Here is a 57,056-nt window from a genome sequence, read left to right on the forward strand (position 1 = left end):
TGTCCTGTTCTGACTGATGAGCAGGAGCATATGCTATGGCGTGTCGTACAGGAAGCTTTAAATAACTGCAAAAAGCATGCCGGAACGGATACGGCGTATGTTAGTCTGACTGCTTCTTTGTGCCATGCGGAGCTGGATATCATCGATCATGGGGCAGGATTTCGCTATGAAGCGCATGCCGGTCTGCCTTCACTTGGCATCAAGGGTATGAAAGAACGGGCGGAAAAAGCCGGCGCTAAGTTTTGGATTGAGTCAGCGCTTGGAACTGGAACAAAGCTGTCCATCAGGCTTCCGCTAACAAGCCGAAAAGGAGGGGCGGTATGAAAATTGTCATTGCTGATGATCATCATGTTGTCAGAAAGGGTCTGCGTTTTTTCTTTGCCACCCAGGATGATATTGAAGTTGTCGGAGAAGCTGCAACCGGATTAGAAGCACTCCGTGTCATCGAAGAGACAAAGCCGGATCTTGTGCTAATGGATCTGTCTATGCCCGAGATGGACGGCATTCAAGCCATTAAAAAAGCAATACAGCAATTCCCGGAGACGAATATCATTGTGCTGACGAGCTACTCTGATCAGGAGCACGTCATCCCCGCGCTTCGGGCAGGCGCGAAGGCGTATCAATTAAAGGATACGGAGCCCGAGGAATTGGTGAAAACACTAAGACAAGTGCATGCTGGCGAATACAAGCTTTCTACAGCTATTATGCCCCATGTGCTGACACATATGAAAAATCAGCACGACCCGGAAAAAGAAAAATACTATCAATTAACAAGAAGGGAAAAAGACGTTCTGACTGAAATAGCGAACGGGAAAAGCAATAAAGAAATCGCAGCAGCCTTGTTTATTTCAGAAAAAACAGTAAAAACCCATGTATCGAATCTTTTAGCAAAACTTGAAGTGGCTGATCGTACGCAAGCAGCGCTTTTCGCAGTGAAATATAACCTGAATGGAGAGATCTCGAAATGAACATGTTAGTCATAAATGGCACGCCTAGAAAACATGGCAGGACAAAAATTGCAGCATCCTATATTTCAGCACTGTATCACACGGATTTGATTGATCTAAGTGAGTTTGTATTGCCGATTTTTAACGGTGAAGCGGATCAATCTGAACTGTTGAAGGTACAGGAGCTTAAACAACGCGTTACTAAAGCGGAAGCGATTGTATTATTATCGCCTGAATATCATAGCGGCATGAGCGGCGCTTTAAAAAATGCCTTGGATTTTCTAAGCAGCGAACAATTCAAATATAAGCCCGTTGCATTATTGGCAGTAGCGGGAGGCGGAAAAGGCGGCATCAATGCGCTGAACAATATGAGAACTGTGATGCGGGGTGTCTACGCCAATGTCATCCCGAAGCAGCTGGTGCTTGATCCGGTGCATATTGATGTTGAAAATGCTACAGTGGCTGAAAACATTAAGGAAAGCTTAAAAGAGCTTGTCGAAGAACTCAGCATGTTCGCAAAAGCAGGAAATCCCGGCGTCTAAACGCCGGGATTTGTTTATGTGAGAAGGGCTATATGATCTTCATAAGTCAGCTCTGTGGCATGATCAATATAACGGAGAAGGGAATACAGCATCTTTTCTAAAACGGCGTAATCCTGTTCAAAATGATACGCATGCAGAAAATGCTCAATTCGTTTTGACAACAAATCGTCCTCTGTACGCACCATTAAAATTAATAAATTATCCCATTGAGAACGATGGGTGTAATAAAGCGCTTTATCGTAATCGGCATAATCCATGAATCGCTTCTCCTTTCTTGGGTGAGAAGTTCATGATTAGTTTATGCCGCATCCTCTGTTATTGACGGGGCAAAACTTGCCGTCTGCGTCAGTAAAGGGGTAGCAATATGAGGGAGACATAAAATCAAAATGCCTGAATGAAGATATCGCTTTTGGTAAACCTATGAGGGAACATATTCTGGGTACAGGAGACTGAAAAAATGAAATCTCTGCCGTATACCATTGCGCTTCTTTTTTGCGGATTGATTATCGTGTCAATGGCTGCAAAAGGTCATTCAACGGACACAAACGAGTCCGTTCAAAAGTGGGAACAGCTTGCCTGGAGCAAAATTCAGGATGAATATAAGGGCGCTTCATTTTCTGATTATGCTTATATGGGGCGTACAGAGGTGAATGATCAGCAGACGAAAGATGTCTTTCGGGTGACAGTCAGACAAAAAGATGACACTTTTTCTGTTCGGGCCGAAGTCTATTTTCATCCGGTGACAAATCATATGATCAGCATCAACGTCTTTAGGCTCTAATAAAAAACTGTACAGCCGTTAAGGCCGCACAGTTTCTGTTTTTAGAAATATCGTTTTGCACCGAGATAGCGCTGTTTCCAGTAAGAGTTATTCATATTGGAAATGACAACTCCGGAATCGTTGGCATTTATGAATTCCCCGTTGCCTAGGTAAATTCCGACGTGGGAAGGGCCGGCTTTATATGTTGTAAAGAAAACGAAATCTCCGACAGCAGGCTGGCTAACTGATTTCATTGTGTTCCAATATCCCGCTGCCGTTAATCTAGATACGGATGTGACTTTGTTCAGTACATAATAAATGAATCCGCTGCAGTCAAACCCGGACGGTGTCGTGCCTCCCCAGCGATACGGAACCCCAAGCTGCGCTTTAGCGGCCGAAATCATTGTGTTAATCTTCGCACTCGTTGAGCTGGTGGTGTTTGAAGAACCGGATGAAGACGATGATGAAGCTTTTCCGGAAATGACCAGCTTTTGGCCAACCTGCAAGACATCCGTTTTTAAATTGTTTTTCTCACGAATCTGCTGAGCTGTTACATTAAATTTTTGTGCAATCACCCATAAGGAATCACCGCTTTTCACCGTGTATGTAGTCGTCGTGCCGGAGCTTGCATTTGACGAAGAAGACGACGATGATGAAGAGCCTGAAGATGCTTTACCTGTCAGCTTCAATACTTGTCCAACGTAAAGCACATCTGATTTCAGATTGTTGATATTTCGGATTTGCTGTACAGTCAGGTTATAGTTGTTTGCGATTTTCCAAAGTGAATCACCGCTTTTAACGGTATATTTAGTTGTTGCTGAAGATTGGTTCGATTTGGATGAATTGTCTTTAGAAGACGTATCAGAGCCGCTTGATTTTGTTTTCAACACCTGATTCACGTAAATGGTGTCTGATTTTAAGTTGTTCAAGACCTTCAATTCAGCGATGGACATATTGACTTTGTTTGCAATTTTCCAAAGTGAATCTCCAAGCTGCACCTTATATGTTCCCGTAGAAGATGAAGAACTTGAACTCTTATTAGAACTGCTTTTTGAACTGGAGCTTGAACTCTTATTAGAGTTGCTTTTTTTACTGGAACTAGAGCTTGAAGAAACAGTACCGGACACCTTTAATTTCTGCCCAGCACGAATTAAATCGCTGCTTAGTCCGTTTAATTTTTTCAGTTCCTGTACCGTCATTTTAAACTCATTTGCGATCAGCCAAAGTGAATCTCCGCTTTTCACTGTGTAAACAGAACTTCCGCTCTTCTTGGTTGTTGAGCTTGAAGTAGATGAAGAAGTGCTGGATTTGCTGCCTGGAATAGTAAGCGTCTGGCCGATCGACAGAACAGTAGTCGAAAGATGATTGGCGGATGTGAGGGCCGCCACACTTGTGTTATAGGTTTGGGCCAGTTTCCATAAAGAATCTCCGCTTTTGACCTTAATCGTTGCTGCTTCAGCTGGTGTCACTACTAAAGTTGTGCCGACAATCGCAGATGCTGTCAGCCCTGCTGCTAATTTCTTTTTCATCTTAGCTCTCCTTTTTCCCCCAATGATTTTGCATTTGCTGTTTCTTTTTTATATCGGCACATTTGTCTCATCGTTTTGCCTTTTTATAAAAATAGCCAAATTATCTTAACAATAAGGGGGAAAAAGGGCATAAAAAAAGAAGGAATCTTAATCTATTCCTTCATTTTTAAAAGCTTCATGATATCTTCTTTGTTTTTGACGAGGTCGCGCAGTGTGTATTTGTCTAAAACTGCGAGGTAGGCTAAAAGCGCTTCATTCAGCACATGTTTTAAGCCGCAAACCGGGGAAATAACACAGAGATTCTTGTTCGCATCAAAACATTCAACAATATTAAAATCGTCCTCCGTTTTTCTGACAACCTCACCGATGTTGATGTCTTCAGGTTCCATGCCTAATCGTATGCCGCCGCCCCGTCCGCGTATCGTTTCTACGTAGCCGAGCTGGCCGAGCCTGTATATGACTTTCATGAGATGATTTTTTGAAATAGAATACGTTTCGGCAATCTGTTTTATATTTGAAAGTTCTCCGGGACGCTCTGCAGCCAGAAAAATCAACACTCTTAATGAATAATCTGTATAATTGGTTAACTTCATAATAAGACCTCAGAATAAGACATTTTCTATATCTTATCATAATCGATTGAAAAATGAAAAAAAAGGAATTGAAAAAACATGCACCCAGCTGGGTGCATGTTTTTTGCTTACATGTCATTCGGCGGATTTTGGTTTTTACGGTTTTTTTCGATTTCTGTGTTTTGCATTTTGCGTTCAAATGTAGACAGATAACGTGATGCAAAATCCTTACCGCCAAGGCCGAAGGATAAACCAAAAGCAAGTGCGAAGCCGCTAAGAACGATGATGAACGCGGAATTGACGATTGTCGCAGCGACACCAAGCTGATCCAGGGCCATAAAGAAAGCAAGTGCGATAATCGTATATTTAGCAATAGGTGCTAAAGACTTGAATTCCTGACCTTTTATCATGCTTGCGAGCACTTTTCTCACCAATTCTCCTGCGTAAAGGCCGAGTCCGAGAATGAATACGGCGACAAGGACATTCGGCAGATACGCGATGATGCCGGTGGCAACTTCTACGAGGAAGTGCAGCCGAACAATTTGAAGCGCCTCAGCTGTAAAGAGCAGAATGACAATGATTTGCGCAATCATACCGACAACTTGAGACAAGGACAGCTTTGCAGGCGTTCCGGCTTCCATGCCCATTTTCCCTAAGACAGAATCAAAGCCTGCGCGATGGAGCAGTCCGGACACCATGGATTTCACCCATTTTCCTGCCCAGATACCCGCTAAAACAAGCACGATGGCAATTATGATGTTCGGAAGCATGTTTAAAATCGTATTCAGCATAGAGACAGCTGGTTTTGAAATGCCGGCGACATCCAGCTGATCAAGCGCTGAAATGACCACCGGAATCATAATCAGCACATAAGCGATTGTTCCGATGACTGCTGAAAGGCTTGTGTCTTTTAAGTAAATTGATAAACCCATACGTGCCGCGAATCTTTCCGTGCCGATGCTTGCAAGGAAATTCGTAATGATATCACGGACAAGGCGGGCAACAAGCCAGCCGATTAATACGATAAGCGCCGCTGCAAATAATTTCGGCAGAAAAGCGAGCACGCTTTCCATCATATTTGTAAAAGGACCTGAAATGCCGCTGATTTTCAAAGAAGATAAGACCCCTGGCAGAAAAACAAGCAGCACGAGATAAAAGACAATTTGTGAAGCGGTATTGACAGCCTGGTGAATATCTTTTCCTTCAGACACCAAATTCCACTTGCGCAGTTTGTCACTCGTGTTCAGCTTCATCCCGATTTTTTTGACAAGGAAGCTCAAAACAGAGGCTGCAGCCCATCCTAACAGCAGAATGAGTCCGGCTTTCAGCACGCTTGGGATCGCAGCTGCAATCGCCGAAAGCATACTGACAAACGGCGATGCCACTGTTGTCAGGTGCAAAATGTTAAAGAATAAAATAAAGACGATGATCAGTGCGATAAAATAAACGACCTTGCTTATGACTTTTTCCGAGGAATAGCGTGAAGGCTTTTTCCCAGCAAAGAGCTTGTCGTCGATTTTTGTTTTGCTGAGTCCTTTGTATACCGCTTTTTCAATGATTTTAGCAATAGCCCAGCCGATTAATAAGACGAGTAAAGCAATGATTACGTTTGGCAGCTTACTGAGATAAGAAGAAAGCACGTCTGCTACATTCAATTGGTATCGCTCCTTTTTCGTAGTATGGTGTGTGTTTACCCACTGATCCAATAAGCAAACAGATGAATGTGCCGGAGGAATTTTTTCTTGCCCGAGTGAGACTATCATCTTTTGTCTGGCGGGCTCATACATTATAGATAAGTCCAAGTAGGGGGGATTAGGTTGAACGCGGAGGAGAAGAAGGGATTACAGCGGGCAATTGAGGAAATTACCGAAATTGCAAAAGGATTCGGCCTTGATTTCTACCCGATGAGATATGAAATCTGCCCGGCTGAAATTATTTATACATTTGGCGCGTACGGGATGCCGACAAGATTCAGCCACTGGAGCTTCGGCAAGCAGTTTCATAAGATGAAGCTGCACTATGATCTAGGGTTAAGTAAGATCTATGAGCTGGTCATTAACTCAGATCCATGCTACGCTTTTTTGCTGGACAGCAACTCACTGATCCAAAATAAATTGATTGTCGCACACGTTCTTGCCCATTGCGATTTCTTCAAAAACAACTGCCGTTTCCAAAACACGAAGCGCGATATGGTGGAAAGCATGGCGGCAACAGCTGAACGGATAAAACACTATGAACAGGTTCACGGGATAAAAGAAGTCGAATCTTTTTTAGATGCGATCCTTTCGATTCAGGAGCATATCGATCCGTCGTTGGTCCGACCAAAGCTCCAATGGAGTGTGGATGATGAGGAAGAGGAGATTGAAGAGGCAGCCACGCCTTACGATGATCTATGGTCTTTGGATGAAAAGAAACCGAAAAAACAAGTGAAAAAATCGAAAAAACCGTTCCCGCCGCGGCCTGAAAAAGATATCCTGCTTTTTATCGAGGAGCATTCCCGGGAGCTGGAGCCATGGCAGCGTGATATATTAACGATGATGAGAGAGGAAATGCTTTATTTCTGGCCTCAGCTGGAAACCAAGATTATGAATGAGGGCTGGGCTTCCTATTGGCACCAGCGAATTATACGTGAGCTTGATTTAACCTCTGATGAAGCGATCGAGTTCGCCAAGCTGAATGCAGGTGTCGTTCAGCCGTCCAAAACAGGCATTAATCCTTATTATTTAGGGCTAAAAATATTTGAAGACATTGAGGAGAGGTACAACAACCCGACGGAGGAAATGAAGAAAATGGGCGTGCAGCCTGACTCCGGCCGGGAGAAAATGTTTGAGGTCAGGGAGATTGAATCCGATATCTCTTTCATCCGCAATTATTTAACCAAAGAATTAGTCATGCGCGAGGATCTTTATTTATTTCAAAAACAGGGCCGAGATTATAAAATCATCGATAAACAGTGGAAGTCGGTACGCGACCAGCTCGTAAGCATGCGGGTAAATGGCGGTTTTCCATATTTGACAGTAAACGACGGCGATTATATGAAAAATAACGAGCTCTATATTAAGCATTGGTATGAGGGAATAGAGTTAGATTTGAAATATTTGGAGAAAGTGCTCCCTTATTTATTCCAGCTTTGGGGAAGAAGCGTGCACATTGAGTCTGTGCTTGAGGATAAGGAAGTCATGTTTTCGTACGACGGAAAAGGTGTTCACCGCAGATATTTATAAAAAAGAGGATGCAGCGTTCTGCATCCTTTTTATTTTCCAGTTTTTAAAATCTTAAATATGATGTTTGCCTGGTCCGTATTGTTAATCAATCCGCGGAATTTTTCTTTTCCGGGGCCGTACGCGTATACCGGTACTTCTTCGCCGGTATGATCGGTACTCGTCCATCCGCTGTTGGAGCGGGTATTAAAAATCTTGATGATAGCTTTGTAGGCCCCTTTGCTTTTGTCAGCCTGTGCAGCTGCTTCAACGCTTTTGATTTCTTCAGATGTGAATTTCAGATTGGCATAGCGGGCGAGCACATCTTTAACCGGCTTGCCTTTACTGATTTTTTTGGCCATGAATTCAGGTGTTTTCTTAGCGGAGAGAATCGGTTCTGCGTGCCAATTCTTTTCCCCGTTCGCGCCAATGGTAAAGCCGCCGGTTGTATGGTCAGCAGCTGCAATCACAAGTGTATGTTTGTCTTTTTTCGCAAATTCAATCGCGGCTTTATAGGCCTGTTCAAAATCTTTAACCTCGCTCATGGCTCCTACGGTATCATTGTCATGGGCCGCCCAGTCAATCTGGCTCCCTTCGACCATCAAGAAAAATCCTTTTTTATTTTGGTTCAGGCGATCAATTGCTGAAACCGTCATTTCTTTGAGAGACGGTGTTTTACTGTCACGGTCGAGCGCTTTAGCAAGCCCTCCATCTGCGAAAAGCCCGAGCACCTGCTGATCTTTATTTTTTTTCAATGCTTGTTTCGTTGTCACATAGCTGTAGCCGGCTTGTTTGAATTCCTTTGTCAAGTTTCTGTCCTTGCGGTTAAAATAAGATTTTCCGCCGCCGAGCAGCACGTCTATTTTATGTTTGCCTTTTATTTTGTCATCCATATAGCTGTTGGCGATTTGGTCCATATTTTTCCGTGATTCATTGTGGGCGCCATATGCGGCTGGAGTGGCGTGGTTAATTTCAGACGTGACGACAAGCCCTGTTGACTTGCCTTGCTGTTTGGCCTCTTCAAGTACAGATTTCACTTTTTTTCCGTTTTTATCGACGCCAATTGCATTGTTATATGTCTTAACGCCTGTTGCTAATGCTGTTCCGGCTGCTGCTGAATCTGTAATATTATAGTCAGGGTCATCCGGATGCGTCATCATCATGCCTGTCAGGTTCCGGTCAAATTCTGTTAACTTCGGGTTATTCGGTGTGTCACCGTTATTTTTCATGGAACGGTAGGCTCTTATGTAAGGCGTCCCCATGCCGTCGCCTATCATCACAATGACATTTCTGATCTCAGCTTTGTCTTGTTTTTTGGCGCTGGCCTTTTCTGTTTGCTGCAGCTCAGCTCCGGCAAAAATTCCAGCTGTAAGGACAGAAACAGCGGCGATTGGCAGAAATTTTGATTTCATTTTTTGAAACAAATTCATTTTTTTCATGCCTCCTTTAATGTATTCCGTTTATCATGTTAGGAAAATTTTGTTAAATATGGCTGTTGATCATGTAAACAATAAGTAAAGCCTTGTAAGGAAATGAAAAAACACTTTTCGTTATCTTGCCTTATTTGATGTAAAGCATTCATTTTTCAGAAAAATCTTTACCTCTCTGTCTTTGCATGATATGTTTGTTTAAATAAAAAAACTGCGGATAACCGCAGCTCTCCTCGAATATTCTTTATCACTCATTTACCGGTATGTGAGCCGACCCCGAAAGTTTTTCATTTATTTCCTTTATGTTGAAAAACATCCCATAAAACATGACAAAAGCACTCATTTTTTGTCACCTTTGCAACGAAAATGAAATATTTAATACCCTTAAAAACTTTTTTTTAGAACGAATAATTAAGAAATTTGTCACATGAAGTCAAGACTATTTCTGATGGGAATCTATCCTTATAATAGAAATCAATAAGAATAATTAAAAAAAAGAGATACATATATAGAGAGTTAACATTTGGGGAGGAAAATATGAAAAAGCAAATCATTACAGCTACGACAGCAGTTGTTTTAGGATCGACGTTATTTGCAGGAGCGGCATCTGCACAAAGCATTAAGGTGAAAAAAGGCGACACGTTATGGGATCTTTCAAGAAAATACGACACAACGATCAGTAAAATTAAATCAGAGAACCACCTTCGTTCAGACATTATTTATGTGGGACAAACTTTATCGATTAACGGCAAATCTACAAGTTCAAAAAGCAGCAGTTCTTCTACCTCTTCTTCTACATACAAAGTAAAGAGCGGGGACAGCCTTTGGAAAATTTCAAAAAAATACGGCATGACAATCAATGAACTGAAGAAGCTGAATGGCTTAAAATCAGATTTGCTTCGTGTTGGACAAGTCCTGAAACTGAAAGGTTCAACTAGTTCAAGCAGCTCCAGCTCATCAAAAGTGTCATCGTCTTCCACTTCTACTTATAAAGTGAAGAGCGGAGACAGCCTTTCTAAAATTGCGAGCAAATACGGCACTACGGTCAGCAAATTAAAAAGCTTAAACGGCTTAAAATCAGATGTAATCTATGTCAACCAAGTATTGAAGGTGAAAGGAACAAGCACAAGCAGCTCAAAACCTGCTTCATCTTCATCATCTTCAAGCAGCAAAACGTCATCTACATCACTTAATGTGAGCAAACTGGTTTCTGATGCAAAAGCGTTAGTCGGAACGCCATATAAATGGGGCGGAACGACAACTTCCGGCTTTGACTGCAGCGGATTCATTTGGTACGTACTGAATAAACAAACAAGTGTGGGCAGAACAAGCACTGCAGGATACTGGAGTTCTATGAAGAGCATTGCCAGCCCGTCTGTTGGTGATTTCGTCTTCTTCACAACATATAAATCCGGCCCTTCTCACATGGGGATTTACATTGGAAACAACAGTTTCATTCATGCAGGATCTGACGGCGTACAAATCAGCAGCCTGAACAACAGCTACTGGAAGCCTCGTTACCTCGGTGCGAAAAGATTCTAATTTTTAGAGAAAACCCGTTCATTGGAACGGGTTTTTTTCATTAGACGGAGCACAGGCGTTTTGGTTGCTCCTAAAAATGAAAATGTGATAAAAAATCCAAGAATTTTTTTTCTTTCTTATTTTCATAAAGGGCAATCGCGTAAGCGCCTGCATAGGGCAGCTGTACAGACTGATAAGGAATTCTGATCATCTGTTTCTCTGCTAACTCACGCTTTACTGTAGATAAAGGCAGAAATGAAACTCCGAGTCCTTCCTTGATAAACCGTTTCGTTATATGTGTTTGAGTGACCTTCATTGTTCTCACAAATGGAAAAGTCATTCTGACTTGACGGAGCAAGTCGTCCCAGTAATCAGGATGATTGTGGGTCAAAAGCAGGTATTGTTCGAGCACCTCTTTGGCATCAATTTCGTTGTCTTCTATGAAACGCTTATCGGGCGGGGCAACAAGGACGACAGGGTCTTTGTATAAGCAGTGGCAGCTTAAAGAAGAAGACTGTACCTTTAAACAGCTTAGTCCGATATCTGCTTCCCCGGCTTTAATCAGTGACGCGATTTCCGCTGATTCGAAAATCGTAACCGCCATTTCTGTTTCCGTATTCATTGCTGTGTACCGCTTCATGACAGAAGGAAGCACTGTATCTGCAATAAGCGGAGAAACCGCGAGCTGTAAGGTTTGAGAGTAGCCTTGTCTCACTCTGTGAAGCTCTGCCATGCTGTTTTCATAATCATCAAGAAGCCTGAGCGCATACGGCAAATACGCCCTGCCTTCATCAGTCAGCTGGATTTGCCTGCCTTTACGCTCGAACAGCTTGCAGCTGATTTCTTTTTCTAATTGCTTGATATGTACGGTCACAGTGGGCTGAGATAAGAAAAGCGTTTCCGCTGTTTTTCGGAAGTTCTCATATTTTGCAGCGGTCACAAAGGTGTGAAGCCATTTGAAATCCATTTCTATTCTCCCTCTGATTAATATTTTTAATTAATTCCCTTTAAAATATTCATTATTTTTTAAATATTATATTTACTATAATAACAGAAAAGGATAGGAGGAATACAAATGGTACATTACGGATTAAAGGGAATTACATGTGTAGAAACATCCATCAGCCATATTGATGGTGAAAAAGGGCGTCTGATTTACAGAGGACATCATGCAAAAGACATCGCACTGAATCACAGCTTTGAAGAAGCGGCTTATTTGATTTTATTTGGAAAACTGCCTTCAACTGAAGAATTGCAGGTATTTAAAGATAAGCTGGCTGCGGAACGGAATCTTCCGGAACATATTGAGCGCTTGATTCAATCACTGCCAAACAACATGGACGATATGTCGGTGCTGAGAACGGTTGTTTCAGCATTGGGGGAAAATACGTACACATTCCATCCGAAAACAGAAGAAGCAATCAGGCTGATTGCAATCACGCCTTCCATCATTGCATACAGAAAAAGATGGACGCGCGGTGAACAAGCAATTGCACCTTCTTCCCAGTACGGACATGTCGAAAACTACTATTATATGCTCACAGGTGAACAGCCTTCAGAGGCAAAAAAGAAAGCGCTTGAAACCTATATGATTCTGGCCATGGAGCACGGCATGAACGCATCCACTTTTTCGGCACGAGTCACGTTATCAACAGAGAGTGATTTAGTGTCAGCCGTCACGGCTGCTCTCGGCACGATGAAAGGTCCGCTGCACGGAGGCGCTCCTTCTGCGGTGACAAAAATGCTTGAAGACATTGGAGAAAAAGAACATGCTGAAGCATATCTAAAAGAAAAACTCGAAAAAGGAGAGCGCTTGATGGGATTCGGCCACAGGGTGTACAAAACAAAAGACCCGCGGGCAGAAGCTTTGAGACAGAAAGCAGAACAGGTGGCCGGCAATGACCGTGATCTTGATCTTGCGCTGCATGTAGAAGCAGAAGCGATTCGTTTGCTAGAAATCTACAAACCGGGACGAAAGCTGTACACAAATGTTGAATTTTACGCAGCTGCAGTGATGAAGGCCATCGATTTTGACGATGAATTGTTTACTCCGACCTTTTCAGCAAGCCGAATGGTAGGGTGGTGCGCCCATGTGCTGGAACAAGCAGAAAACAACATGATTTTCCGCCCGTCAGCGAAATATACCGGTGCCATTCCCGAGGAAGTTCTTTCATAACATATTTTGGCGTTTATTCATTTCTGTCGTGTGGTAACGTTCAGTATCAACCACATGTCTAGGAGTGATGAATGTGAACCCAATGGACAGACAAACAGAAGGACAAGAACCGCAGCATCAGGACAGACAGCCGGGCATTGAGTCAAAAATGAATCCGCTGCCGCTGTCAGAGGACGAGGATTATCGTGGAAGCGGAAAACTGAAAGGAAAAGTCGCAATCATTACTGGAGGCGACAGCGGAATAGGGAGAGCAGCAGCTATTGCCTTTGCTAAAGAGGGGGCTGATATCTCCATTCTATACTTAGACGAGCATTCGGACGCAAAGGAAACACGTAAACGGATCGAAAAGGAGAATGTCCGCTGCCTGCTTATCCCGGGAGATGTCGGGGACGAGAACCATTGTGAACAAGCTGTGCGGCAAACAGTGGACCATTTTGGTAAACTCGATATCTTAGCGAACAACGCCGCTGAACAGCATCCCCAGGACAGCATTCTCAATATTTCAACAGAACAGCTGGAAAAAACCTTTCGCACAAATATTTTTTCCATGTTTCATATGACGAAGAAAGCTTTGCCTCACCTGCAAGAGGGGAGTGCCATTATTAATACGACATCGATTACCGCTTATGAAGGGGATACGGCGTTAATTGATTATTCCAGCACAAAGGGTGCGATTGTCTCCTTTACGCGTTCCATGGCGAAGTCGCTTGCAGATAAAGGCATCAGAGTGAATGCGGTGGCGCCCGGTCCGATTTGGACACCGCTTATTCCGGCGACATTCCCTGAGGAAAAAGTGAAACAGCACGGCTTGGATACCCCAATGGGAAGACCGGGACAACCGGTTGAGCATGCAGGCGCCTATGTTCTGCTGGCGTCTGACGAATCTTCCTATATGACAGGGCAGACCATTCATGTGAATGGCGGCCGTTTTATTTCAACGTAATCAACGAAAAACCAGCTCCAGAGCTGGTTTTTTTGTATGGTAAAAAATTTCAAAATAAAAAATTTGTCGATTTTTCTAACAATTTTGTTTTCATTTTTGCAATTTTATATATAATATTGAGTAGGAGAAAGGAATGATTCGCGACCAGTACAAATATAGTAGAAAAAAAGAAAAATGACCATTGTTGCTCATGAATTCAGAAAATTCAAATAAAATATATAAAAATAGATGATCGGGAGTTGAAGGGGAATGAAAGGGAGCGTTTTTAGGAAGAAAAGCATTCAGGATTTAATCGCTGCGACGAGCGGGGAAAAATCTTTAAAAAGAGAATTAGGGGCATTTGATTTAACGTTGCTTGGAATCGGCGCCATTATTGGTACAGGAATTTTTGTTCTGACGGGAACAGGTGCAGTCACGGCAGGTCCCGGACTGACCATTTCATTTGTTGTGGCGGCGCTGGCTTGTTTATTCGCCGCCCTGTCTTACGCGGAATTTGCGTCAAGTGTGCCTGTTTCAGGTTCGGTGTATACATTCACTTATGCGACATTGGGAGAGCTTATGGCCTTTATTATCGGGTGGGATTTAATTTTAGAATACATGCTGGCGGTAAGTGCAGTGTCGGTCGGCTGGTCTGGTTATTTCCAATCGTTTTTATCAGGGCTCGGCATTCATCTTCCGGTTGCTTTAACAGCGGCACCGGGCGCAGTGAAAGGCACCTTTACCCTGTTTAATCTTCCTGCATTCGTCATTGTAATGGCGATCACATATTTGCTTTATTTAGGCATCAAAGAATCAAAAAGAGTCAACAATATCATGGTTATCTTGAAGATACTGGTTGTTCTGCTGTTTATCGCGGTGGCAGCCGTTTACGTGAAGCCGCACAACTGGCAGCCGTTTATGCCAATGGGCTTTGGCGGCGTGTTCAGTGCAGCGGCGCTCGTATTCTTTGCTTTTATCGGATTTGACGCTGTATCCTCTGCTGCGGAAGAAACGAAAAATCCCGCGAAGGATCTGCCTAAAGGCATTATTTTCTCTTTACTGGTCTGCACGATTTTATATGTCACCGTATCAGCGATCATGACTGGGGTTATCCCGTTTGCTCAATTTGCGGGTGTGGATCATCCGGTTTCTCTAGTTCTTCAAAGCGCAGGACAAAACTGGGTGGCTGGCATCATTGATATTGGCGCCGTGCTGGGAATGACAACAGTTATGCTCGTGATGCTTTACGGGCAGACACGCGTCATGTTTGCCATGTCGCGTGACGGACTTGTGCCAGGCTCACTTTCTAAAGTGCATCCAAAGCACAAAACACCTTATGTAGCCACTTGGTTTTTCGGAACGATGTCGGCGCTTCTCGGCTCACTTGTTCCGCTGGATGAACTTGCAAAGCTGGTAAACATCGGGACGCTGTCGGCATTTGTCCTGATTTCTGTGGCAGTTATCGTTTTGAGAAAGAAACAGCCTGATCTTCCGAGAGCTTTTAAATGCCCGGGAGTTCCCGTGATCCCAGGCCTGGCGATTCTGTTCTGCCTGTTCTTGATTTTAAATCTGGGATGGGTGACGATTGTCCGCTTCCTAGTGTGGCTGTTAATCGGTTTGGTAATTTATTTCCTGTATTCAAGAAAGCATTCAAAATTAAATCAATAAATAACCTTTTGATAAAGAGAGCGGCCATACAGGCCGCTCTCTTTTCTGTTCTTGACAAATGAATCTATAGAAATGAAGACAAAAATAAGAGATAATATAGGCTGGAAAGGAAGTGACGTTTATTGTCTGAGCAAAAACCAGTCCAATGGGCTTCGAAAATCGGTTTCGTCATGGCAGCGGCCGGCTCGGCTATCGGCTTGGGCGCGATTTGGAAGTTCCCTTACGTAGCGGGGACCAATGGGGGAGGAGCCTTTTTTCTTATCTTCGTGTTATTTACCATCCTCTTAGGCTATCCGCTTTTGGTGGGGGAATTTATTTTTGGAAGACGGAACCAGACGAATGCCATTGATGCATATAAAAAAGAAGCGCCGCGATCAGCTTGGTTTCTTACAGGGTGGATCGGCGTAGCCGCGTGTTTCTTAGTGCTGTCGTTTTACAGTGTAATTGGGGGATGGATTTTGCTGTATATCGTGAAAACAGCGTCAGGATCACTGTCCGGGCTTTCTCAGGCACAGTATGGCGCTCTTTTTGCTTCTATAATCCAAAATCCGTTGCAGACGCTCGCGGCTCAGCTTGTCTTTATGGCACTGACTGTACTCGTTGTCGCAAGAGGGGTTCAAAAAGGGATTGAACGGGTAAGCGCGGTGATGATGCCGATTTTGTTTTTATTGTTTATTCTGCTCGTTCTTCGGTCTCTTACGCTTAACGGGGCAATGGAAGGCGTAAAGTTTCTGCTTGTGCCTCATTTCGGTGATCTGACTCCGGAATCCATATTATTCGCGCTGGGACAGGCCTTCTTTACGTTAACACTGGGGGTTTCGGTGATGGTGACCTACAGCTCCTATTTGCCGAAAACACAAAATATCCCTCGTTCGGCAGCCTCCATTGTCTTGATGAATATCATTGTGACACTCTTGGCAGGTTTGGCTATTTTTCCGGCGGTTTTCTCATTCGGTTTTCAGCCAAATGAAGGACCGACACTGCTGTTTACAGTGCTTCCGGCCGTTTTTGAACAGCTTCCGTTCGGCACGTTGTTTTTTATCGGCTTTCTCGTTGCATTTTTATTTGCAGCCTTGACCTCAGCATTTTCGATGGTTGAAATTATCGTTGCCACAATCGGAAAAGGGGACGAAAAGAAAAGAAAAAAACTGTCATGGACGAGCGGGCTTTTGATCTTTTTGGTCGGAATCCCATGCTGCTTGTCTTATGGCGTATTGAGTGATGTGCACCTATTTGGCAAAACGTTTTTTGATATTGCCGATTTTACCGTCAGCAATGTTTTAATGCCTTCAGGCGCTCTGTTAATTTCTCTATTTATCCCGCTGAAAATTTCGAAAAGCGAACTCTTGGCTGAAATGCGAAATGGATCAAATGCAGGTAAAGCATTCTTTTACACATGGTTTTATTTGCTTCGTTTTATCGTGCCGCTTGCCATTATTATCGTGTTCTTAAATTTAATCGGAATTTTATCATTTTAAAAAAACAGGCTCCGTTTCTGGGGCCTGTTTTTTATTTAATAAGATGATATCAACGGTGCCCATGCCGTTTTCAGTTTTTGGATGCCGAGCCTGATGTCCTCTTCTGACAAACCGCCATAACCGATTAAGACAGAAGCAAAAGGCGTCTGTTCTTTATATGAGGGAGACACGGGATAGATGGTTACACCGTGGTCTGCGGCTGCTTGTATTGCTTCTTCCTCACTTGCTGGAAACAAAAGGCGCAGCAGAATGTGAAGCCCCGAGTTTTTACCGAGAATCTCAACGGTGTTTCCTAGTTCAGAGCGGATGGCTTCTAACAGGACAGCGTGTTTTTTTCGGTATAAGCTTCTCATTCTATTTATGTGTTTTTGCCACTCTCCGGTTTCGATGAAGTCTGCCAGTGCCAATTGCGAGTGAACAGAGACGGTCTGCTTCATTAACTGAGCGTTGTTTTTGATTGGTTCCATGAGTTCAGGGGGCATAATCATGAAGCTGAGCCGCAAAGAAGGCAGAAGTGACTTTGAAAAAGTGCCCAGATATATGACTCTGCCATTCGGATCAAGACCCTGTAAAGACGGAATGGGATGGCCGCTGTAGCGAAATTCTCCATCGTAATCATCTTCTATAATGAATGAATTTGTTTCTGCCGCCCATGCCAGCAGCTCCTGTCTGCGGGTAATCGTCATAATGGTCCCAATCGGAAACTGATGCGAAGGAGTCGTATACATGAGATAAGGATTCTTACGGTAGAGCTCATCCGGCAGGACGCCTTCTGCATCAGAACAAATCGGAGTGACATCCATGTGATTTGCTTCAAACATCCTTCTTGAACGGTGAAAGCCCGGTTCTTCAAAGCCGATTTTTGTACCTGGCTTTAGCGAAAGGCAAAGAATTTGCAGAAGCACGGTGGTTCCTGCGCCGATGATAATCTGGCCGGGTTCGCAATTTACTCCCCGAGACAGCTTGACGAATCGGGCAATCATGTGCCTGAGTTCGTATTCTCCTTGAGGGTCGCCAGAGGTGTGAAACGATCCGGAATAGCGATCAAGACTTTTTACTATGCTTTTTCTCCATGCGTTAAAGGGAAAGAGGGTCGGATTAACGTTGCCCTGATGGAAGTCAATAGCAGGTGCGTTCTTTTCATGTAATCCCGGCTGTACAGACTGTTGAAAATGGTCAGGAGCTGTCGGGAAGCCTGGTTCTACTTCCGCCGCGAACCAGCCGATTTTCGCCTTGCTTTTGACATAGCCCTCAGCAGTTAATTGCTCGTAAGCTCGTTCTATAGTTGCCGTGCTGACATCGAGCAAGCTGGAGAGCCTGCGTTTTGACGGAAGTCTTGTTCCCTTTGTTATTCGCGCATGTGAAATTTCTTGTTTAAAAAAGGTATAAAGCTGCTCATACAGCGGTGTTTTGCTCTTTTTATCAAGAAACGGCGTAATATCCATCTCATGTCTCCTTTATATCTGGCATGGTCATTTTTTCTGATATTGGCTATTTGGCAAATGCCATTTATTAGCTATGATCATTGTAACGAAAGGAAAGGGGATTGAGAAGATGATCCATATGAAACAATTAACCTCGAAAGAAGAATGGGCTGAGTCGTATCCGATTATGAGTGAATTGAGAACAGAACTGGATATTGAGACGTATTTACAAAGGCTTGAAGCCTGTGTGCAGAAAGAATCGTATATGCTGTTTGCCTTATATGAGGATACAGCAATCAGAGCGCTGTGCGGGGCTCTGCCGAGGGTTTCCATTCATAAAGGAGAGCACTTGTGGATTGCGGATCTTGTTACAACGGCACCTTGCCGATCAAAGGGATACGGCAAAATGCTTTTGGATTATGCCTCAGACTGGGCGAGAAAAGCCGGACTTGGTTTTGTCAGTCTTTCATCTGGCCTTCAGCGTAAAGACGCACATCGATTTTATACAGATAAGATGGGTTTTACTATAGAAAGTTATTTGTTCCGAAAACCGGTATAACGAAAAAAAAGACGCCTGAAAAGGCGTCTTTTTTAAAAGCCAAACTGTAAATTCGTATCTACAGATACAATGGTATACACACAAATAATCACAAAGAGATTAAGGATGACGCCGAGCAGGCCGGGGCCTGTGCGCCCTCTCTTGATGAAGAGTTCAACAACGCCGAACGGAACGGCAGCCATGGCGAATGGAAGCATTTGATAGGAATAAAACGTGACGTTGCTGATAATGGCCAAATTCAGCAACAGCAGGGACAGAACCGCTGTCCCGACAGAGATCCAGCCGAATACATTGTGTTCTTTAAAAATTCTTACCAGTTCCATAATTCCACCTCGCCGACATTCGCTGATTTTACAGATTTATTTTTCAGCATGCGCTGGATTTCCTTGGTTGGCCCTGTAACGACCGAACCGTATACATTGACACCGTTTTTCTCTACATAATCTAATCGGTTATCTACATTCAGGTCTTTCCGTTTTGAAATGACCTGAGCCCATTTTTCGTGTTTGGACATGAATTTCAGGGCGTTGATAAACTGATCGCCATTCGACTTGCCTTTTGTATTAAGGGCGGCCAAGAACTTTGAATCCTTTCCAGGATAGCCAAGAGGTTCTGTGGAAGCTGTCTTATTTGTGTTTTTCTCTGTTTCGATTGCGTTCCACAAAAAGCTCACATCATAGCCTTTGAATTTGTTATACACGTCTTTTGTCGGATATGCACGGTCATATGAAAGGTAGACCTCTGATACCGTTCCTTCGGGCAATGTGCTTAACGTTTTTTCTGCTTTTGCGGTCGTTTGTTCAGACTTGTTTGAAGGATGTGTAAAGTAATGGCCAGTTTTATTCACTTCTAAGTCATAGTAGTTTACTGCCGGCGCTTTTACTTTGTTATAAAACATTTCAACCCGTTCATTCCCTACGGCAGCCGTCTTCGTGCCAATCTGCTTTTGCAGCGGGAATTCCGTATTCATTCCAAATAGCTTCACTTGGCTTTTCAGTCCGGAAGTATCAACAAGAACATTCGGCATGGTCAGGGCTACAGTGACTGCGGCAGTTTCCATAAACTCATTGCCGGTGCTGTGTTTTCCACCCATTCCGTAATAGAGGTAGCTTCCCAGCGTACAAAGCGGCAAAATCATCAATGTCGAAATGACGGCAAGCACAGAAATTCGCAAATAAGACTTGCGTTTGCCGTAGGCTAAAATCGCTTTTTGTTTTTCAGGACTGATGCTGAGATCCCAATCGTTATCGTCCTCGAGTTCGCTGTCAATCAGTTCCTGATATACTTCGAGCTTCTCAAGTTCTTCCTCAAATGCAGTCATTTCCTGGTCGCTCATTTCCCCATTTTTATATTGATCAAAACGCTTTTTAAATTCTTCATTCATCATTAACACCTCTATTATAAAGTGCTTTCAGCCGCTGTCTGGCACGAAATAAAACACTTTTAAAATTCGCCTCTGAAATATTCATAATATGGGATGCTTCTTTGTAGTTTAACTCTTTTAAATAATATAGCGTTAAGGCCTCCCGATAATTATCGGGGAGCTCGGACATATAACCAGTCAGCACTTCCTTTATCTCTACCTGATGGGCAGGACTTTGAACAGCATTTTGAAAGAGGCTTCCGATTAAGTCATCAGAAATGGTTACTTCTTTCTTATGCTTTCTGACGTAATCAATGAAGGCGTTTCGCGCCACTTGAAAAAGCCAGGGCTTTACTTTGCTGTGATCATAGGAGTGAATGTGTATGTATGCCCGCATAAAGGTTTCCTGCAGCAAGTCTTCAGCAAGATGCTTGTCTTTTGTCATGGAGAGCAGGAACCTGTAAACATCATTCATGTACATTTGGTAAATTTCATCGATCGTCACTGCCTTTTCTCCCCTCTATGTTATACACGCATAAGAAAGGTTTAAAGTTGCACATTACATGCAAACGGCTTTTTTATACCTAATCAAACACCATTACTATATAGTACCCAAAAATGGCCCCAAAAGATAGTGCGGAGAAATGTTTAACATTTTTTCCAGAGGGGAAAAAATAGTGAAAAAGTGAAGGAGTGGCAAAATGGAATATACCAGTATAGCAGATACAGGAATAGAAGCCTCTAGAATCGGCCTCGGCACATGGGCCATTGGCGGAACGATGTGGGGAGGCACTGACGAAAAAACATCGATTGAAACAATCCGCGCCGCTCTTGATCAGGGGATTACACTGATTGACACCGCGCCGGCTTACGGCTTCGGGCAGTCCGAGGAAATCGTCGGAAAGGCAATCAAAGAGTACGGCAAAAGAGACCAGGTGATTCTCGCAACGAAAACGGCTCTGGACTGGAAGAACAACCAGCTGTTCCGCCATGCGAACAGAGCGAGAATTGTAGAGGAATGAGAATTCTTTGAAGCGGCTTCAAACAGACTATATTGATCTTTATCAGGTGCATTGGCCCGATCCGCTTGTGCCAATTGAAGAAACGGCTGAAGTCATGAAGGAATTATATGATGCGGGAAAAATCCGGGCGATTGGCGTCAGCAATTTTTCAATTGAGCAAATGGATACATTTCGCGCCGTCGCACCTCTCCATACGATTTAGCCTCCATATAATCTGTTTGAAAGAGAGATGGAAGAGAGTGTTCTTCCTTATGCGAAAGATAACAAGATAACAACATTATTATACGGCAGTTTATGCAGAGGGCTGTTAACAGGAAAAATGACCGAAGAGTATACATTTTTGGGCGATGATCTGCGTAATCACGATCCAAAATTCCAGAAGCCCCGCTTTAAAGAGTATCTTTCTGCTGTCAATCAATTGGATAAGCTGGCGAAGACACGTTATGGAAAATCAGTGATTCACTTGGCTGTCAGATGGATCTTAGATCAGCCGGGAGCGGATATCGCTCTTTGGGGAGCAAGAAAGCCTGGGCAGCTTGAGGCCCTATCTGAGATTACAGGCTGGACGCTGAACAGTGAAGATCAGAAAGATATCAATACTATATTGGAAAATACGATATCAGACCCTGTCGGACCGGAGTTTATGGCCCCGCCGACCAGAGAGGAAATATAACAAAAGCTGAGGATGAATCCTCAGTTTTTTGGCGTTTAACGGGAGAAATCTTAAAAATTAGTACCAGGTAATAAAAAATGTTGTTATAATAGATGACAGAAAGAATCATTGATTACGACAAAGGAAGTGCGATATGTATAAGTTTTGTGCAAATGCTTTAAAAGTTATTCTTTCTCTTCGCGGAGGAGTGAAGGTGTATAACAAAGAAAACCTTCCGGCCGATTCAGGTTTTGTCATCGCGTGTACACATTCCGGCTGGGTTGATGTGATTACACTCGGAGTCGGGATTCTTCCTTATCAAATACACTACATGGCGAAAAAAGAGCTTTTTCAAAATAAATGGATCGGTTCGTTTCTGAAGAAAATTCATGCCTTTCCGGTAGATCGGGAAAATCCCGGGCCAAGCAGTATTAAAACGCCGATTAAGCTGCTGAAAGAAGGAGAGATCGTCGGTATCTTCCCAAGCGGAACAAGAACCTCTGAGGATGTGCCTTTGAAAAGAGGTGCGGTGACGATTGCGCAAATGGGGAAAGCGCCGCTTGTCCCCGCTGCATATCAGGGCCCTTCAAGCGGAAAAGAATTATTCAAAAAAGGAAAAATGAAGCTGATTATCGGTGAGCCTCTTCACCAGGCTGATTTTGCCCACCTGCCTTCAAAGGAAAGACTTGCAGCAATGACAGAGGCTTTGAATCAGCGGATTAAAGAACTAGAGAATAAACTTGATCAGCTATAAGGCGTTCTGAGAGATTGCCCTGAAACTGTGAAAATAAGAAAAGCACCTTATACAAGGTGCTTTTCTTATTATGCTTCCTGCTGGTTAGCTGTCTCCAGAAGTTCTTCTTCTTGAAGCTTTTTCACTTCAATATATGCGACGTGGTGGCCGTCAATTTCATTAATGATGAACTCGCAGCCCTCTTCGATGATGGAATCATCTTTTTCAACATCGTATTTTTGAGTAAGGAACCAGCCGCCGATTGTATCGACTTCTTCGTTCTCTAAATGAATGCCTAGCAGGTCGTTTACTTGGTCAATTAACACTTTTCCGTCAAGAATATAATGGCCTTCGCCGATTTTGCGGATTTCGCTAATTTCATCAATATCAAATTCGTCGCGGATTTCACCGACAATTTCCTCAATGATGTCCTCAACCGTCACAAGCCCGGCAGTACCGCCGTATTCATCAGACAATATGGCCATGTGGACCCTCTCTTTTTGCATTTTGACAAGCAGGTCTTGGATCGGCGCAGATTCAATGACATGAATGATCGGGTTGACGAATTGAGAAATGGTGGAATCAACAGATACCTCACCGCTGATGCAGGCGGTCAGCACTTCTTTAATGTTAATAACCCCAATAATGTTATCTTTATCGCCCTCTTCCACAGGGTAGCGGGTATATTTTTCAATCTGAATGATGTCCATCATTTCAGAGATCTTGATATCATGCGGAAGGCTGACAATTTCGGTCCGCGGAATCATAATTTCTTTCGCGAGCCTGTCGTCAAATTCAAAGATTTTATTCACATATTTAAACTCTGATTGGTTGATTTCACCGCTTTTATAGCTTTCAGACAAAATGATTCGCAGCTCTTCTTCTGAGTGAGCCAGTTCGTTTTCTGAAACGGTCTCCAGGCCAAAGGCTTTGGTCAATAACCGTGCGGAATTGTTCAAAAGCCAAATGAATGGGAACGCGATGCGGTAAAACCAAATCAGCGGTTTCGCAAACAGCATAGACACTGCTTCCGCCTTTTGGATAGCGACTGTCTTAGGTGCAAGTTCTCCGACAACAACGTGTAAGAACGTGATAATGGCATACGCAAAAATAAACGATATGACATGTGAAAGGGAACCTGGAACGTTCATTTGTACGAAAAGCGGGTGAAGCAGCCTTTCGATCGTTGATTCACCTAAAACCCCTAATCCGATGGAAGTCAATGTAATTCCGAGCTGACACGCAGATAAATATTCATCAAGATGCGTGGTCACTTTTTTTACGGCTATTGCTGCTTTATTTCCTTCCGCGATCAGCTGATCGATCCGTGAGCCTCTGATTCTGATAATGGCAAACTCAGATGCCACGAAAAATGCCGTCAGGGCGATTAAAACAGCAACTAAAATCAAATTCACTATGTCCAATTAGAACCTTCACTCTAGCAATGAGAATGAAGGTAACACCTCCTGTTAGATAAAATGGTTTTAACTTAACAGCAGCATAAATGATTGGAACACGGCGAGCTTTTCAGGCGGGAGTTTGCTTTTCAGCTTGTCACGATCCTCGGGCTTCAGCCGTTCAAACCGATGCAAGATTCCGGAGATGTTTTGATTCATATAATCAATTTCTAATGCCAGATTTCCAATTTCATCATCAAGTTTAGCTGAAGAGGGAAACTGGTTCTCCAGTCGATCTTTAATATCGGACAGGGCCAATCGCTGCTTCTTGCAATCTACAATAAATATAAGTCGTTTGAGTGCATTTTCGTCGTAGTAACGGTAATTTGAACAGGATCTGGCCGGCGTAAGCAGACCGAGATTCGTATAATAATCAACTGTCCGTTTCGTTACTCCGGCGAGTGCCGCTAGTTCACTGATGCGATAAGTCTCAGCCCCATCTATATCCCTCCCAACCATCACGTTATAGTTATGAGAATAGTTTAATATATGAACGGTGTCTTGCACAAGTTTATTGTTTTTTTCAGACCGGAATTGGAAGTTGTGGAATTCATCATCTGATTGAAGTAACATAGGAAGATAGAATTTTCAAATTTTTATATGCGGAAGGGACAGATGAAATTGGCTGGGTTATCCCGGGAAGTTGAAGAAAATTTAAATAAAGGATCATGGATTCGCAAGCTGTTTGATGAAGGTGCAAGGCTGAAGAAGGAGTTCGGGGAAGACCAGGTATTTGATTTTTCACTCGGCAACCCGATTGTTGAACCGCCTGAAGCTTTTAAGAGAGCGTTAATAGAGGAAGCTGAAAAAGGCAGCCACGGATACATACAAAATCAAGGGCTTCCTGCAGCGAGAGAAAAAGTCGCGCAATTTCTGGGGTCGCGTTTTGAAGCTGATTTCTCAGCGGAGCGTATCGTCATGACGGTGGGTGCGGGAGGCGCTTTGAATGTTGCGTTAAAAAGCATCGTAAACCCTGGGGAAGAGGTCATTATTCTCGCACCTTATTTTGCCGAATATAAGTTGTATATTGAGAACTACGGGGGAAAGGCCGTCAGCTGCCCGTTGACAAGCCGGTTTGAGATCGACATTGAAGCGGTAAGGCAATCGATCACTCCACAGACGAAAGGGCTGATCCTCAATACTCCGCATAACCCCACAGGCACGGTTCTCAGCCAGAAAAATATAGACGATTTAGGCGCTTTATTAAAAGAAATAGAAGAGAAGAGCGGCCAGACGATTTATGTGCTGTTTGATGAACCGTACAGTCAATTAATCTATGATGAAGAGCTGGCAAATCCGTTTCAATCGTACCATCGTGTGATATTGGCCAGCTCATTCAGTAAAGATCTCGGCATAGCTGGGGAGCGGCTCGGGTATATCGGATTGGACAGCCGAATGCCGGATGCGGACCTTTTGATCAACGCTTTTGTGTATTGTAATCGAACGCTTGGATTTGTGAATGCCCCTGTCATGATGCAGCGGGCTGTGGCACGAATGGATGATTTAAGAGTAGACGCGAGCGCTTATAAAGAGCGCCGGGATTTAATGGTAGACATTTTAAAAGAAGCCGGTTTTGAATTTGAAATGCCAAAGGGAGGTTTCTTTGTTTTTCCAAAATCGCCGATTGAAGATGAAGTTGCATTTTGCGTGCATGCCGCCCAAAAATACAAATTATTAATTGTGCCGAGCAGCGGTTTTGGAATGAGCGGGCATTTCCGATTATCCTTCAGTGTGCCGATCGAGCAGATTAAAAACTCACGGGACATTTTCATTTCTTTATATAAAGATTTTGCTTAAGAAGGCAAAGAAAAGAAAACAGTTTTCAAGGCTGTTTTCTTTTTATATCCGCAAAATCCTTCCTCTTCCAATCCAGACAGGCGCAGAATTGACCATGATAAAAGTCTAAAAATTAAAAATCATTTTTGGAATGAGTTGTGTTACAATAAAATATACAATTTATAATCAAACTTTGACTTTTGGAGGTGGTATGATGGGGCCCTCTGCTTAGGCAACAATACACCGCGTACCTCAATGTTAAGGAAAAATGATTATATCAGGAGGTGACTCCTTATCCTTTGTTGAGAGGATAGGGTTAAATGGACGATATTGACAGTCTGATTTTAATTGGCGTGCTCATTGCTTTAACCGCGTTTTTCGTTGCAAGCGAGTTTGCGATTGTTAGAGTAAGGAGATCCAGAATAGATCAGCTTATCACAGAAGGAAACAAACGGGCGATACTCGCAAGGCGTGTCATTACAGATTTGGATGAATATTTATCCGCATCCCAGCTAGGCATTACATTAACATCAATCGGGCTTGGCGTACTGGGTGAACCGGCCTTTGAACGGCTGCTGCATCCACTGTTTGAACCGCTCGGCTTGCCGGAATCGGTTTCACATGCAGTCTCTTTTGCAGTCGCGTACGGCTTGATCACGTTCCTGCACGTTGTTGTAGGTGAACTGGCCCCGAAAACGGTCGCGATTCAAAAGGCAGAACAGCTGACTTTACTGATAGCGGGCCCTTTGCGTTTATTCTATTTGCTCCTGTTTCCGTTTATTTGGATCCTCAATGGATCGGCGCGGCTTTTATGCGGGATGTTCGGTTTGAAGCCTGCGTCAGAACATGATGGTTCCCATTCTGAGGAAGAACTCAGGATGCTGTTATCTGAGAGTTTAAAAAACGGAGAGATTAATCCGTCTGAATATAAATATGTGAATAAGATTTTTGAATTTGATAATCGGATCGCCAAAGAAATTATGATACCGCGGAAGGAAATGGCTGCTGTGTCAACTGAGATGACGATGGCCGAGATGCTTGAAGTCATGCTGAAGGAAAAATACACGCGCTGGCCAGTCACAGATGGGGACAAAGACAGTGTGATCGGTTTGGTCAATACGAAGCATTTGTTTTCTGATTTGCTGTTTATGACAGAAGAAGAACGAATGAAGATGACGATCCATCCGTATGTGAGGCCGGTCATCGAAGTGATTGAAACGATCCCGGTTCATGACTTGCTGATTAAAATGCAGCGCGAGCGCATTCATATGGCTATATTGTCGGATGAATACGGAGGAACCTCGGGACTTGTGACGACAGAGGATATTCTTGAGGAAATTGTCGGAGAGATCAGAGATGAATTTGATGAAGATGAACAGCCGCTGATCCAAAAGCTTGGCGACGGCCATTATGTGATGGATGGAAAGGTTCGGATCGATCAGGTGAACAGCCTTCTTGGCGCATCGATTCAAGAAGACGTCGATACGATCGGCGGGCTGATATTAAAAGAAAACATCGATATTGAGGCTGGCGAATCCATTCGCATCGGTTCATATACGATAAAGGTGCTGAAGATGGATGGCCGATTAATCAAGCAAATCGATATAAAAGAAGAAGCCGGCAACACAACCGGGATTACGGCGCACCACAAGCTGCCGCTGCCTGAGCCTGTGATGCTGAACAGTGCAACCTTGAGCGAGAAATAAGCTCAAGGTTTTTTTTATATTGTGATTATCCAGCCGCACCAAAATGCCAAAAGCGACCCGCAAAGTGTCAGGGCGATGTACAAGATGCTTTCTATTACACGTTTGGCCATAAGGAGTTGAATACTTTCAACGCTGAAAGTGGAAAAGGTCGTAAAGGCGCCAAAAAACCCCGTGCCGATGATAAGCGAGACCGAAGCATTTGCAACGTGAAGTCCTGTAAATATTCCGAGCCCGAGAGCTCCGAGAATATTGACTGTCAGTATGCCAATGGGCAGGCTGAGACCTTTGGTTTTGGCGGTTATGACATTGCCAAGCCAGAAGCGAAGCATTGCGCCAAGTCCGCCCCCTATGAAAATACCCGCTAGTGTCATCTTTCCTGCAGCCCCTTTCTTTGCTGAATGCCTGCTATGCGCCGTCCCGCAAAAACACCAATCAGTGCAAATATGATCCCTGATATCAATGAGGCTGCCACATATAAAAGAGCCAATGAGGGTTGTCCTTGCAAAAGCATCACTGTTTCCTTAGAAAACGTGGACATTGTTGTGAAGCCTCCGCAAAAGCCGGTGCCTAAAAAAGCCGACAGCAGAGGCCGTTTTGCCCCGATCATAAAAAATCCGGTCAAAATGCCTAATAGGAGGCTGCCTGCCGCATTTTCCAGCCAGGTTGCCGCCGGGAACTGACCGGTGTGTATCCATAAGTTTAATCCGTATCGGAGGCAGGCGCCAAGCGCGCCTCCGATAAAAACCGCGCTATATATTTTCATGTTTGCCATCCTTTATGATGAAATCCGGGTAATCTGTAACGATGCCGTCCACGCCCATGGCTTGTAATTTTGCCGCTGTCTTTTGATTGTTGACAGTCCATGCAAATATGGTTAAGCCATTTTTATGGACGGAGCCGATCATCAGACGGTTGAGCCGTGTGTATTTTATATTGACATAGTTTGCAAAAGAGCGGAAGGCCTTCATCTGATTTCTGGACAGCATGCCAAAGTTGGGCCTTGTAATGATGGCTGTCGGAATCGATGGATAAAGCTCGCGGAATCTTTGGACGGAGCGGAACTGAAAGGATTGAACAATATTATTGATAGAAAAAGAAAATTGCCCTAATAGCTGCCCCACCTCTTCTTCAATTCCGACTTGAGACGGATGGCCTTTTAGTTCAATTAAAAGGCCGATTTTTTTGTGGTAGCGCTTGAGCACCGCTTCCAGGGTCGGAATACGCTCTCCTTGAAAAGCGGGGCCGTACCAGCTTCCTGCATCGAGTTTTTGCAATTCCTCCAAGGTAAAATCCTTAACAAAGCCCGATCCGTTTGTTGTTCGGTCAACCCTGTCATCGTGTATCACAACAATATGCCTGTCTTTTGTAAGCTGGACATCCAGTTCGATCATATCTGCATTCATTTTCACCGCAAGGTCAAATGCGGCAATCGTATTTTCCGGAGCGTAGCCGGATGCTCCGCGATGGGCAATGATGTACAAGCTAAGTCAGCTCCTCGTATGGGCATTTCTGTTATTGTATCAAATCCATATATGCACCGCGATACAAACTGGTGAATTTTTTCTGCCATATCGGAATGGTCCGGGCTGAGGAATGCGTATAACTAAAAAAAGACACTCAGCGTATCAGAACACATTTCGTCAGAAAATTAGGTCTTTCGACATGTTCACAACAAAATATGATCCTTTATAATAGCAAAAAAGGAGGCGAGATCATGGGAAAAGGGAGAATCAGAGTGGAGGAAAGAATTAAAGCCGAAACGGATGCTGAAATGCAAAAAGCAACTCTCCTTGATCAGACACAAACGAAAAAAGGTAAGTGACTGTCCCTATTGAATCTGGCTGATAGATGAATTGAGAAATGACCCCGGCGTTTCGCCGGGGTTTTGTGCTGCAAAAGACATTTAAATGAACATCCTTACGAATATTTTAGTATAATAAACAATTGATTGGGATAGAGGGGAGACAGTCATGCCGGATTATCTGCAGCAGTATTTTACGCTTGATATCATCATTCAAATCGGCATCAGCTTGGCGATTTTGCTGGTGTTTCTTATACTTAGAAAATTATTCACAAGATATTTCTTTAACCTGCTTTTTAATTTGACAAACCGGCCGAAAACAGAAATTTTTAAACAGGTGGTTCTGGCGTTTGATAAGCCGGCCAGATGGTTTTTTGTTGCCCTTGGGCTGTTTTTAGCGATCCGGTATTCACCGTTTTTAGATGAGCAAATGCCGGTCATCAGCAAAATATACCGCTCACTGATTGTGGCGCTCTTGTGCTGGGGTCTTTGTAACTTGACCGCAACATCGTCGTTTATCTTCCATAAGGTGAATCAGCGCTTCGAGCTTGACATGGATGACATTCTGGCTCCGTTTTTATCCAAATTGCTTCGTTTTGTGATCATTGCGCTCAGTGTCAGTGTGATCGCTCAGGAATTCAATTATGATGTCAACGGATTTGTAGCGGGCCTAGGTCTTGGTGGGCTGGCTTTTGCGCTTGCCGCGAAGGATACCATCAGCAACTTCTTCGGCGGTATTATTATTATTACTGAAAAGCCGTTTACAATTGGTGACTGGGTGGAGACGTCGACAGTAACAGGATCAGTCGAGGATATTACTTTTAGGAGCACGAGATTCAGAACAGCACAGGGGGCGCTTGTAACGGTGCCGAACTCTACGCTGTCGATGGAAGCGATCACGAACTGGACAAGAATGACCAAACGCCAGATTACGTTTTCCATCCATGTGTCCTACGCTACGCCGATTGAGAACCTTGAACGCTCCATTCATTCTCTCAGAACAATGCTCTTAGAGCATGAGGGCGTTGATAATGAAACAATCATGGTCAACTTCGATACGTTTGCCGACAGCTACTACAATTTATTTTTTAACTTCTATACAAAAACGACAGTTTGGGCTGAAAACCTTAATATTAGAGAGGATATCAACTATAAAATTATTGAGATTTTAGGTGCGGAAGGTGTCCAGTTTGCATATCCCGGCCAAATGGTTGTTGTCAAGCAAAAGCACGAAAGCGACCCATTCCAGGTGAATCTAAATAAAGAGGAAAAGGAACGGGCTTAAAAGAGAGACTTCGTCTGACAGAGGCGGAGTCTTTTTCATGGTAAAATAAGAGAAAAAGGCGGTGTTGAGTTGGAAGCATTCAAAAGTATTCTACATGAAGCACAGAGAATTGTTGTGCTGACCGGAGCGGGAATGAGCACAGAATCAGGGATTCCCGACTTTCGTTCAGCAGGTGGCATTTGGACGGAAGATGCCTCAAGAATGGAAGCGATGAGCCTTGATTATTTTTTAAGTCATCCGCGTCTGTTTTGGCCCAAATTCAAAGAATTGTTCCAGATGAAAATGAGCGGCAGCTTTGAACCGAATGAAGGCCATTTGCTTTTAGCTGAGCTGGAGAAGCAAGGGAAGCAGATCGATATTTTCACACAAAACATTGACGGTCTTCATAAAAAAGCGGGGAGCAGGCATGTGTACGAACTGCATGGTTCTATCCAGACAGCAGCTTGTCCGGCATGCGGCGCCCGATATGATCTTCCCCATTTGCTGGAGCGGGAGGTGCCGGAGTGCACGGCGCCCGGAAACAATGGGGACATTTGCGGAACGGTATTAAAAACCGATGTTGTTCTCTTTGGCGACGCCGTCATGCACTTTGACACCCTTTATGAAAAGCTGGATCAAGCAGATCTTTTATTGGTTATCGGCACGTCTCTCGAAGTGGCTCCGGCTAGATTTGTGCCTGAGGATGCAAGTCTGATTCCCGGCATGAAGAAAGTCATCATAAACCTTGAACCAACGTATTGCGACAGCTTGTTTGACATGGTCATCCATCAAAAAATCGGCGAGTTTGCCCGAAGTTTGGGCATAAAAAAGTGAGCCGCCTTATGCGCCTCACTTTTTATTCATGAACAGGAACCATTGTGTCCTCTAACACTCCGAAGGAATATCCTTTTTCTTTTAATTTATTGATTAGTACCGGCAGCGCGTTTACGGTAGCGGGAAGATCATGCATGAGAATCACATTCGGGCGGCCTGAAGAGCTGTGTTCCATATTTTCAAGCTGCTCTAACACGGCCGTCACATACTTTGAATTTCGGTATTTCCAGTCCATGCTGTCAATCGTCCAATCCCAGTACACAAAACCGTCTTTCTCTAGATTGCGGATTTGTGAGGGGGTTAGTGACGGTTTGCTTCCGTAGGGCGTTCTGACAAGAGCGGTTTTATAACCTGTAATGTCCTGCAGCGTGTCACGCGCCTCCTGCATTTCTTTTAGCGGAGATGTCGGTGTTTGATAGAACAATCTGTTATTGTGGGTAACGCCATGTAAACCGAGTGCGTGGCCTTCCTTTTCTGCTCTTTTCACAGCTTGTTTGAATTCGTTCATCCGCGGTGACAGCATAAAAAACGTCGCTTTTACATCAGCGCTTTTCAGTACATCGAGCAAGCGGTTTGTAAAGGCTGACGGGCCGTCATCGAAGGTTAAGTAAACCGTTTTATCTCCCATGTCCTGCTTTGTCTGCAGATGTTTTATCAGCAGATCGGGGGAGTCGTTTTTCAGCTTAAGGCTTTCCTTCTCATCTCGAAGCTGTCCGTTAGTTGTGACAGTGACTTCCTTTGCTTTCGTTGAACTGTTGGAATAACCCAAAATCACCATAAGCAAAAGCAGCACACATAAAACTGTTAAACTTGCAAATTTAAAAGCAAGCGAAACTGCAGAAGGAGAAGCCTCTCCTCTCGTTTGTCGCATAACAATCTCTCCATTGGCATAAAATCTCTACATAATGCTGTACAGCAGGCAGCTTATGAAGATGCCTTATGTTTACAACCTATGTATTACCAGTCAAGTATACAGGAATAAAACTGGAAAGCACATAGAAAATTTGTCGAAATGTCAGATTTTAAGGAAAAAATAAACTCCTTTCCGCTATAGATCTCTTGATCTTTCTGTTTTTCAGCTTGTCCAATATGGTAGAATTAGTGACAATGACAGCTTGAATGACATCAGGGACATCTCGAAAAGGGAGGGCTTTTATGAAGGTTTTAGTCAATGGCCGGCTGATTGGGCGCAGTGAAGCATCAATCGATTTGGAAGATCGCGGTTATCAGTTTGGTGACGGCATCTATGAAGTGATCAGGGTGTACAAAGGAGTATTGTTCGGCTTACGTGAGCATGCTGAGCGTTTTTTCAGAAGTGCTGCTGAAATCGGAATTTCACTGCCATTCAGTATAGAAGATCTCGAGTGGGACCTGCAAAAGCTTGTACAGGAAAATGCGGTCAGTGAGGGAGCGGTATACATTCAGACAACAAGAGGTGTGGCCCCGCGAAAACACCAGTATGAAGCCGGCCTCGAGCCGCAGACTACTGCTTATACGTTTACGGTGAAAAAACCGGAGCAAGAGCAGGCATACGGAGTGGCGGCCATTACAGATGAGGATCTTCGCTGGCTAAGATGTGATATCAAAAGTCTGAATTTACTGTATAATGTCATGACAAAGCAAAAGGCCTATGAAGCGGGAGCATTTGAAGCCATTTTACTTAGGGACGGCGTTGTTACGGAGGGTACATCCTCTAACGTTTATGCCGTTATCAACGGCACGGTGCGAACACATCCAGCTAACCGGCTCATTCTCAATGGAATTACACGGATGAATATTTTAGGACTGATTGAAAAGAATGGGATCAAACTGGATGAGACTCCTGTCAGTGAAGAAGAGTTGAAACAGGCGGAAGAGATCTTTATTTCGTCAACGACGGCAGAAATTATTCCGGTCGTGACGCTCGATGGACAATCGGTCGGAAGCGGGAAACCCGGACCGGTGACCAAACAGCTTCAGGCTGCTTTTCAAGAAAGCATTCAACAGGCTGCTAGCATTTCATAAATGAACGAAGAAAAGAGCCCGCTTTATACAGCGGGGCTCTTTTTATTTTTTAACAAATCCAATCAAAATGGAGATCATCGGCGATATATAGAGGAAGAACGTAAACGGGATGTAGTCTATGACTGGAACACCAAGTGCGCTCGCCATAAATGCGCCGCTGACGCCCCAAGGAATCAATGGGTTAATTAATGTTCCGCCGTCCTCTAATGACCTTGTCAGAAATTTTCGCTGGATGTTTTGTTTGTCATATAAGGATTTAAATGATTGTCCCGGTATTAATATCGATAAATACTGTTCGCCGGTTGCCAAGTTGACGCCGATGCTTGAGCAGACAGTTGCTGCAACAAGACGGCCTTTTGAGCGGATGCCTTTCATGACGCCTTCCAATAGTGCAGAAATCAATCCGATTTTCTCCATCAATCCGCCAAGTGCAAAAGCAATCATAATGAGAGAGACAGAGCCCATCATGGATTGTAGTCCGCCTCTGTTGATAATTTTAGCGGCTGCCTCATTGTCAGTTTCGAAAGTTGTGCCATTTTGCAAAGCTGTCATAAACGCCTGCAGGCTGCTGTCGGGTACAAAAATAGCAGTCAAAATTCCCGAGGAAATAATTCCGGCAGTCAGAACGGGGATTACTGATACCCGTTTAATTGCCAGCAAAACGACTAAGAGCGGAGAAAGAAGGGCCCACGGTGTCACGTTTGCAGCATCTTTTATTCCGGTTATGACCTGCTGAATATTATCGGTTGAAGCAGCGTCCGCTGACACTGATGAACCGAGAAAGTAAAACAGAACGACAGTGATGAGCAAAGCTGGAATGGTTGTGCCCATCATATGGCGAATGTGTTCAAAGATCGGTATTTCGCCTATCCCGGCTGCAAAGTTGGTTGTGTCCGACATCGGCGACATTTTATCCCCAAAACAAGCGCCGCATATGACTGCGCCTGCTGTCCATTCAAGCGGAACGCCAGCCGCGCTCGCCACGCCAATCAGCGCTACTCCGATTGTGCTTACAGTTGTCAGGCTTGAGCCAACAAGTGTGCTGATGATCATACATGAAAACAAAGCAGTCAACAGAAGGTGGCTTGGTTCAATAAAGGCTAGGGCATAAACTGTCACAGTCGGTATTGCGCCGCTGTACATCCAGGCGCCGATTAAGATGCCGATCAGCGCTAGAACAATAATCGGCTGTACGCCGTTTTTGATCCCGTCTACAATCCCTTTTTCAATACTCTTCCAGGAAAATCCAAACCATAAAGCTGCTGCTGAAAGCATGACAACACTTAAAAACAGCGGGATATGAGGTTCTACATGAAGCAAGAATAAGCAAGAAATAATAATGCATAACATGAATATAAATAAACCGACGGCTAACGGAAACGTCAGCTTTTTTTGAGAATCCAAAATAACACCCCATATTTATCTTTAATGCTTTTGTGCTTTTGGGCACGAAAGCATTATAACAGAAAAAAACGAAAATCTATGTTTTTTCACAATTATGAATATAAAAGAAGTGAGCACAGGGCGTGCTCACTTTACAATCAGGACGGGTATATCCGATTTTGCTGAAAGCTTTTCACTTACACTTCCGAATATTAGCTTTTTCAGCCTGTTTTGGTCTCTGCTTCCGGTTACGATCATATCGGCAGAAATGCGGTTTGCATGCTCGATAATTGATTCAGCCGGATCGCCTTCTAATATATCGATATCTCCATCTGCCTGCTGTTCATTCAGCATCATTCTGGCTTCGGCGATGACTTCTTCCGTACGGTCTTCATAGATCATTGGCTCAGGTGATGTTACATCCGATATCAGTGGATCAGGAACACTTGTCACGCCTCCGCTGATATAGCTTGCCTCAGCTGCGGGTCTGGGCGGGTCGATGACGGTCTGATTGTCTTTCATATCATGTGAATGGGCGACGGTAATAGTGGCATTTACGGTTTTAGCAAGATCAATGGCTGTCTGAAGCGCTTTCTTACTATTTTCACTTCCGTCAAACGCAACAATGATATGGTCAGCATGGAACATCCTTCTCACCCTTTCAAAGCGTCTTACAACACTACTACCCGAATTTGAGCACAATTAACCTTTTCCTATTCAAGTAATGATTGACAATAAAAGGTTTTGTTTATATGATGATAAAAAGATGAAATCAGAATGGAAGGAGGGTTTGCTATGCCAAGGAATTTGCATGTTTATCAAACAGTTTCATATTGGCGCGGCAAACCTTTTGTTCTGTTTTCGTGAACGGTTTTTTAGGTCGGACCGCGCGCTGAAAAGCGCTGTGCGTAACATATCGGTTAAAAAAGGCATGGAGCTGACGCTTCATGCCTTTTTTATATACAAAATCTATGGAAAGACAGGTGTATGGGATGTGAAGACAAATACAGAGGCGAGGGCTGTTCGTGCCAAATTGGATGAAAAAAGCTGCAAGGAAAAAATAGAAGGCGGCTGATGAGGAGATGGGGATAGATGTTTTCAGTTTTGAAAAAGCTTGGCTGGTTTTTTAAGGCGTACTGGCTGCGCTATACGATTGCGATTGTCCTTTTATTAGCAGTCAATGTCATTGAAATGTTTCCGCCTAAGCTCTTGGGGAACGCCATAGATGATATGAAAGCAGGGGCGTTTACTGCGGAAGGGCTGCTGTTTTATATCGGTATCTTTTTTGTGCTGACGGCGGCCGTGTATATCATGTCTTATTTTTGGATGCATCAGCTGTTTGGCGGAGCGAATCTGATGGAGAAAATTCTTCGTACGAAGCTGATGGGGCATTTGCTGACTATGTCGCCGCCGTTTTATGAAAAAAACCGGACAGGCGATTTAATGGCACGAGGGACAAATGATCTTCAGGCCGTCAGTTTAACGACAGGGTTTGGCATCTTGACGTTAGTCGATTCTACGATGTTTATGATGACGATCTTTTTGACGATGGGGTTTTTGATCAGCTGGAAGCTGACCTTTGCCGCCATTATCCCGCTTCCAGTCATGGCGATTGCAATCAGTCTATATGGAAGTAAAATTCATGAGCGGTTTACTGAGGCCCAAAACGCGTTCGGGGCGCTGAATGACAGAGTGCTGGAATCTGTTTCAGGCGTGCGGGTGATTCGCGCGTATGTTCAGGAAACAAACGATGTTCGCCGGTTTAATGAAATGACCGCTGATGTTTATCAGAAAAATATGAAAGTGGCTTTTATTGATTCCCTGTTTGAGCCGACGGTGAAACTGCTTGTCGGCGCAAGCTATCTGATTGGGCTCGGCTACGGAGCGTTTCTTGTATTCCGGAACGAGCTGACGCTTGGAGAGTTAGTGTCCTTTAACGTTTATCTAGGCATGATGATTTGGCCGATGTTTGCAATCGGTGAACTCATTAACGTGATGCAGCGCGGCAATGCGTCATTAGACCGGGTAAATGAAACTCTTTCTTATGAAACGGATGTGACAGATCCAAAACAGCCCGCTGATCTTAAAGAGCCTGGAGATATCGTTTTCAGTCATGTCAGCTTTACATATCCAAGCTCAACAAGTGACAATCTTCAGGATATTTCATTTACGGTGCGAAAAGGGCAGACTGTCGGGATTGCAGGTAAAACCGGGAGCGGAAAAACGACAATTATTAAGCAGCTTTTGCGCCAGTATCCTCCAGGTGAAGGGAGCATTACATTTTCAGGCGTACCGATTCAGCAAATCCCTCTTGACCGGCTCCGCGGGTGGATCGGATATGTGCCTCAGGATCATTTACTGTTTTCACGGACTGTAAAAGAAAATATTTTATACGGAAAACAGGATGCAAGTGATAAAGAGGTTCAGCAAGCCATTGCCGAAGCACATTTTGAAAAAGATTTGCACATGCTTCCGTCCGGTCTGGAGACAATGGTCGGTGAAAAAGGCGTAGCACTGTCAGGCGGGCAGAAACAAAGAATTTCGATTGCGAGAGCACTCATGGCGAATCCGGAAATCTTGATCCTGGATGATTCGCTTTCCGCTGTAGATGCCAAAACAGAGGCTGCAATTATCAAGAACATCAGAGAAAACCGCAAAGGAAAAACGACAATGATTTTGACGCACCGATTATCCGCGGTAGAGCACGCCGACCTGATCCTTGTGATGGACGGCGGCGTCATTGCTGAGAGAGGCACGCATCAAGAACTGTTGGCCAATAATGGGTGGTACCGGGAACAATATGAAAGACAGCAGCTGTTCACTGCGGAAGAAGGGGGAGCAGGGGCATGAAAATAGGAAAAACGTTATGGAGATACGCACTTCTTTATCGAAAATTGCTGATCACAGCCGTCATTTTGCTAGCTGTTGCCGTCGGTGCAGAACTGACTGGGCCCTTTATTGGCAAAAAAATGATAGACGACCATATCCTCGGCATTGAGAAAACATGGTATGAAGCTGCGGAAAAAGATAAAAATGCCGTTCAGTTTCACGGCGTCTCATATGTCAGAGAGGACCGATTGCAGGAGCCTGTTTCAAAAGCAAAAGAGGCGCATATTTATCAAGTGGGAATGGCGTTCTATTTTGTTGATCAGGCTGTCAGCTTCGACGGGAATAGAACGGTTGCTGACGGGAAGCTGACGATCACAAACGGAGACAAGAGCCGGGCATATGCTGCCGAAAAGCTGACTAAGCAGGAGCTTTTCCAGTTCTATCAGCCGGAAATAAAGGGAATGGTGTTTCTGATCTGCCTGTATGGGGGCTTGCTTGTGTTTTCGGTATTCTTTCAATACGGACAGCATTATCTGCTGCAGATGAGCGCCAATCGGATTATTCAAAAGATGAGGCAGGACGTGTTTTCGCACATACAGAAAATGCCGATTCGCTATTTTGACAACCTTCCGGCAGGAAAAGTCGTTGCGCGGATTACCAATGATACGGAGGCTATCAGGGATTTATATGTCACAGTGCTTTCAACATTTGTGACAAGCGGAATCTATATGTTCGGGATATTCACGGCCTTGTTTCTGCTTGATGTGAAGCTTGCGTTTGTATGTCTGGCAATTGTGCCGATTATCTGGCTGTGGTCGGTCATATACCGGAGATATGCGTCATATTACAACCAAAAAATCCGCTCGATCAACAGTGACATTAACGCAAAAATGAATGAGTCAATTCAAGGCATGACCATTATTCAGGCTTTCCGCCATCAAAAGGAAACAATGAGAGAATTTGAGGAATTAAATGAATCACATTTTTATTTCCAAAACAGGATGCTGAATTTAAACTCCTTGATGTCCCATAATCTGGTCAATGTCATCCGCAATCTTGCGTTCGTCTGTCTGATCTGGCATTTTGGCGGTGCGAGCCTGAATGCGGCCGGGATTGTTTCTATCGGTGTGCTGTACGCGTTTGTTGATTATTTGAACCGGTTGTTTCAGCCGATCACAGGCATCGTCAATCAGTTTTCAAAGCTGGAGCTTGCAAGGGTCTCCGCCGGGCGTGTTTTTGAACTGCTTGAAGAAAAGAAAACGGAAGAAGCGGGTGAACCGGCGAAGGAGCGTGCGCTGGGGCGGGTTGAATTTCGTGATGTGTCATTTGCGTATCAAGAAGGTGAGGAGGTATTAAAGCATATTTCCTTTACTGCGCAAAAAGGCGAAACCGTAGCGCTCGTCGGCCATACCGGATCAGGAAAAAGCTCGATTTTGAATCTTCTGTTTCGTTTTTATGATGCGCAAAAAGGTGATATTCTGATTGATGGGAGAAGCATTTACAACATGTCAAGACAGGAACTCAGATCCCATATGGGCATTGTGCTTCAGGACCCGTACTTATTCTCGGGTACAATCGGATCTAATGTAAGTCTGGATGACGAAAGAATGACTGAAGAAGAAATAAAAAATGCACTGCGGCAAGTCGGTGCTGAGCCTCTTCTAAAGAAGCTTTCGAAGGGCATTAATGAGCCCGTGATTGAAAAAGGCAGCACGCTATCCTCGGGAGAGCGGCAGTTAATTTCTTTCGCTAGAGCTTTGGCGTTTGATCCCGCGATCTTGATTTTAGATGAAGCTACAGCGCATATTGATACAGAGACAGAGGCCGTAATCCAGAAGGCGCTTGATGTCGTCAAACAAGGACGCACCACCTTCGTCATCGCTCACCGGCTTTCAACAATCAGAAATGCTGATCAGATTTTGGTTCTTGATAAAGGAGAAATTGTTGAGAGAGGGAACCACGAGGAACTGATGGCATTAGAAGGCCAATATTATCAAATGTATGAACTGCAAAAGGGACAGAAACATTCCATTGCATAACGCTCAAAAAACCCAAAACAATCGTGTTTTGGGTTTTTGGTTTATGTAGTCAATAAGCCAGTCCGACACGGTATCCGACATACTTACCTGTAACGAGCTCACGATATAAAAAGTCCGCAGTATCGCCGACCGAAATGCTTGTGCCGCCCTCAGGCAAAACGTTACGCTCCGTACGATATACGCCGGTTGCTGTTCCGTCCGGGAGGTAAGTGGGGCAGATGATTGTCCAGTCTAATGATGATTCTTTAAGCATTTCGTATACTTTTGTATGCTCCTTGGCTGCGCGGGTCTGCTTTCGTTTCGATTCATTTGTTTCAAACCGGTATTTTCCCGGTTCATATCGGGAATCTAGGATCCCTGCGGTGCCGATCGTAATAAGCCGTTTGATATGCTGTTCCTCCATAGCGGAGAGAATGTGTGCCATAGCAGTTGACAAGGTATCATCACCATCTGTGCCTAGACAGCTGATCACGATTTCAGCATTCTCCATTATTTTTTTCACATCTTCTAAGCGGCGGGCGTTTCCCGTGACGGTTCTGTCTTTTGAAAGGGGAAGATCAGCATGTTGAGATCTGATCAGAGCGAAAATATCAAATCTTTCATCTGCTGCAGCTTGTGTTAAAAAGGCCTGTCCGACGCGGCCGCTGGCTCCTAATAAAGCGATTTTCATCAAAAAACCTCCTCGCCTTTCATTATAAAAGGATGTTCTCAGTTTGAACAGCGCGGGAAAGAATACCTGTACAAATAAACAGAACGATGGGAAACATATTCATGAATCATGGATACACTTACGAACTGAACCAGCTCCCAATTCACAATGGTGATGAATGACACCCCGATTTCCTCCCTTTTTTTCTAGGATATGTGGAGCAGGAAAAAAGGGTGACAAAATAAAGAGAGCGCGGAAACCGCGCCCTCTATAGCCATATATTGAATTGTTATTGAACTCTGCCGCCCATTTGCTGCTGAGCGAAAGATACTAAACGTTTTGTGATTTCTCCTCCGACAGAACCGTTAGCGCGAGAAGTAGTGTCCGCTCCAAGGTTAACGCCGAATTCAGAAGCGATTTCAAGTTTCATTTGATCGATAGCCTGAGCTGCGCCAGGAACTAGTAAGTCATTTGAAGAGTTTTGGTTAGCCATGTGTAAAATCTCCTTTTTATTTAGTATGGTTGGGTTAACTGGAGTTGCACCAGATCTGTGAACCCTTATCGGGTGTCACTGCCGCCTCGGCGTAACCCAATGCTTTGCCGGCTTGTTACTACGTATTATGTTAAAATGGCCGGAAACTCATGCGGAGAATTGTGTGGTAAATCTTGAGAAAGCAAAAAAAGCTTAGCCGTTTAGGCTAAGCTAGTCATAAATATGAAAAAGCATCAGTTCATGTATCTCGTTTGTAAGAGCAGGCTCGTCAGCGCGGGCGGGAAACAAGTCTCCCCATTCAATTTCACCGCTCTTATGATAGATGCCTTCATAATGGGTCCCTTTATAATAAAATGATATTTTCCAACCGGGCAGCTTTTCTTTTGGGAACAACGGTTTCCAGCTGAAATGAGAAATCATAACGGCCACGCTCCTTACATTTGGTATCAATTGACCTGAATATAAACGGCTTATGTTCATTGTATCATTGTTCCAGAACATCATTGAAGAGGCCCCAATATGCAGTTTGTCCCAGCCTTGGATAAAGATAAGCCCGCTTTATTAAAAAAGCGGACAGGTTACGAAGGCCACAATGCTTCAGGAGATGTGATTGCCTTCTCAGATAAATAGGACGCGTATTCAAAGCTTCTTCGTTTTGTAAGAGAATCAACATGATGCAAATTTGGATGAGAAAAAATGCTTCGGCCCGGGCGCGAATTCGCTTCAAACATCCATACTTTACCGTTCTGATCAATGCCAAAATCGAAACCGATCTCCCCGATAAACCCCTCGATATGATCATGAAGGACATGGCTTGCCGTCAGTGCCGCTGCAGAAAGCTTTTTAATGACCTCAACTCTTTCAGCGGGATCATCGTATACTTCCGCAAGTGTCTTTACAGTGCCGCCGTTAGAAAGATGTGTTGTAATGCTGTTCTTTCCGGAAATTTTTACGGCAATTGCTGTCACTGTCCATTTTCCTTTTCTGTTTTTATTGGTATGGACACGGAAATCCGCTGGTTTGCCTTGAAATTCGATGAGATCAACACCTTGCTGAATGAGAAAGTCGGACGGGTTGTGCTGTTTTTGAAATTCTGCAAGGAATGAGGCGGCATCGGAATAATCAATCGAAGTAAATGTTTTGGCGTCATTCGTATGCTTTACCGTCAGGCCGCCATCTGTTCTTGTCAGCTGATAAATGCCGGTGCCGAGTGCTCCATTTGCCGGTTTGATATAGACTTTTTTGTATGCGCCACAGAGCTCATCTATCAGCTCCACAGATGGTGTCAGCTCGGATCTAGGCAAAAAGGGTGCCGTTCTCGGATCTTTTTCGAGCAATTGATGAACGTTCCATTTATTGAAAAACGTTTTATTAAACCATGGGATCTGATATTCATCGATCAGCCTCTTTTTTGTATGTTGCAAGAGAAGTGAATCTTCAATTTTTCGGTTCGGCAAACGATCATAAACGACGTTCGGCAATGGAACGATTTTTTTCTCCCAGCCGTTTTCCCTGTAAAGGAGGCCTTCAATCGTGCCTTCCTCCCAATTGATTTGGTGCGCGCCAAAAACGAAGCAGTAGCCTCCGGCTTGCTCGTGTAACGTGACAAGCTTAGAAAAAAAGAGGGAACGATCCTTAAATGGACGTTCAAGAGATACAGTAAACCCTGCCGTAAAGATGCCGACTAACGGCCCGATATGCACTGTATGATCATGAATCAGTATATCAGCCCTGCTTCGGTGGGGAAGCAAAAGCTCATGAAACAGATTTTCAGAGAGAAGCACGGTTTGTTCCAGATGCCGTCTGTAAGCAACGTGGCATCTGACAACCTTCGTTCCGAATGCGGCATGCAAAAGTCCGTCTTGCTTCAGCGAAGAGGGCAGAAACAGGGTGTTTTCACTGGTTTTGTCTATGCCGATCAAAAACCGTTTAGGATTCACGCGGAAGAACTCCTTTCTGGCTTTGCTCAGAAAACAGATATTGGCAGCGCTTTAGGGGACAAGTGTACAGCTGTTCTTTTTGCTCGGGAGAGACACGCAGGATTGACTTCCTGCCCGGTTTGGAATTGATATCTAAAATCCAAATTCTCCCGTCCTTTGCAAGACATATATCAAGACCGAGTTCAAACAACGGCCCGTAGCGCTCGTCAAGATAATACGGAACCGATTGGGTAATTGAAAACACATCATCTAGTAAAACCACTTGCTGTTTTTTCGGTATATCTTCAAACCAGGAGTCAAATGTCAGCGCATCAGATCCGCCTGACAAATTGGCCAGCAGCCCGTGTTTGTATCCGCGTCTTACTGCCTTTCCGACTGTATTCCATTCACCTGCTTCGTTTTTTTCCATAAACAGACGAATATCACAAGGGTATTGTTCCTTATCTTGAATGTTTAAGTAAGGCTGAAGCAAATATTGATGCTGAAGCACTTTTTTGCACCATGTTTTAAAAGAAGTCTGGTTGGAAAACGTTTTTGTCTGCTTATCCTTTCCGATGTGATAAGTAGCAGTGATGTTTTTCTTGCCCAGCTTCAAAAGAATCACGCCTCTGCCTCCCGCGCCGAATGCCGGTTTAAGGATGCAGGCTTTTTCTTTGGATAAAAAGGAGTGAATTTGTTCGTAGCGGTTCACCTTTATCGTTTCGGGAATATAGGGATTGATTACAGAGTGCTGCTGCAAATCGTGAAGGACGGTCCACTTATCGGGAAGACCCCGCCCGATAAATTCCGTTTTCGGATATTTTTTGAGCCACTCAACGATTGGTTTTGCTTTTTGGGAATGTGAATCCTTGCCGTAAAAACAGCGATCATAAATATAATCTGGAATCGCCATTTCAGTTTCGTTCCATGTGCTGCTGGCCGAATGATAGACCGATGCTTTGACACGCAGAGTGTCAGGTGAAATATCAAATGGTGTAAACCGGATGAAACGTATGCCGAATTCGGGTGCTCTTTTGGCCAGTTCTGCGGAATAATCCGCTTCATGCTGGCGGGATAAGGACATAAAACCGAGTGTTATCATGGTGAGACTCCCCCTTTTATTCAAAAGCTGCCGGCGGGTGTCCGCAGCTTTACACTAAATACATGTAAGACGAACGCAGCTGACGGTATTCTACTTTACAGAATACGATTCTCCACCTTGCCCTATTCCAAAAGAACAAGCTGATTTTCTAAGAATAGGAATTTGTCTCCTCGTTTGCTAAGTGATTGCATGAGCCTCTATAATACGTATAGGTACATAATCTATATGAAAAAAGCTGAAGCACAGATGGAGGAAGATGAATAGGAATGGGTATTGCAGGAACCTTTATTTTTATGATCGTGATCGGCGCTGCCATTGGAGCGGTGACCAATCATTTAGCAATTCAAATGCTGTTTAGGCCGTATAAAGCGTACTATTTGTTTGGGAAGCGAGTTCCTTTTACGCCCGGGCTGATTCCAAGACGGCGAGATGAACTTGCAAAACAAATGGGACTGATGGTAGTCAATCATCTCTTAACCCCTGAAGGCATTAAAAAGCGGCTCGTCTCTGATGCAGCCAAAACGCAGGCTCTTCGAGTGGGGGAACAGCTGATTCAAAAGCTGTCACTTTCTGAAGTGACAGTAAAAGAAGCGCTTGAAAAAGCCGGGATGAAGCGCCCCGAAAAAGCTGCTGATGCATGGATCAGCAGCTGGACCGATGATAAGCTGAATGAGCTTTTCCGCCAATACGGGGACCAATCGTTAAAAGAGCTGGTGCCTATAGAGGTGCAGGAAAAGCTTGAGGAAAAAATTCCGATGATTTCAGGATATATATTGTCACGGAGTGTCCGTTATTTTGAAAGTGATGAAGGAAAAATCCGTCTTGGCAATATGATTGATGACTTTTTAAAAGAGCGCGGCATGCTTGGAAGCATGGTGCAAATGTTTCTCGGCAATTCAAGCCTTGCGGATCGCGTGCTGCCGGAGCTGCTGAAATTCTTGCGGAATGAGGAAACAAATAAATTGCTTTCTGATCTCTTAAAAAACGAATGGGGCAAGCTGAGGGAGTATACGTTTAATGAAGCAGATGAAAAATGGAATGCAAAGGCGCTCATTTTCAGTTTGAAACGAAGAGTGCTGCAAGCATTTTCTACTGCCCCTTTCTTCGACAATACGATTGGCACGCTTACCGTCCGCTATGAATCTGAGCTGACCCAGCAAATGCTGCCGGCACTGTTAGACAAATTGCTTGAAGGGATTTCGTCCAACCTTGAAAGTGTCTTAAAACGGTTGCGTCTTGAGGAAATCGTCAAGGAGCAGGTGGATCAGTTCCCGGTGGAGCGTCTTGAAGAAATGGTGCTGTCCATTTCAAAAAAAGAATTTAAAATGATTACCTATTTGGGGGGCCTTCTCGGCGGAATGATAGGCGCGATTCAAGCACTGTTTGTCATCCTTTTTTAAGAAGAAATGGTTTTTGATTAATGAAAGGAGCTCCATAGTCTGTTATAGTGGAGTGGTATGTCAAACGGCAATGATGAAAGGAGCTATTTACAATGGCTGTTAATTTTTATGATGTAGCGTATGATCTGGAAAATGCATTACGCGGGAGCGAAGAGTTCACCCGTTTAAAAAACCTTTACGACGAAGTTAACGCAGATGAATCAGCGAAGCGCATGTTCGAAAACTTCCGTGATGTACAGCTTAGACTCCAGCAAAAACAAATGGCAGGAGAAGAGATTACACAAGAAGAAGTGACGCAGGCTCAAAAAACAGTTGCGCTTGTACAGCAGCACGAAAAAATTTCTCAGCTGATGGAAGCGGAGCAGCGCATGAGCATGCTGATTGGTGAATTGAACAAAATCATTATGAAGCCTTTAGAAGAGCTTTACGGCAGTGTTGAAGGCTAATCAGCAAAATCCCTTCTTGGATAAGAAGGGATTTTTTACTTATTCAGCAAACTTGGAAATCCAATGAATCTTTTACCTCTCCATTGATGATGACTGATAATGTATGAATTCCTTTGTAATGCTTTCTGGTGGTTAAATCCTTAAAGGATTGGATTCTTGTGTATGACTTTGTTTCGTTTTTTCGTATATTTGTTTCTGTTATTTTAAATACTTTCTGATGACGCTGGCCTCTTGCTTTTACAAAATCAATTGCGTACTCAATTCTTACTTTTTGATCCCTGTCTGAATGAATATAGAAAGAAAATTCAAGGCTTTCGCCAATAACTATACGTTTGGGCTGACATGTTAAATCATGTAGTTGTATCGAATCAGCATTTTCATAACCAAAAAGCGCTAAGGCCTGTTTATCACCCTTTTTTAATAGGGTCCGATAGGCATGTTTGATAATCCAGTCTGTATGGGGATGTGTTCCGTACCATTGATCTGCGACTTTTCTCAGTAAATGAGGATGCGTTTTTGATATATCATTAAGGTTGTTGGCCACGCTTTTCCTTACATATAAGGACTCGTCCTGCATCAGCTTTTCAAGGATCGGCAATACGGGGGAAGGGTCCGATTTCAAAGCCGGTATCGATTTTCCCCACGGCAGGCGGGGCCTGCTGCCTTCGCTCGCAAGTCTTCTCACGTGTTCATTTTTATGCTCAGACCATGCAAGCAATTGTGCAATCATCTTTTCTTGATCTAACAGCAAAAAAGGCCTTACAGCAAATTCTGAGGTGGAATATTGCGTAAAGTATTCCAATGCCTTTATTGATTCTTCCCAATGCGCTAACCCGTACTGTTCCACATAATCTGGAAATAAAATTCCGCTGAGTCCTTTAAAATGAGGGGCTGTATCCCGTAAAATTGCGAGCGCTTCAACGTATTGTTTTGGCAAAGTTTCGTATAAAGAAACTGTCACGCGGCGCATCCGCTCTTTTAAAGTGAGTTCAGGCCAGTCCTCCAGCCGTAATGTATCCAAGAATCTGTTTTTGTTAAAATCAGGATAGGATGACCTTACATGATGGATCAACTGAGATATCAGTTCTTCATTATATATTTCTTTTAAATCAGCCATATAAACACCGCTTTTTCGTTTATTATTTATATTGTATGGGAATGTACGTTCTGAATCAAGTGTATAGTCCTAAAAATTAACAACTGATCCTACCACGGATATACAAAAGTTGGTTACTTTTTTTAGTTAAAAAAACCCTTGTCATCGGAAAGGAAAACTGAGATAATAACATTGAAAGCGCCTACACTTACCTATTTCAAATGGATACGGTCGCATATCATGCCGTTATATAGAGGGGATAAGCAACAGAGAGTAAGTGTTCGGAGCGCATCATTGGTCAAACAAGGGGTTCCTGATACATGATTTTTCGTAAATCGAAATAACGATATTAGGGAGAATGGCTGCTTCGATCGTATCCTATCAACAAGCCATACATAAAGTCTGCTGAGCCAGGCTTTTTTTGCTTTAAGAAAAGGTTGTTCTAAACACAGAGACAGGGTCATATCCTATACACAAGTACAGTCATCAAGGAGGGGGACATCTCTGTGTCAAAACAATTGCTTGCCTTAAATATAGATGGAGCGCTGCTTCGGTCGAACGGGAAGATTCATCAGGCAACGAAAGACGCGATTGAATATGTAAAGAAAAAAGGGATTTACGTCACACTTGTGACCAACCGTCATTTTCGCTCAGCACAGAAAATAGCGAAATCGCTAAAGCTTGATGCCAAGCTGATCACCCATAGCGGGGCATATATCGCTGAGAAAATTGACGCCCCGTTTTTTGAAAAAAGAATTTCTGATGATCATACTTTTAACATTGTTCAAGTGCTGGAGAGCTATCAATGCAATATTCGGCTTCTTCACGAAAAGTATTCTATCGGAAACAAGAAAAAGGTGAATTCGAATTTATTGGGGAAAGCACTCATTCATCCGTCTGACCCGATCTTTTATCCAGTCCAGTTCGTTGAATCATTAAGCGATCTCCTCATGGATGAGCCGGTGAGTGCACCCGTGATCGAGGTGTACACGGAGCACGACATTCAGCATGACATTACAGAAACGATTACAAAAGCCTTCCCTGCGGTGGACGTGATTCGCGTAAACGATGAGAAGCTGAATATCGTCCCGAAAGGTGTCTCGAAGGAAGCGGGGTTGGCCCTCGTCGCTTCAGAGCTGGGCCTGAGTATGGATGATGTCGTGGCCATTGGGCATCAGTATGACGATCTGCCGATGATCGAACTTGCAGGTCTTGGGGTAGCGATGGGGAATGCCATTCCGGAAATTAAGAGAAAGGCAGATTGGGTTACAAGGTCCAATGACGAGCAAGGTGTCGCTTATATGATGAAGGAATATTTCCGAATGCAGCAGCGAAAAGGATTTCTTGATAAGTTCCACATGAAACGTGTGTAAAAAAGCCGCTCGCACCCTGACAGGTGCGGCGGCTTTTTTGCCGGATTGATTTTAGCAGTTTATTTCTGTACACTAAAGAAAGTTTTGAATCTGATAAATTAGGTGATGAAGTTGCAAATTAAAATAGAAGGCATACATGATGACCGCCTGCATCGGCCTCTGCAAAATATTGCAAATTTATTTTATGAAGAGTGCGAGCTTGCGTATGGCGGAGAGGAGCCCGCAGATTTTGTCATTTCTTTAGCGTTGTCACAAACGGATGAGCATGTGACGGTTTCGGGAGAAGTGAAGGGTACTGGCATAAAGGAACAGCATACAAAAATTTTTTCTCCCGGCATGAATGAAAAAGAAGCTTTTAAGCAAGTGAAAAACACAATTTCTTATGTGTATCTCAATCTTCTTCAGGCGCATACGGGCATTACGCAGAAGTGGGGAATCCTCACAGGAATCCGGCCCACAAAGCTGCTTCATAAAAAACTGCAAAGCGGAATGTCCAAGGAGCAAGCGCATGCTGAGTTGAAAAAAGACTATTTAATTCATGATGAAAAAATCATGCTAATGCAGGAAATTGTTGACCGTCAGCTGGCGGCAGTTCCGGATTTGTACCGAGTAAAGGATGAAGTCAGCATTTATATCGGCATTCCGTTCTGCCCGACAAAATGCGCGTATTGCACATTCCCTGCGTATGCCATCCAGGGACAGGCGGGCAGAGTCGGCTCATTCCTATGGGGACTGCATTACGAAATGCAGAAAATCGGTGAATGGCTGAAGGAGCATGATGTTAAGGTTACAACCATTTACTTTGGCGGCGGGACGCCGACAAGCATTACAGCGGAGGAGATGGATCTGCTGTATGAAGAAATGGTCCGCTCCTTCCCGGATGTGAAAAACATTCGTGAGATTACGGTGGAGGCCGGTCGTCCTGACACGATTACAGAAGAAAAACTCGCCGTTTTAAACAAATATGACATTGATCGGATCAGCATCAATCCGCAATCCTATGAAAACGAAACGCTAAAGGCGATCGGACGGCACCATACGGTTGAAGAGACCATTGAGAAATATCATCTGTCACGCCAGCACGGCATGAATAATATCAACATGGACTTGATTATTGGTTTGCCTGGGGAAGGCGTGAAGGAGTTCAGGCACAGTCTTTCAGAAACAGAAAAACTGATGCCGGAATCCCTTACCGTTCATACTCTTTCATTTAAACGGGCGTCAGAAATGACGAGAAACAAGCATAAGTACAAAGTTGCCGGCAGGGAAGAGGTTTCTCAAATGATGGAAGACGCGGTAGCCTGGACGAAAGAGCATGGGTACGTGCCTTATTATTTATACCGCCAGAAAAACATTCTTGGAAACCTTGAAAACGTCGGATACTCTTTGCCGGGACAAGAAAGCATCTACAACATTATGATTATGGAAGAGGTGCAGACGATTATCGGCATCGGCTGCGGCGCTGCTAGTAAATTTATTGATCGGGATACAGGGAAAATCACGCATTTTGCGAATCCAAAAGATCCGAAATCGTACAATGAGCGCTTCGAGCACTACACGGACGAAAAAATCAAATATTTAGAGCAGATTTTTGAGAAGACGACAAAGCAGCACTGATCACAGTGCTGCTTTTTTTTATCCCTGTTTTTTTGCGGGCTGAACCTCAGGCTTCCATTTAAATACCTTGTTCAGCAAGCAGTAAATTCGTTTTGATTCCTTTGTTACAAGCGGTCCCAAAATCGCCAGAATGAGGACATATAATGCGGCAAACGGCTTTAATGTGGCCGACAGTCCGCCTGCTATTCCGAGATTCGCAACGATAATCGAAAATTCTCCCCGCGATACGATCGTCAGCCCGATATTCGATGAAGCCTTATGAGAAAGCCCTGCGCGTCGTCCTGCCACCATTCCGGCGATAAAATTTCCCAGAATGGTCAAAATCACTGCACCCAACGCAAGCCAAACCGCTTCACCGAGCGAAAACGGATCGATGCTGAGGCCGAAGCTGAAAAAGAACATCGCACCGAAGAAGTCGCGAAACGGAACGACGAGGTGTTCAATCCTATCGGAATGCTCTGTTTCTGAAAAGACCAAACCGAGCAACAGCGCGCCGATTGCTTCCGCTACATGAATCGTCTCGGAAAACCCGGCGATAAAAAAGAGTGCTGCGAAAATGACGATAATAAACACTTCGTTTGAGCGAATGTCCAACAGTTTGTTCAACAGCGGCGGGAGTTTTCTTGCTGCGATAAAAAACAGCAGCATATAACCGAAGGCGATCAAAATGGACAAGAGTGCACTCCCTACGGATGTCGCATCACCTAGCACAAGGCCGGAAACAACGGACAGATATACGGCAAGGAAAATATCTTCAAACATGATGATGCCGAGAATCAATTCGGTTTCCGGATTGGCGGTTCTTTTTAAATCAACGAGCACTTTTGCGACAATCGCACTTGACGAGATTGTGATGACGCCTGCGAGGATGAGGACTTCCAGAAAGGAAAATCCGGTGATAAACCCGTAAAGCAGTCCGAGGCTGAAGTTAATCAAAATATAAATCGTCCCGCCGACCGCGATTGATTTTCCAGATTTGATTAACTTCCCGACAGAGAATTCGAGTCCGAGATAGAAGAGGAGGAACAGTACGCCCATTCGCCCGAAAAACTCGATGATTTCACTGCTTTGAATAAATGTTAGATCAATAATCCCTATTTTCGGCGCGTGCGGTCCAACAAGCATTCCCAGCACAATCAGAAACGGAATAATCGAAAATTTAATTTTATTGGCGATCACACTGGCGATTGCCACAAGGACAAGTGCAGTTCCGACTTCAAATACAAGATGGTCCATCGGGGCTCACACGCCCTCTCCAGAAAGAAAATCGTGAATCAGTTTCTTCAGATGCTTTCTCTCACCTGAGAGGACAAGGGTGTCATTTTCTTCAATAATCGAATCGGCTCCGGGATTTAGGAGCTTTTCCTGGTTGTGTTTGATAATGGCAATCACAGTGACATCGTAATTCTGGCGAACATCAAGCTCTCCAAGTGTGCGTCCGATCGATTTGGCGCCTTTTTCGACCTTAAACCATTCAATAATAAGATCGCTGAAGGCCATTTCGATGGACTCCAGAGCTTGCGGTTTATAGACCATGCCCCCGAGAATAGCTGCGATTTGCCTTGCTTCAGTATCATCCAATGAAATATTTGAAAGAAGCTCATCCGGGTCCCGGTCATTAAACCGGTAAATTTCCCTTCTTCCGTCATCATGAATGATAATCGTCATTTTTTCATGGCTTCTTGTTTCGATTTCAAACTTTTTGCCGATGCCCGGCAGATCGTTTTCTTTAATATTCAATGAAAATCCCTCCGAATGTAGTGTTGGCAGTATGGGGTGAGTTACAAATAAAACTTGAGCAAATTATATTCGGAGGTAATTAGACTGGTATTTGACAGGGACGGCCAAAGCCTTTTCCAGCCTGTTTATCAGCGGTTCGTCAAGTGGTTTGACAGAGAGCTGCCTGACAGACTGCGCCAGCGGGCTGTACTCTTTGATCAGCTCAGCCGGGTGCATGCTGCCCGGCGACGGCGTTTTTGCCGATTGTGTTTCCTGCGGATATGAGGACATAGGCACATAGCTGTCAGTGCTTGCTTCAAACTGGGAAGGCAGAACCACGTCCGAAGGGGGAAAGTACACCATAAATAAACTTAATAGAAAACTGATCAGCAATTTATCCATGTTCCTTTCCTCCCTTCTCATCAAGATATCCCTTCTATTTCACTATATAAAACTTTATGTTTCCATTCAAACAATATGCATTTTTCAGTATCTATTGACCTTGAAAAATAAAAAGGTTTATTTGAGGATGGCGGGGAATGTATAGGAGAAAGAAAAAAGCAAGCGCATACATGGAGGTGCTTCATATGGAGTTTGTTCAATATGCATGTAATGGAGCCGTTGCAGAGATTATCCTGAATCGGCCTGATGCCCATCACGCCCTGAATGAACAGATGCTGTCTGAATTGAAGGAGGCAGTCGAAATGGCGGCTGCAAGCGAGGCGCTCATCGTTCTCCTGAGAGGAAGCGGGAAAGGCTTTTCGGCCGGCGGTGATATCAGGATGATGACATCAGAGCATGACTCTGATCAATTTAAACGGCTGATGGATACGATTGAGGCTGTCACCCTGAATTTATATCAGATGAAGAAAGTGACAATTGCAGCCATTCATGGCGCTGCTGCGGGACTAGGCCTGAGTTTGGCGCTTTGTGCGGACATTGTGCTCGCTGAAAAAAACGCCGTCCTCGCGATGAATTTTATCGGCATTGGGCTTGTTCCGGACGGCGGAGGACATTATTTGCTGAAGAAAAGAATCGGTGAAGCAAAAGCGAAAAAACTGATTTGGAGCGGAAAAAAACTATCTGCCTCGGAAGCTGACGATATGGGGCTTCTTGATGGGACATTTGCCGGAGACCCTGCCGAAGGCGCAAGACCCATTATCGAAACCCTGTTGGCCTCCCCTCTTTTGGCGATGATCGAAACGAAAGCTATTTTTCAAAGCCTCCAAATTGAAGAACTGAAAAAAGTGCTATTCCTTGAGCGCAGCGCCCAAGAGAGAATGAGAAGGACCAAGGATCACCAAGAAGGAATCCGTGCCTTTTTAGAAAAACGGGAGCCGAAGTTTCAAGCGTAACAGATCAGCCGGAAAGCTGATCATCTGTGAAACAAAATCAGCTTTCCGGCTGCATTGACTAAACGATGAGTATGACTATGAAGCTCTTTTTCTTTTAAGAGGGCTTCACCATGCGTTTTTGCCGCTTCTTCATGTTCTGCCTCGAATTGCTCGTTTACCAGCGTGTTCCCCGAAGGATCAAATACGGTAAGGAAATAATCAGCCATCAGGTTTCTCCCCCATTTTAAGGTTTATCAGTCTTTCTTCATTTATATTCTAAATAGGAAATCAAAATCCTTTATTATGCTTTATCCAAAATTAGTATATAATGGGTCAGGGAAGGAGGAGATTCAGTGCTTACAATTGATCACGTAACGAAGACATTTGGAGATTATAAAGCCGTTGACGGATTGGACTTAGATATTCCGGAACAGCAAATGTTCGGTCTATTAGGCGCAAACGGAGCGGGAAAAACAACGACGTTTCGCATGATCCTAGGATTATTAAGCATTACGGAGGGCTCAATCAGCTGGAAGGGCCATCCTGTGAATTATCATATCAGCAACAAAATCGGTTATCTGCCGGAAGAACGGGGCCTTTATCCGAAAATGAAGGTAAGGGATCAGCTCGTCTATCTTGCCAGATTAAAAGGGATGGAGAAGCGGGAGGCTGTAAAAGAGCTCGGGACATGGCTTGAACGCTTCAATATCACAGATTACGAGAATAAGAAGGTGGAAGAGCTTTCAAAAGGGAATCAGCAGAAAATCCAATTCATTTCGGCAGTTTTGCATAAGCCGGAGCTCCTGATTCTAGATGAACCATTCAGCGGCTTGGACCCTGTCAATGTTGAGCTGTTAAAAGAGGCTGTGATCTCGCTGAAAAACAGCGGTGTCTCTATTTTATTTTCAAGCCACCGGATGGAACATGTGGAGGAGCTTTGTGAGAACCTTTGCATATTGCAGAAAGGAAGACCGGTCGTGCAAGGCAAGCTGAAGGAGATCAAGCGCTCCTTTGGCAAAAAGAACGTCACCATTCACTCCGATGACGATCTAAGCTTTTTGCAGTCTCATGAAGGCATTCTACAATGGAAGGAAACGGCCGACGGCGTCAAGCTGCAGATTGCCAATGAAGACATTTCTCAAGAGATTTTTGCGATGCTACAGGGAAAAGGGTTTATCAGAAAGTTTGAGCTTGAAGAGCCGTCACTGCATGATATTTTTATAGAAAAGGTGGGGGCCGTCTATGAATAAATTTTGGATCATGCTTTCTCATACATACAAAAATAAGATTATGGCAAAATCCTTTATTATATCGACTGTCATCACGGTGCTGCTTGTTTTAGTTGTAACGAATCTGGAGTCGATCATTTCTTTGTTTCAAGGTGACGATGCGAAAGAAAAAATTGCCGTTGTTGATGAAACAAACGAATTATATCCGGTTTTTTCAAAGCAGCTGAAAGCGGTGGATACAGATGGCGATCTTGATGTGAAGCTGTCGAAGCAATCGGAGGATGAGGTCACAAAGCAAGTCAAAGATGAATCACTCGATGGCATGCTCATCATCAAACGAGATGAAAAAGGGACCATTTCAGGAACATATAAAGCGTTAACGATTTCTGATGAAAGCACGTATCAAACGCTGCAGCAGGCGCTGACGCAAACCAAAACAGCTGTCGGAACAGCGGAGCTCGGCGTGTCGCAGGAAACGATCAGCAGCCTTTATGCGCCCGTTACTGTGGGGCAGAAGGCGCTGAAAGAAGGGGCAAAGTCTGAGGAAGAGCTTGGCCAGACGGTAGGGCTTGTTTACATTATGCTGTTCGTCATTTATTTTTCGGTGATTATGTATGCCAGCATGATAGCGATGGAGGTCGCAACCGAAAAATCTTCGCGAGTTATGGAAATCCTGATCTCAAGTATGCCGCCGATCCAGCAAATGTTTGCAAAGCTGCTTGGTATCGGGCTTGTCGGGATCACACAGCTTGCTATTATTATAGGAGCCGGCTCTCTGTCGCTTAAGCTGAACGAAAAGAGCGAAACGGCTTCATCTGTCGGCGGATTCCTTAATTTGACCGATGTATCTGCAACCACTGTCATCTATGCTGTCATTTTCTTTTTGCTCGGATACTTTTTGTACGCGACACTTGCCGCGTTTCTCGGCAGTGTCGTCAGCAGAATAGAGGACGTGCAGCAAACGATCACGCCGATGACGCTTTTGGTTGTCGCCGGTTTTATGATCGCGATGTTCGGTTTGAATGCGCCTGACGCAGGATTTATCACGGTAACTTCGTTTATTCCGTTCTTTACGCCAATGATTATGTTCCTGCGCGTCGGCATGCTTGATATTCCGTTCTGGCAGGCGGCTGTCGGAATCGGAATCACACTGCTCACCATTGTCATACTGGCCGTTATCGGCGCCAGAATTTATAAAGGCGGTGTATTAATTTACGGCAATTCAAGCGCGTTCAAAGCGATCAAACAAGCGCTACGTTTAGCGAAAAACTGATTGGAAAACAGCCTGGGGATTCTCAGGCTGTTTCTTTATTGACAGAACGTGCATTCGCAAGAATTCGGTGCTAAAATAAGGGTACTTCATCCTGGAAAGGAGCAGAATGTTGACTGATCTAACCTTTATTCATGCGGCAGATCTTCATCTTGACAGCCCGTTTTACGGGATATCGCATCTGCCGGAGCCGATTTTTGCCCGGATTAAAGAAAGCACGTTTGCAAGCGTGAGACATATGATAGACGCCGCAGTGAGAGAACACGTTGATTTCATTTTGCTGGCGGGAGATCTGTTTGATGAAGCCAATCGAAGCTTAAAGGCTCAGCTCTTTTTGAAAAAACAGTTTGAAAGACTCAGAGAGTGCGGGATTTCGGTATACGTCATCTTTGGGAATCACGATCATCTTGGCGGGGAGTGGACGCCGATTGAATGGCCTGAGAATGTCCATATTTTTTCGTCCGCTGTTCCAGAAGAAAAATCGTTTTTTAAAGAAGGCAGGCGCATAGCAAGCATTTACGGCTTCAGCTATCAAGCCAGAGCAGTGACGGAAAACCAAGCTGCCCGCTATCGGAGATCAACTGACGCACCGTTTCATATCGGCATGCTCCACGGCACGCTGTCTGGATCTGAAGGACACGATCCGTATTGCCCGTTTACACATGACGACCTCGTGAAAAGCGGGATGGATTATTGGGCGCTTGGCCATATACATAAACGCCAAGTTCTATCTGCCGAGCACCCGGCAGTCATTTACCCGGGAAACACGCAAGCACGCCATATGAAGGAGACGGGAGATAAAGGCTATTATCTCGTTCGTGTGACTAACGGAGATATTTCTTATGAATTTCAGAGAGCGCATGATGTCCTGTGGGAAAAAGCGGCAGTTGATGTGACGGGGGCAAAGAATATGACCGCCCTCTTCCAAATGGTGGAGAACACGTTTTCGAAGCTGCGGCAAAAGGGGAGCCCTGTTTGTGTAAGGCTTGTTTTACAAGGGACGGCGCCGGAATGGCTGCTGGAGGCGCCAAAAGGCACCTTGGATGAGTTTCTTGAAGCTCTTCAGGAACAAGAAGCGGAAGAGGAACATTTCGTTTGGCCTCTTAGATTGGATGATGAGACTGAAAACGAAGCAAACCTAACAAACCTTGATCCTTTTTTTGGCGGTTTATTTGGAGACATTGATCGCAGCGATCTGTCAGACGTGCTGGAAGGGCTTGAGCGGCATCCAGTGTATAGAAGGCACGCGGACCGGTTTAGACAAGAGGAGGTAAAGGAAATAAAAGAGCAGGCACAGATATTATTGAAAAAACAGCTTAAGGTGCTTGATACATGAGGCGGTGACAGCTTTGCGAATTATATCTTTACATATCTACCAATACGGAAAATTTTCTAATCGGACCTTTCGCTTTTCCGCCTCTCCTGTCCAAGTCATCTACGGATTAAATGAGGCAGGAAAAACGACGATGATGTCATTTATTGAAAGCATGCTGTTCGGTTTTCCGAAAACGAAAAAATATGAACCGAAAACAGGCGGTGTCTACGGCGGTGTTCTAGAAGCTGAACATCCTGAGTATGGGGTGCTGAAGATCGAACGGACGAAAGGGACTGCCGAAAAACTAAGCGTGTACACAGAAAAGGGCGAAGTAAAGCAGGGAGATGTTTTAAAGCAGCTGTTCCAGGGCACAGACAGGTCGTTGTACAAAGCCATTTATTCGTTTGACGTATTTGGGCTGCAGGAAATTCACGCCTTTAATCGGGACAAGATAGGGGAATTTTTGCTCTTTTCCAGCTTGTTTGGTGCTGAAGCCGTATCAA

58 protein-coding genes and 2 pseudogenes (2 of these 60 only partly in view) are annotated in these 57,056 nt (G+C 44.2%); 31 read left to right on the plus strand and 29 right to left on the minus strand.

Going from position 1 to position 57,056, the window contains the following annotated elements; translation table 11 throughout:
* The 3 genes in view from yhcY to yhdA are tightly spaced (each overlapping or abutting the next) and all read left to right on the plus strand, a layout consistent with a single transcriptional unit that may run on beyond the window.
* Positions 1–324: the 3' end of a two-component system sensor histidine kinase YhcY gene (gene yhcY, locus AC0OMU_RS01720; protein ID WP_474240863.1), read on the plus strand. Its footprint begins 816 nt before the window's first position; 324 of the gene's 1,140 nt are visible here — the last part of the coding sequence; its start codon lies beyond the left edge, outside the window; the stop codon is at positions 322–324.
* The gene (yhcZ, locus tag AC0OMU_RS01725; RefSeq protein WP_015383201.1) at positions 321–968 is read left to right on the plus strand and encodes a two-component system response regulator YhcZ; all 648 of its coding nucleotides are present in this window, start codon (positions 321–323) and stop codon (positions 966–968) included. The genes yhcY and yhcZ overlap by 4 nt, the downstream gene beginning before the upstream one ends.
* The gene (gene yhdA / locus AC0OMU_RS01730; RefSeq protein WP_327830950.1) at positions 965–1,489 is read left to right on the plus strand and encodes an FMN-dependent NADPH-azoreductase; all 525 of its coding nucleotides are present in this window, start codon (positions 965–967) and stop codon (positions 1,487–1,489) included. Before yhcZ ends, yhdA begins: the two co-directional genes overlap by 4 nt.
* A 14-nt stretch (positions 1,490–1,503) precedes the next feature.
* On the opposite strand, the gene AC0OMU_RS01735 is transcribed toward yhdA, so the two are convergent.
* On the minus strand, positions 1,504–1,746 hold the full coding sequence (locus AC0OMU_RS01735) for a YhdB family protein (protein ID WP_015483005.1): 243 nt from the start codon (positions 1,744–1,746) through the stop codon (positions 1,504–1,506).
* Positions 1,747–1,946: 200 nt separating this feature from the next.
* Here AC0OMU_RS01735 and AC0OMU_RS01740 point away from each other — a divergent pair, with 200 nt between their 5' ends.
* The gene (locus AC0OMU_RS01740; RefSeq protein WP_014476269.1) at positions 1,947–2,270 is read left to right on the plus strand and encodes a YqzG/YhdC family protein; all 324 of its coding nucleotides are present in this window, start codon (positions 1,947–1,949) and stop codon (positions 2,268–2,270) included.
* Between the two features lie 41 nt (positions 2,271–2,311).
* Here the strand turns inward: AC0OMU_RS01740 and lytF are convergent, their stop codons facing one another.
* The 3 genes from lytF to AC0OMU_RS01755 all read right to left on the minus strand — a co-directional run bounded on the left by lytF (position 2,312) and on the right by AC0OMU_RS01755 (position 6,005).
* Complete coding sequence (gene lytF / locus AC0OMU_RS01745; RefSeq protein ID WP_015483006.1) at positions 2,312–3,778, minus strand: peptidoglycan endopeptidase LytF; 1,467 nt, start codon at positions 3,776–3,778, stop codon at positions 2,312–2,314.
* Between the two features lie 152 nt (positions 3,779–3,930).
* Positions 3,931–4,371, minus strand: coding sequence for a nitric oxide-sensing transcriptional repressor NsrR (gene nsrR, locus AC0OMU_RS01750; RefSeq protein WP_014479293.1), 441 nt, complete (start codon positions 4,369–4,371; stop codon positions 3,931–3,933).
* 107 nt (positions 4,372–4,478) lie between these two features.
* Complete coding sequence (locus AC0OMU_RS01755) at positions 4,479–6,005, minus strand: mechanosensitive ion channel (protein ID WP_415749602.1); 1,527 nt, start codon at positions 6,003–6,005, stop codon at positions 4,479–4,481.
* A 162-nt stretch (positions 6,006–6,167) separates the two neighbouring features.
* Between AC0OMU_RS01755 and spoVR the strand changes: the two genes are divergently transcribed.
* A complete protein-coding gene (spoVR, locus tag AC0OMU_RS01760) occupies positions 6,168–7,574 on the plus strand; it encodes a stage V sporulation protein SpoVR (RefSeq protein WP_014479295.1) in 1,407 nt (468 codons plus the stop codon).
* Between the two features lie 29 nt (positions 7,575–7,603).
* On the opposite strand, the gene phoA is transcribed toward spoVR, so the two are convergent.
* Complete coding sequence (phoA, locus tag AC0OMU_RS01765) at positions 7,604–8,989, minus strand: alkaline phosphatase PhoA (protein WP_015383203.1); 1,386 nt, start codon at positions 8,987–8,989, stop codon at positions 7,604–7,606.
* A gap of 528 nt (positions 8,990–9,517) precedes the next feature.
* Here phoA and lytE point away from each other — a divergent pair.
* The gene (gene lytE / locus AC0OMU_RS01770; RefSeq protein ID WP_021479670.1) at positions 9,518–10,522 is read left to right on the plus strand and encodes a peptidoglycan endopeptidase LytE; all 1,005 of its coding nucleotides are present in this window, start codon (positions 9,518–9,520) and stop codon (positions 10,520–10,522) included.
* A gap of 70 nt (positions 10,523–10,592) precedes the next feature.
* On the opposite strand, the gene citR is transcribed toward lytE, so the two are convergent.
* Positions 10,593–11,468, minus strand: a complete 876-nt coding sequence (gene citR / locus AC0OMU_RS01775) for a transcriptional regulator CitR (protein WP_003233357.1) — start codon at positions 11,466–11,468, stop codon at positions 10,593–10,595.
* A gap of 108 nt (positions 11,469–11,576) precedes the next feature.
* On the opposite strand from citR, the gene citA reads away from it, so the two are divergent.
* The 4 genes from citA to AC0OMU_RS01795 all read left to right on the plus strand — a co-directional run bounded on the left by citA (position 11,577) and on the right by AC0OMU_RS01795 (position 16,745).
* Positions 11,577–12,677 (plus strand): citrate synthase CitA, encoded by a 1,101-nt coding sequence (gene citA / locus AC0OMU_RS01780; protein WP_047182345.1) that lies wholly within the window; start codon positions 11,577–11,579, stop codon positions 12,675–12,677.
* Between the two features lie 73 nt (positions 12,678–12,750).
* Positions 12,751–13,620 carry an SDR family oxidoreductase gene (locus AC0OMU_RS01785; RefSeq protein WP_474240864.1) on the plus strand — a complete coding sequence of 290 codons (870 nt, stop codon included), beginning with the start codon at positions 12,751–12,753 and terminating at the stop codon, positions 13,618–13,620.
* Positions 13,621–13,869: 249 nt separating this feature from the next.
* Complete coding sequence (gene bcaP / locus AC0OMU_RS01790; protein ID WP_003245791.1) at positions 13,870–15,267, plus strand: branched-chain amino acid transporter BcaP; 1,398 nt, start codon at positions 13,870–13,872, stop codon at positions 15,265–15,267.
* Positions 15,268–15,389: 122 nt separating this feature from the next.
* Entirely contained in the window at positions 15,390–16,745 is a 1,356-nt protein-coding gene (locus tag AC0OMU_RS01795) for a sodium-dependent transporter (RefSeq protein WP_181218682.1), read from the plus strand.
* A 35-nt stretch (positions 16,746–16,780) separates the two neighbouring features.
* On the opposite strand, the gene pdxR is transcribed toward AC0OMU_RS01795, so the two are convergent.
* Complete coding sequence (pdxR, locus tag AC0OMU_RS01800; RefSeq protein ID WP_181218684.1) at positions 16,781–18,190, minus strand: MocR-like pyridoxine biosynthesis transcription factor PdxR; 1,410 nt, start codon at positions 18,188–18,190, stop codon at positions 16,781–16,783.
* 109 nt (positions 18,191–18,299) lie between these two features.
* On the opposite strand from pdxR, the gene AC0OMU_RS01805 reads away from it, so the two are divergent.
* The gene (locus tag AC0OMU_RS01805) at positions 18,300–18,728 is read left to right on the plus strand and encodes a GNAT family N-acetyltransferase (RefSeq protein ID WP_015483014.1); all 429 of its coding nucleotides are present in this window, start codon (positions 18,300–18,302) and stop codon (positions 18,726–18,728) included.
* 32 nt (positions 18,729–18,760) lie between these two features.
* On the opposite strand, the gene AC0OMU_RS01810 is transcribed toward AC0OMU_RS01805, so the two are convergent.
* From AC0OMU_RS01810 to sigM, 3 genes are read right to left on the minus strand one after another with little or no spacing between them, the layout of a single operon-like run.
* Positions 18,761–19,051, minus strand: coding sequence for an anti-sigma-M factor (locus AC0OMU_RS01810; protein WP_003233341.1), 291 nt, complete (start codon positions 19,049–19,051; stop codon positions 18,761–18,763).
* On the minus strand, positions 19,039–20,115 hold the full coding sequence (locus tag AC0OMU_RS01815; protein ID WP_010886459.1) for an anti-sigma factor: 1,077 nt from the start codon (positions 20,113–20,115) through the stop codon (positions 19,039–19,041). The genes AC0OMU_RS01810 and AC0OMU_RS01815 overlap by 13 nt, the downstream gene beginning before the upstream one ends.
* The gene (sigM, locus tag AC0OMU_RS01820; protein ID WP_003224177.1) at positions 20,105–20,596 is read right to left on the minus strand and encodes an RNA polymerase sigma factor SigM; all 492 of its coding nucleotides are present in this window, start codon (positions 20,594–20,596) and stop codon (positions 20,105–20,107) included. Before sigM ends, AC0OMU_RS01815 begins: the two co-directional genes overlap by 11 nt.
* A gap of 196 nt (positions 20,597–20,792) precedes the next feature.
* Between sigM and akrN the strand changes: the two are divergent.
* Positions 20,793–21,786 (plus strand): annotated as a pseudogene (gene akrN, locus AC0OMU_RS01825) (aldo/keto reductase AkrN).
* Positions 21,787–21,919: 133 nt separating this feature from the next.
* Positions 21,920–22,519 (plus strand): 1-acylglycerol-3-phosphate O-acyltransferase, encoded by a 600-nt coding sequence (locus tag AC0OMU_RS01830; RefSeq protein ID WP_003233335.1) that lies wholly within the window; start codon positions 21,920–21,922, stop codon positions 22,517–22,519.
* A 68-nt stretch (positions 22,520–22,587) separates the two neighbouring features.
* Here AC0OMU_RS01830 and AC0OMU_RS01835 read toward each other — a convergent pair whose 3' ends face one another.
* Both AC0OMU_RS01835 and cueR read right to left on the minus strand, forming a co-directional pair.
* Entirely contained in the window at positions 22,588–23,922 is a 1,335-nt protein-coding gene (locus tag AC0OMU_RS01835) for a hemolysin family protein (protein WP_009966903.1), read from the minus strand.
* A gap of 60 nt (positions 23,923–23,982) precedes the next feature.
* Positions 23,983–24,414, minus strand: a complete 432-nt coding sequence (cueR, locus tag AC0OMU_RS01840) for a Cu(I)-responsive transcriptional regulator (RefSeq protein WP_327844459.1) — start codon at positions 24,412–24,414, stop codon at positions 23,983–23,985.
* 156 nt (positions 24,415–24,570) lie between these two features.
* Between cueR and AC0OMU_RS01845 the strand changes: the two genes are divergently transcribed.
* Positions 24,571–25,752, plus strand: coding sequence for a pyridoxal phosphate-dependent aminotransferase (locus AC0OMU_RS01845; RefSeq protein WP_015383213.1), 1,182 nt, complete (start codon positions 24,571–24,573; stop codon positions 25,750–25,752).
* Positions 25,753–26,051: 299 nt separating this feature from the next.
* Positions 26,052–27,437: a hemolysin family protein gene (locus AC0OMU_RS01850; RefSeq protein ID WP_015483017.1), complete on the plus strand. Its 1,386-nt coding sequence runs from the start codon at positions 26,052–26,054 to the stop codon at positions 27,435–27,437.
* 14 nt (positions 27,438–27,451) lie between these two features.
* On the opposite strand, the gene crcB is transcribed toward AC0OMU_RS01850, so the two are convergent.
* The 3 genes from crcB to AC0OMU_RS01865 are packed head-to-tail and all read right to left on the minus strand — an operon-like array spanning position 27,452 to position 28,918.
* Entirely contained in the window at positions 27,452–27,808 is a 357-nt protein-coding gene (gene crcB / locus AC0OMU_RS01855) for a fluoride efflux transporter CrcB (RefSeq protein WP_251218187.1), read from the minus strand.
* On the minus strand, positions 27,805–28,200 hold the full coding sequence (locus AC0OMU_RS01860) for a fluoride efflux transporter FluC (protein ID WP_014479308.1): 396 nt from the start codon (positions 28,198–28,200) through the stop codon (positions 27,805–27,807). Before AC0OMU_RS01860 ends, crcB begins: the two co-directional genes overlap by 4 nt.
* Positions 28,187–28,918: a glycerophosphodiester phosphodiesterase gene (locus AC0OMU_RS01865; RefSeq protein WP_474240865.1), complete on the minus strand. Its 732-nt coding sequence runs from the start codon at positions 28,916–28,918 to the stop codon at positions 28,187–28,189. Before AC0OMU_RS01865 ends, AC0OMU_RS01860 begins: the two co-directional genes overlap by 14 nt.
* Positions 28,919–29,151: 233 nt before the next feature.
* On the opposite strand from AC0OMU_RS01865, the gene AC0OMU_RS01870 reads away from it, so the two are divergent.
* The 3 genes from AC0OMU_RS01870 to srtN all read left to right on the plus strand — a co-directional run bounded on the left by AC0OMU_RS01870 (position 29,152) and on the right by srtN (position 31,336).
* The gene (locus AC0OMU_RS01870; RefSeq protein WP_009966908.1) at positions 29,152–29,259 is read left to right on the plus strand and encodes a YhdX family protein; all 108 of its coding nucleotides are present in this window, start codon (positions 29,152–29,154) and stop codon (positions 29,257–29,259) included.
* A 148-nt stretch (positions 29,260–29,407) separates the two neighbouring features.
* On the plus strand, positions 29,408–30,523 hold the full coding sequence (gene mscY, locus AC0OMU_RS01875; RefSeq protein ID WP_015383218.1) for a small-conductance mechanosensitive channel protein MscY: 1,116 nt from the start codon (positions 29,408–29,410) through the stop codon (positions 30,521–30,523).
* 69 nt (positions 30,524–30,592) lie between these two features.
* Positions 30,593–31,336: a sirtuin NAD-dependent deacetylase gene (gene srtN / locus AC0OMU_RS01880; protein ID WP_015383219.1), complete on the plus strand. Its 744-nt coding sequence runs from the start codon at positions 30,593–30,595 to the stop codon at positions 31,334–31,336.
* Positions 31,337–31,358: 22 nt separating this feature from the next.
* On the opposite strand, the gene AC0OMU_RS01885 is transcribed toward srtN, so the two are convergent.
* Positions 31,359–32,207: a polysaccharide deacetylase family protein gene (locus AC0OMU_RS01885; protein WP_047182351.1), complete on the minus strand. Its 849-nt coding sequence runs from the start codon at positions 32,205–32,207 to the stop codon at positions 31,359–31,361.
* 284 nt (positions 32,208–32,491) lie between these two features.
* On the opposite strand from AC0OMU_RS01885, the gene dat reads away from it, so the two are divergent.
* Positions 32,492–33,340 (plus strand): D-amino-acid transaminase, encoded by an 849-nt coding sequence (dat, locus tag AC0OMU_RS01890; RefSeq protein ID WP_015483020.1) that lies wholly within the window; start codon positions 32,492–32,494, stop codon positions 33,338–33,340.
* A 42-nt stretch (positions 33,341–33,382) separates the two neighbouring features.
* On the opposite strand, the gene nhaC is transcribed toward dat, so the two are convergent.
* The gene (gene nhaC / locus AC0OMU_RS01895) at positions 33,383–34,744 is read right to left on the minus strand and encodes a Na+/H+ antiporter NhaC (RefSeq protein WP_181218696.1); all 1,362 of its coding nucleotides are present in this window, start codon (positions 34,742–34,744) and stop codon (positions 33,383–33,385) included.
* 126 nt (positions 34,745–34,870) lie between these two features.
* Positions 34,871–35,371, minus strand: coding sequence for a universal stress protein (locus AC0OMU_RS01900; protein WP_474240866.1), 501 nt, complete (start codon positions 35,369–35,371; stop codon positions 34,871–34,873).
* 163 nt (positions 35,372–35,534) lie between these two features.
* Here AC0OMU_RS01900 and AC0OMU_RS01905 point away from each other — a divergent pair.
* The 3 genes and pseudogenes from AC0OMU_RS01905 to bmrD form a co-directional block, all read left to right on the plus strand.
* Positions 35,535–35,693 (plus strand): annotated as a pseudogene (locus AC0OMU_RS01905) (hypothetical protein); the annotation flags it as partial.
* A gap of 122 nt (positions 35,694–35,815) precedes the next feature.
* Positions 35,816–37,573, plus strand: a complete 1,758-nt coding sequence (gene bmrC / locus AC0OMU_RS01910) for a multidrug ABC transporter ATP-binding protein BmrC (protein ID WP_100506244.1) — start codon at positions 35,816–35,818, stop codon at positions 37,571–37,573.
* Positions 37,570–39,591: a multidrug resistance ABC transporter ATP-binding protein/permease BmrD gene (gene bmrD / locus AC0OMU_RS01915; RefSeq protein WP_474240867.1), complete on the plus strand. Its 2,022-nt coding sequence runs from the start codon at positions 37,570–37,572 to the stop codon at positions 39,589–39,591. Before bmrC ends, bmrD begins: the two co-directional genes overlap by 4 nt.
* A 49-nt stretch (positions 39,592–39,640) precedes the next feature.
* On the opposite strand, the gene AC0OMU_RS01920 is transcribed toward bmrD, so the two are convergent.
* The 6 genes from AC0OMU_RS01920 to spaC all read right to left on the minus strand — a co-directional run bounded on the left by AC0OMU_RS01920 (position 39,641) and on the right by spaC (position 43,754).
* A complete protein-coding gene (locus AC0OMU_RS01920; RefSeq protein WP_015383226.1) occupies positions 39,641–40,261 on the minus strand; it encodes an SDR family oxidoreductase in 621 nt (206 codons plus the stop codon).
* A 38-nt stretch (positions 40,262–40,299) separates the two neighbouring features.
* Positions 40,300–40,425 (minus strand): hypothetical protein, encoded by a 126-nt coding sequence (locus AC0OMU_RS01925; RefSeq protein WP_003245136.1) that lies wholly within the window; start codon positions 40,423–40,425, stop codon positions 40,300–40,302.
* Positions 40,426–40,529: 104 nt separating this feature from the next.
* Positions 40,530–40,733: a beta type acid-soluble spore protein SspB gene (sspB, locus tag AC0OMU_RS01930; protein WP_003233287.1), complete on the minus strand. Its 204-nt coding sequence runs from the start codon at positions 40,731–40,733 to the stop codon at positions 40,530–40,532.
* A 210-nt stretch (positions 40,734–40,943) separates the two neighbouring features.
* Positions 40,944–41,162 (minus strand): YheE family protein, encoded by a 219-nt coding sequence (locus AC0OMU_RS01935; protein ID WP_010886462.1) that lies wholly within the window; start codon positions 41,160–41,162, stop codon positions 40,944–40,946.
* Between the two features lie 149 nt (positions 41,163–41,311).
* Positions 41,312–42,673: a spore coat associated protein YheD gene (gene yheD / locus AC0OMU_RS01940; protein ID WP_015383228.1), complete on the minus strand. Its 1,362-nt coding sequence runs from the start codon at positions 42,671–42,673 to the stop codon at positions 41,312–41,314.
* Complete coding sequence (spaC, locus tag AC0OMU_RS01945; protein ID WP_003233283.1) at positions 42,663–43,754, minus strand: spore coat associated protein SpaC; 1,092 nt, start codon at positions 43,752–43,754, stop codon at positions 42,663–42,665. Before spaC ends, yheD begins: the two co-directional genes overlap by 11 nt.
* Before the next feature lie 266 nt (positions 43,755–44,020).
* Here spaC and AC0OMU_RS01950 point away from each other — a divergent pair, with 266 nt between their 5' ends.
* Together AC0OMU_RS01950 and AC0OMU_RS01955 are read left to right on the plus strand one after the other, a co-directional pair.
* Positions 44,021–45,154, plus strand: a complete 1,134-nt coding sequence (locus tag AC0OMU_RS01950) for a DUF445 domain-containing protein (RefSeq protein ID WP_047182357.1) — start codon at positions 44,021–44,023, stop codon at positions 45,152–45,154.
* Positions 45,155–45,246: 92 nt separating this feature from the next.
* Positions 45,247–45,600 (plus strand): YlbF/YmcA family competence regulator, encoded by a 354-nt coding sequence (locus tag AC0OMU_RS01955; protein ID WP_003224239.1) that lies wholly within the window; start codon positions 45,247–45,249, stop codon positions 45,598–45,600.
* Positions 45,601–45,643: 43 nt separating this feature from the next.
* On the opposite strand, the gene AC0OMU_RS01960 is transcribed toward AC0OMU_RS01955, so the two are convergent.
* Positions 45,644–46,717, minus strand: a complete 1,074-nt coding sequence (locus tag AC0OMU_RS01960; protein WP_047182358.1) for a DNA alkylation repair protein — start codon at positions 46,715–46,717, stop codon at positions 45,644–45,646.
* A 485-nt stretch (positions 46,718–47,202) separates the two neighbouring features.
* Between AC0OMU_RS01960 and AC0OMU_RS01965 the strand changes: the two genes are divergently transcribed.
* Together AC0OMU_RS01965 and AC0OMU_RS01970 are read left to right on the plus strand one after the other, a co-directional pair.
* The gene (locus tag AC0OMU_RS01965; RefSeq protein ID WP_474240868.1) at positions 47,203–48,069 is read left to right on the plus strand and encodes a Cof-type HAD-IIB family hydrolase; all 867 of its coding nucleotides are present in this window, start codon (positions 47,203–47,205) and stop codon (positions 48,067–48,069) included.
* Between the two features lie 111 nt (positions 48,070–48,180).
* A complete protein-coding gene (locus AC0OMU_RS01970; protein WP_153255855.1) occupies positions 48,181–49,686 on the plus strand; it encodes a coproporphyrinogen III oxidase in 1,506 nt (501 codons plus the stop codon).
* A gap of 18 nt (positions 49,687–49,704) precedes the next feature.
* On the opposite strand, the gene khtU is transcribed toward AC0OMU_RS01970, so the two are convergent.
* The 3 genes from khtU to khtS all read right to left on the minus strand — a co-directional run bounded on the left by khtU (position 49,705) and on the right by khtS (position 51,828).
* Positions 49,705–50,922: a K(+)/H(+) antiporter subunit KhtU gene (gene khtU, locus AC0OMU_RS01975; RefSeq protein ID WP_474240869.1), complete on the minus strand. Its 1,218-nt coding sequence runs from the start codon at positions 50,920–50,922 to the stop codon at positions 49,705–49,707.
* A gap of 6 nt (positions 50,923–50,928) precedes the next feature.
* Entirely contained in the window at positions 50,929–51,426 is a 498-nt protein-coding gene (gene khtT, locus AC0OMU_RS01980; protein WP_015383233.1) for a K(+)/H(+) antiporter subunit KhtT, read from the minus strand.
* A gap of 63 nt (positions 51,427–51,489) precedes the next feature.
* On the minus strand, positions 51,490–51,828 hold the full coding sequence (khtS, locus tag AC0OMU_RS01985; RefSeq protein ID WP_010886463.1) for a K(+)/H(+) antiporter modulator KhtS: 339 nt from the start codon (positions 51,826–51,828) through the stop codon (positions 51,490–51,492).
* 164 nt (positions 51,829–51,992) lie between these two features.
* Here khtS and AC0OMU_RS01990 point away from each other — a divergent pair, with 164 nt between their 5' ends.
* Positions 51,993–52,760 carry an enoyl-CoA hydratase gene (locus AC0OMU_RS01990; protein ID WP_015483023.1) on the plus strand — a complete coding sequence of 256 codons (768 nt, stop codon included), beginning with the start codon at positions 51,993–51,995 and terminating at the stop codon, positions 52,758–52,760.
* Positions 52,761–52,780: 20 nt separating this feature from the next.
* Here AC0OMU_RS01990 and AC0OMU_RS01995 read toward each other — a convergent pair whose 3' ends face one another.
* The gene (locus AC0OMU_RS01995) at positions 52,781–52,966 is read right to left on the minus strand and encodes a YhzD family protein (protein ID WP_003233264.1); all 186 of its coding nucleotides are present in this window, start codon (positions 52,964–52,966) and stop codon (positions 52,781–52,783) included.
* 126 nt (positions 52,967–53,092) lie between these two features.
* Here AC0OMU_RS01995 and AC0OMU_RS02000 point away from each other — a divergent pair, with 126 nt between their 5' ends.
* The 4 genes from AC0OMU_RS02000 to sbcE all read left to right on the plus strand — a co-directional run.
* Positions 53,093–53,989: an ABC transporter ATP-binding protein gene (locus AC0OMU_RS02000; RefSeq protein ID WP_474240870.1), complete on the plus strand. Its 897-nt coding sequence runs from the start codon at positions 53,093–53,095 to the stop codon at positions 53,987–53,989.
* Positions 53,982–55,241, plus strand: coding sequence for an ABC transporter permease (locus AC0OMU_RS02005; RefSeq protein ID WP_015383237.1), 1,260 nt, complete (start codon positions 53,982–53,984; stop codon positions 55,239–55,241). Before AC0OMU_RS02000 ends, AC0OMU_RS02005 begins: the two co-directional genes overlap by 8 nt.
* 106 nt (positions 55,242–55,347) lie before the next feature.
* A complete protein-coding gene (locus tag AC0OMU_RS02010; RefSeq protein WP_015383238.1) occupies positions 55,348–56,574 on the plus strand; it encodes a metallophosphoesterase family protein in 1,227 nt (408 codons plus the stop codon).
* Between the two features lie 4 nt (positions 56,575–56,578).
* Positions 56,579–57,056, plus strand: the 5' end (the start) of a protein-coding gene (sbcE, locus tag AC0OMU_RS02015; protein ID WP_474240871.1) for a DNA repair/recombination ATPase SbcE. Its footprint extends 2,414 nt past the window's final position; the window shows 478 of its 2,892 coding nt (coding positions 1–478); it begins with the start codon at positions 56,579–56,581; the stop codon falls past the right edge of the window.

It is taken from the genome of Bacillus sp. FAU18 (assembly GCF_056033885.1).

What these genes read in the sequence shown, in the direction of transcription:
- yhcZ (WP_015383201.1), top strand. Translation starts at nt 321, where the DNA reads ATGAAAATTGTCATTGCTGATGATCATCATGTTGTCAGAAAGGGTCTG.
- yhdA (WP_327830950.1), top strand. Translation starts at nt 965, where the DNA reads ATGAACATGTTAGTCATAAATGGCACGCCTAGAAAACATGGCAGGACA.
- AC0OMU_RS01735 (WP_015483005.1), bottom strand. Translation starts at nt 1,746, where the DNA reads ATGGATTATGCCGATTACGATAAAGCGCTTTATTACACCCATCGTTCT.
- AC0OMU_RS01740 (WP_014476269.1), top strand. Translation starts at nt 1,947, where the DNA reads ATGAAATCTCTGCCGTATACCATTGCGCTTCTTTTTTGCGGATTGATT.
- lytF (WP_015483006.1), bottom strand. Translation starts at nt 3,778, where the DNA reads ATGAAAAAGAAATTAGCAGCAGGGCTGACAGCATCTGCGATTGTCGGC.
- nsrR (WP_014479293.1), bottom strand. Translation starts at nt 4,371, where the DNA reads ATGAAGTTAACCAATTATACAGATTATTCATTAAGAGTGTTGATTTTT.
- phoA (WP_015383203.1), bottom strand. Translation starts at nt 8,989, where the DNA reads ATGAAAAAAATGAATTTGTTTCAAAAAATGAAATCAAAATTTCTGCCA.
- lytE (WP_021479670.1), top strand. Translation starts at nt 9,518, where the DNA reads ATGAAAAAGCAAATCATTACAGCTACGACAGCAGTTGTTTTAGGATCG.
- citR (WP_003233357.1), bottom strand. Translation starts at nt 11,468, where the DNA reads ATGGATTTCAAATGGCTTCACACCTTTGTGACCGCTGCAAAATATGAG.
- citA (WP_047182345.1), top strand. Translation starts at nt 11,577, where the DNA reads ATGGTACATTACGGATTAAAGGGAATTACATGTGTAGAAACATCCATC.
- bcaP (WP_003245791.1), top strand. Translation starts at nt 13,870, where the DNA reads ATGAAAGGGAGCGTTTTTAGGAAGAAAAGCATTCAGGATTTAATCGCT.
- pdxR (WP_181218684.1), bottom strand. Translation starts at nt 18,190, where the DNA reads ATGGATATTACGCCGTTTCTTGATAAAAAGAGCAAAACACCGCTGTAT.
- AC0OMU_RS01805 (WP_015483014.1), top strand. Translation starts at nt 18,300, where the DNA reads ATGATCCATATGAAACAATTAACCTCGAAAGAAGAATGGGCTGAGTCG.
- AC0OMU_RS01810 (WP_003233341.1), bottom strand. Translation starts at nt 19,051, where the DNA reads ATGGAACTGGTAAGAATTTTTAAAGAACACAATGTATTCGGCTGGATC.
- AC0OMU_RS01815 (WP_010886459.1), bottom strand. Translation starts at nt 20,115, where the DNA reads ATGATGAATGAAGAATTTAAAAAGCGTTTTGATCAATATAAAAATGGG.
- AC0OMU_RS01830 (WP_003233335.1), top strand. Translation starts at nt 21,920, where the DNA reads ATGTATAAGTTTTGTGCAAATGCTTTAAAAGTTATTCTTTCTCTTCGC.
- cueR (WP_327844459.1), bottom strand. Translation starts at nt 24,414, where the DNA reads ATGGTTGGGAGGGATATAGATGGGGCTGAGACTTATCGCATCAGTGAA.
- AC0OMU_RS01845 (WP_015383213.1), top strand. Translation starts at nt 24,571, where the DNA reads ATGAAATTGGCTGGGTTATCCCGGGAAGTTGAAGAAAATTTAAATAAA.
- AC0OMU_RS01850 (WP_015483017.1), top strand. Translation starts at nt 26,052, where the DNA reads ATGGACGATATTGACAGTCTGATTTTAATTGGCGTGCTCATTGCTTTA.
- crcB (WP_251218187.1), bottom strand. Translation starts at nt 27,808, where the DNA reads ATGACACTAGCGGGTATTTTCATAGGGGGCGGACTTGGCGCAATGCTT.
- AC0OMU_RS01860 (WP_014479308.1), bottom strand. Translation starts at nt 28,200, where the DNA reads ATGAAAATATATAGCGCGGTTTTTATCGGAGGCGCGCTTGGCGCCTGC.
- AC0OMU_RS01870 (WP_009966908.1), top strand. Translation starts at nt 29,152, where the DNA reads ATGGGAAAAGGGAGAATCAGAGTGGAGGAAAGAATTAAAGCCGAAACG.
- mscY (WP_015383218.1), top strand. Translation starts at nt 29,408, where the DNA reads ATGCCGGATTATCTGCAGCAGTATTTTACGCTTGATATCATCATTCAA.
- AC0OMU_RS01885 (WP_047182351.1), bottom strand. Translation starts at nt 32,207, where the DNA reads ATGCGACAAACGAGAGGAGAGGCTTCTCCTTCTGCAGTTTCGCTTGCT.
- dat (WP_015483020.1), top strand. Translation starts at nt 32,492, where the DNA reads ATGAAGGTTTTAGTCAATGGCCGGCTGATTGGGCGCAGTGAAGCATCA.
- AC0OMU_RS01900 (WP_474240866.1), bottom strand. Translation starts at nt 35,371, where the DNA reads ATGTTCCATGCTGACCATATCATTGTTGCGTTTGACGGAAGTGAAAAT.
- bmrC (WP_100506244.1), top strand. Translation starts at nt 35,816, where the DNA reads ATGTTTTCAGTTTTGAAAAAGCTTGGCTGGTTTTTTAAGGCGTACTGG.
- bmrD (WP_474240867.1), top strand. Translation starts at nt 37,570, where the DNA reads ATGAAAATAGGAAAAACGTTATGGAGATACGCACTTCTTTATCGAAAA.
- AC0OMU_RS01920 (WP_015383226.1), bottom strand. Translation starts at nt 40,261, where the DNA reads ATGAAAATCGCTTTATTAGGAGCCAGCGGCCGCGTCGGACAGGCCTTT.
- sspB (WP_003233287.1), bottom strand. Translation starts at nt 40,733, where the DNA reads ATGGCTAACCAAAACTCTTCAAATGACTTACTAGTTCCTGGCGCAGCT.
- spaC (WP_003233283.1), bottom strand. Translation starts at nt 43,754, where the DNA reads ATGATAACACTCGGTTTTATGTCCTTATCCCGCCAGCATGAAGCGGAT.
- AC0OMU_RS01950 (WP_047182357.1), top strand. Translation starts at nt 44,021, where the DNA reads ATGGGTATTGCAGGAACCTTTATTTTTATGATCGTGATCGGCGCTGCC.
- AC0OMU_RS01955 (WP_003224239.1), top strand. Translation starts at nt 45,247, where the DNA reads ATGGCTGTTAATTTTTATGATGTAGCGTATGATCTGGAAAATGCATTA.
- AC0OMU_RS01960 (WP_047182358.1), bottom strand. Translation starts at nt 46,717, where the DNA reads ATGGCTGATTTAAAAGAAATATATAATGAAGAACTGATATCTCAGTTG.
- khtU (WP_474240869.1), bottom strand. Translation starts at nt 50,922, where the DNA reads ATGGACCATCTTGTATTTGAAGTCGGAACTGCACTTGTCCTTGTGGCA.
- khtS (WP_010886463.1), bottom strand. Translation starts at nt 51,828, where the DNA reads ATGAGAAGGGAGGAAAGGAACATGGATAAATTGCTGATCAGTTTTCTA.
- AC0OMU_RS01990 (WP_015483023.1), top strand. Translation starts at nt 51,993, where the DNA reads ATGGAGTTTGTTCAATATGCATGTAATGGAGCCGTTGCAGAGATTATC.
- AC0OMU_RS01995 (WP_003233264.1), bottom strand. Translation starts at nt 52,966, where the DNA reads ATGGCTGATTATTTCCTTACCGTATTTGATCCTTCGGGGAACACGCTG.
- AC0OMU_RS02005 (WP_015383237.1), top strand. Translation starts at nt 53,982, where the DNA reads ATGAATAAATTTTGGATCATGCTTTCTCATACATACAAAAATAAGATT.
- AC0OMU_RS02010 (WP_015383238.1), top strand. Translation starts at nt 55,348, where the DNA reads ATGTTGACTGATCTAACCTTTATTCATGCGGCAGATCTTCATCTTGAC.